This is a genomic window from Cohnella thermotolerans DSM 17683 (genome assembly GCF_000429825.1).
In the GTDB taxonomy this organism is placed as follows: Bacteria; Bacillota; Bacilli; order Paenibacillales; family Paenibacillaceae; genus Cohnella; species Cohnella thermotolerans.
In genome coordinates, this window is the sequence record NZ_AUCP01000048.1 from 1 (window position 1) to 51126 (window position 51126).

The 51126-nt window shown below is 60.3% G+C and carries 48 protein-coding genes and 1 pseudogene; 41 read left to right on the forward strand and 8 right to left on the reverse strand.

Translation table 11 applies throughout. From position 1 onward, the window contains the following. A partial coding sequence (locus G485_RS30885; protein WP_240489111.1) for a hypothetical protein occupies positions 1–232 on the reverse strand: 232 nt, incomplete at its 3' end. A gap of 210 nt (positions 233–442) precedes the next feature. On the opposite strand from G485_RS30885, the gene G485_RS0109910 reads away from it, so the two are divergent. From G485_RS0109910 to gyrA, 5 genes are all read left to right on the forward strand, one after another. Then, positions 443–1261, forward strand: coding sequence for a GDSL-type esterase/lipase family protein (locus G485_RS0109910; protein ID WP_027092427.1), 819 nt, complete (start codon positions 443–445; stop codon positions 1259–1261). A gap of 15 nt (positions 1262–1276) precedes the next feature. Next, on the forward strand, positions 1277–2254 hold the full coding sequence (locus G485_RS0109915; protein WP_027092428.1) for an ABC transporter ATP-binding protein: 978 nt from the start codon (positions 1277–1279) through the stop codon (positions 2252–2254). Then, positions 2247–3233: an ABC transporter permease gene (locus tag G485_RS0109920; protein ID WP_027092429.1), complete on the forward strand. Its 987-nt coding sequence runs from the start codon at positions 2247–2249 to the stop codon at positions 3231–3233. Before G485_RS0109915 ends, G485_RS0109920 begins: the two co-directional genes overlap by 8 nt. A gap of 67 nt (positions 3234–3300) precedes the next feature. Further along, positions 3301–5277, forward strand: coding sequence for a DNA topoisomerase IV subunit B (parE, locus tag G485_RS0109925; protein ID WP_027092430.1), 1977 nt, complete (start codon positions 3301–3303; stop codon positions 5275–5277). Positions 5278–5303: 26 nt separating this feature from the next. Then, on the forward strand, positions 5304–7769 hold the full coding sequence (gene gyrA, locus G485_RS0109930) for a DNA gyrase subunit A (protein WP_027092431.1): 2466 nt from the start codon (positions 5304–5306) through the stop codon (positions 7767–7769). A gap of 24 nt (positions 7770–7793) precedes the next feature. Here the strand turns inward: gyrA and G485_RS29840 are convergent, their stop codons facing one another. Beyond that, entirely contained in the window at positions 7794–7970 is a 177-nt protein-coding gene (locus G485_RS29840; protein ID WP_156922244.1) for a hypothetical protein, read from the reverse strand. A gap of 202 nt (positions 7971–8172) precedes the next feature. Between G485_RS29840 and G485_RS0109940 the strand changes: the two genes are divergently transcribed. After that, positions 8173–8691, forward strand: coding sequence for a MarR family transcriptional regulator (locus G485_RS0109940; protein ID WP_027092432.1), 519 nt, complete (start codon positions 8173–8175; stop codon positions 8689–8691). A gap of 49 nt (positions 8692–8740) precedes the next feature. Here the strand turns inward: G485_RS0109940 and G485_RS25880 are convergent, their stop codons facing one another. Genes G485_RS25880 through G485_RS0109955 form a run of 3 tightly spaced genes read right to left on the reverse strand, consistent with a single transcriptional unit; the run spans position 8741 to position 11708 of the window. Continuing rightward, complete coding sequence (locus G485_RS25880) at positions 8741–10021, reverse strand: CapA family protein (protein ID WP_051318154.1); 1281 nt, start codon at positions 10019–10021, stop codon at positions 8741–8743. 34 nt (positions 10022–10055) lie between these two features. Further along, a complete protein-coding gene (locus G485_RS0109950; protein ID WP_027092433.1) occupies positions 10056–10925 on the reverse strand; it encodes a class I SAM-dependent methyltransferase in 870 nt (289 codons plus the stop codon). A gap of 48 nt (positions 10926–10973) precedes the next feature. Further along, positions 10974–11708 carry a response regulator transcription factor gene (locus G485_RS0109955; RefSeq protein WP_027092434.1) on the reverse strand — a complete coding sequence of 245 codons (735 nt, stop codon included), beginning with the start codon at positions 11706–11708 and terminating at the stop codon, positions 10974–10976. Between the two features lie 123 nt (positions 11709–11831). On the opposite strand from G485_RS0109955, the gene G485_RS0109960 reads away from it, so the two are divergent. Both G485_RS0109960 and G485_RS0109965 read left to right on the forward strand, forming a co-directional pair. Further along, a complete protein-coding gene (locus G485_RS0109960; RefSeq protein ID WP_027092435.1) occupies positions 11832–13424 on the forward strand; it encodes a 7TM diverse intracellular signaling domain-containing protein in 1593 nt (530 codons plus the stop codon). Beyond that, a complete protein-coding gene (locus G485_RS0109965) occupies positions 13397–13924 on the forward strand; it encodes a sensor histidine kinase (protein ID WP_027092436.1) in 528 nt (175 codons plus the stop codon). Before G485_RS0109960 ends, G485_RS0109965 begins: the two co-directional genes overlap by 28 nt. A 4-nt stretch (positions 13925–13928) precedes the next feature. Here G485_RS0109965 and G485_RS0109970 read toward each other — a convergent pair whose 3' ends face one another. Next, positions 13929–14276, reverse strand: coding sequence for a helix-turn-helix domain-containing protein (locus tag G485_RS0109970; protein WP_027092437.1), 348 nt, complete (start codon positions 14274–14276; stop codon positions 13929–13931). Positions 14277–14432: 156 nt separating this feature from the next. Between G485_RS0109970 and G485_RS0109975 the strand changes: the two genes are divergently transcribed. Further along, positions 14433–15878, forward strand: coding sequence for a nicotinate phosphoribosyltransferase (locus tag G485_RS0109975; protein WP_027092438.1), 1446 nt, complete (start codon positions 14433–14435; stop codon positions 15876–15878). A 91-nt stretch (positions 15879–15969) separates the two neighbouring features. Here the strand turns inward: G485_RS0109975 and G485_RS0109985 are convergent, their stop codons facing one another. Then, positions 15970–17526 (reverse strand): ABC-F family ATP-binding cassette domain-containing protein, encoded by a 1557-nt coding sequence (locus G485_RS0109985; RefSeq protein ID WP_027092439.1) that lies wholly within the window; start codon positions 17524–17526, stop codon positions 15970–15972. Between the two features lie 185 nt (positions 17527–17711). Here G485_RS0109985 and G485_RS0109990 point away from each other — a divergent pair, with 185 nt between their 5' ends. From G485_RS0109990 to G485_RS0110040, 10 genes are all read left to right on the forward strand, one after another. Then, positions 17712–18206 (forward strand): DinB family protein, encoded by a 495-nt coding sequence (locus G485_RS0109990; RefSeq protein WP_027092440.1) that lies wholly within the window; start codon positions 17712–17714, stop codon positions 18204–18206. A 19-nt stretch (positions 18207–18225) separates the two neighbouring features. Beyond that, complete coding sequence (locus tag G485_RS0109995) at positions 18226–18732, forward strand: cyclase family protein (protein WP_240489113.1); 507 nt, start codon at positions 18226–18228, stop codon at positions 18730–18732. 159 nt (positions 18733–18891) lie between these two features. After that, positions 18892–19713: an AAC(3) family N-acetyltransferase gene (locus tag G485_RS0110005; RefSeq protein WP_027092442.1), complete on the forward strand. Its 822-nt coding sequence runs from the start codon at positions 18892–18894 to the stop codon at positions 19711–19713. Continuing rightward, a complete protein-coding gene (locus tag G485_RS0110010; RefSeq protein ID WP_027092443.1) occupies positions 19710–20201 on the forward strand; it encodes a cysteine hydrolase family protein in 492 nt (163 codons plus the stop codon). Before G485_RS0110005 ends, G485_RS0110010 begins: the two co-directional genes overlap by 4 nt. Beyond that, positions 20198–20476, forward strand: coding sequence for a hypothetical protein (locus G485_RS0110015; protein WP_027092444.1), 279 nt, complete (start codon positions 20198–20200; stop codon positions 20474–20476). Before G485_RS0110010 ends, G485_RS0110015 begins: the two co-directional genes overlap by 4 nt. A 55-nt stretch (positions 20477–20531) precedes the next feature. Beyond that, the gene (locus tag G485_RS0110020; RefSeq protein ID WP_027092445.1) at positions 20532–21401 is read left to right on the forward strand and encodes a MurR/RpiR family transcriptional regulator; all 870 of its coding nucleotides are present in this window, start codon (positions 20532–20534) and stop codon (positions 21399–21401) included. A gap of 150 nt (positions 21402–21551) precedes the next feature. After that, positions 21552–23129, forward strand: coding sequence for an FAD-dependent oxidoreductase (locus tag G485_RS0110025; RefSeq protein ID WP_027092446.1), 1578 nt, complete (start codon positions 21552–21554; stop codon positions 23127–23129). 24 nt (positions 23130–23153) lie between these two features. Further along, complete coding sequence (locus tag G485_RS25885) at positions 23154–24122, forward strand: ROK family protein (protein ID WP_035155549.1); 969 nt, start codon at positions 23154–23156, stop codon at positions 24120–24122. A 14-nt stretch (positions 24123–24136) separates the two neighbouring features. Next, the gene (locus G485_RS0110035) at positions 24137–25228 is read left to right on the forward strand and encodes a Gfo/Idh/MocA family protein (RefSeq protein ID WP_027092447.1); all 1092 of its coding nucleotides are present in this window, start codon (positions 24137–24139) and stop codon (positions 25226–25228) included. A gap of 49 nt (positions 25229–25277) precedes the next feature. Continuing rightward, the gene (locus tag G485_RS0110040; protein WP_027092448.1) at positions 25278–26090 is read left to right on the forward strand and encodes an MBL fold metallo-hydrolase; all 813 of its coding nucleotides are present in this window, start codon (positions 25278–25280) and stop codon (positions 26088–26090) included. Positions 26091–26128: 38 nt separating this feature from the next. On the opposite strand, the gene G485_RS0110045 is transcribed toward G485_RS0110040, so the two are convergent. Next, complete coding sequence (locus G485_RS0110045; protein WP_027092449.1) at positions 26129–27685, reverse strand: DUF4127 family protein; 1557 nt, start codon at positions 27683–27685, stop codon at positions 26129–26131. A 142-nt stretch (positions 27686–27827) separates the two neighbouring features. Here G485_RS0110045 and G485_RS25890 point away from each other — a divergent pair, with 142 nt between their 5' ends. The 22 genes and pseudogenes from G485_RS25890 to G485_RS0110160 all read left to right on the forward strand — a co-directional run. Beyond that, complete coding sequence (locus G485_RS25890) at positions 27828–28715, forward strand: Gfo/Idh/MocA family protein (RefSeq protein WP_051318156.1); 888 nt, start codon at positions 27828–27830, stop codon at positions 28713–28715. Beyond that, complete coding sequence (locus G485_RS0110055) at positions 28712–29467, forward strand: N-acetylmannosamine-6-phosphate 2-epimerase (RefSeq protein WP_240489115.1); 756 nt, start codon at positions 28712–28714, stop codon at positions 29465–29467. The genes G485_RS25890 and G485_RS0110055 overlap by 4 nt, the downstream gene beginning before the upstream one ends. A gap of 233 nt (positions 29468–29700) precedes the next feature. Beyond that, on the forward strand, positions 29701–31086 hold the full coding sequence (locus G485_RS25895) for an ABC transporter substrate-binding protein (protein WP_051318157.1): 1386 nt from the start codon (positions 29701–29703) through the stop codon (positions 31084–31086). 98 nt (positions 31087–31184) lie between these two features. Then, positions 31185–32081, forward strand: coding sequence for a carbohydrate ABC transporter permease (locus tag G485_RS0110065; RefSeq protein ID WP_205620137.1), 897 nt, complete (start codon positions 31185–31187; stop codon positions 32079–32081). Next, a complete protein-coding gene (locus tag G485_RS0110070; protein ID WP_035155553.1) occupies positions 32074–32955 on the forward strand; it encodes a carbohydrate ABC transporter permease in 882 nt (293 codons plus the stop codon). Before G485_RS0110065 ends, G485_RS0110070 begins: the two co-directional genes overlap by 8 nt. Positions 32956–33000: 45 nt before the next feature. Further along, a complete protein-coding gene (locus G485_RS0110075; RefSeq protein ID WP_084423238.1) occupies positions 33001–34062 on the forward strand; it encodes an SGNH/GDSL hydrolase family protein in 1062 nt (353 codons plus the stop codon). A gap of 63 nt (positions 34063–34125) precedes the next feature. After that, the gene (locus tag G485_RS0110080; RefSeq protein WP_156922247.1) at positions 34126–35196 is read left to right on the forward strand and encodes a hypothetical protein; all 1071 of its coding nucleotides are present in this window, start codon (positions 34126–34128) and stop codon (positions 35194–35196) included. A 230-nt stretch (positions 35197–35426) separates the two neighbouring features. Then, the gene (locus G485_RS0110085; protein WP_027092455.1) at positions 35427–37496 is read left to right on the forward strand and encodes a bifunctional rhamnulose-1-phosphate aldolase/short-chain dehydrogenase; all 2070 of its coding nucleotides are present in this window, start codon (positions 35427–35429) and stop codon (positions 37494–37496) included. A 19-nt stretch (positions 37497–37515) separates the two neighbouring features. Further along, entirely contained in the window at positions 37516–37887 is a 372-nt protein-coding gene (locus G485_RS0110090) for a sensory rhodopsin transducer (RefSeq protein WP_027092456.1), read from the forward strand. Between the two features lie 23 nt (positions 37888–37910). Further along, complete coding sequence (gene rhaA / locus G485_RS0110095; protein WP_027092457.1) at positions 37911–39173, forward strand: L-rhamnose isomerase; 1263 nt, start codon at positions 37911–37913, stop codon at positions 39171–39173. Positions 39174–39179: 6 nt separating this feature from the next. Further along, positions 39180–40658 (forward strand): rhamnulokinase, encoded by a 1479-nt coding sequence (locus G485_RS0110100; RefSeq protein ID WP_027092458.1) that lies wholly within the window; start codon positions 39180–39182, stop codon positions 40656–40658. Between the two features lie 43 nt (positions 40659–40701). Next, positions 40702–41466 carry a DeoR/GlpR family DNA-binding transcription regulator gene (locus G485_RS0110105; RefSeq protein WP_027092459.1) on the forward strand — a complete coding sequence of 255 codons (765 nt, stop codon included), beginning with the start codon at positions 40702–40704 and terminating at the stop codon, positions 41464–41466. A 270-nt stretch (positions 41467–41736) separates the two neighbouring features. Further along, positions 41737–42258, forward strand: coding sequence for a hemerythrin domain-containing protein (locus G485_RS25900; RefSeq protein WP_051318158.1), 522 nt, complete (start codon positions 41737–41739; stop codon positions 42256–42258). Positions 42259–42297: 39 nt separating this feature from the next. After that, positions 42298–42630: a formate/nitrite transporter family protein gene (locus G485_RS0110115; RefSeq protein WP_027092460.1), complete on the forward strand. Its 333-nt coding sequence runs from the start codon at positions 42298–42300 to the stop codon at positions 42628–42630. Positions 42631–43135: 505 nt separating this feature from the next. Further along, positions 43136–44314: an ROK family transcriptional regulator gene (locus tag G485_RS0110125; protein WP_156922249.1), complete on the forward strand. Its 1179-nt coding sequence runs from the start codon at positions 43136–43138 to the stop codon at positions 44312–44314. A gap of 28 nt (positions 44315–44342) precedes the next feature. Beyond that, the gene (locus tag G485_RS0110130) at positions 44343–45350 is read left to right on the forward strand and encodes an asparaginase (RefSeq protein ID WP_035155556.1); all 1008 of its coding nucleotides are present in this window, start codon (positions 44343–44345) and stop codon (positions 45348–45350) included. A 59-nt stretch (positions 45351–45409) separates the two neighbouring features. After that, positions 45410–46762: an ABC transporter substrate-binding protein gene (locus G485_RS0110135; RefSeq protein WP_027092463.1), complete on the forward strand. Its 1353-nt coding sequence runs from the start codon at positions 45410–45412 to the stop codon at positions 46760–46762. An 81-nt stretch (positions 46763–46843) separates the two neighbouring features. Continuing rightward, a complete protein-coding gene (locus G485_RS0110140; RefSeq protein ID WP_084423239.1) occupies positions 46844–47773 on the forward strand; it encodes a carbohydrate ABC transporter permease in 930 nt (309 codons plus the stop codon). Then, positions 47773–48612 (forward strand): carbohydrate ABC transporter permease, encoded by an 840-nt coding sequence (locus G485_RS0110145; RefSeq protein ID WP_027092465.1) that lies wholly within the window; start codon positions 47773–47775, stop codon positions 48610–48612. Before G485_RS0110140 ends, G485_RS0110145 begins: the two co-directional genes overlap by 1 nt. Before the next feature lie 20 nt (positions 48613–48632). Further along, positions 48633–49340: a copper homeostasis protein CutC gene (locus G485_RS0110150; protein WP_027092466.1), complete on the forward strand. Its 708-nt coding sequence runs from the start codon at positions 48633–48635 to the stop codon at positions 49338–49340. Positions 49341–49384: 44 nt separating this feature from the next. Next, complete coding sequence (locus G485_RS25905; protein ID WP_051318160.1) at positions 49385–50392, forward strand: ROK family protein; 1008 nt, start codon at positions 49385–49387, stop codon at positions 50390–50392. Positions 50393–50936: 544 nt separating this feature from the next. Further along, a pseudogene (locus G485_RS0110160) lies at positions 50937–51126 on the forward strand (IS5/IS1182 family transposase); the annotation flags it as partial.

Consider the following 51126-nt stretch of genomic DNA (forward strand, 5'->3'; position numbering starts at 1 on the left):
CGCAAGCGTGCTCGGAATCGTACATTCGGCAGAAGTCGGAAAACGACAGACGCTCGATCCCCATCCGCAACCCTCCAACAAGAACATTTGTTCGCGATCCCATTATACCAAACAAACGTTCTCGTTTCAATTCTTTTTCGTATTTTGATTGAAAGTTTTGGTGACGAATGTTTAGCGTATTACTGATTGAATGGGATAAGAGAATGGGGTCGTTATATAAACGCGGATTCATGACTGCCGCCCCCCTGAATCGAGGGGATAGTGGGAGGAGTTGCCTGTGAGGAGTCAAAGAGAGGCAAAGGGTAGGGAGAGGCGTAAGCGAGTCCGAAGCCCTTACTACCCGCAGACTTAAGGCAGAATTTGATAATTCGTGAAGGAAGTATTATCGTGAAGGAAAGAAAAGTCGCTCCGCGCCGTAAAGGGGGAAAAACAGTTGTCCCATATGCGACCTTCCGAATCCAAGCTGTGGCCGATTCTCGGTTTTGCGGCGCTGGCGTGTACGCTGCTGATGCTGTCCGGCTTCGTCCTGGCGCTCCGGGACGCATGGTACCCCGCGCCGAGCGTGGCGCTGCCGGAGGCGTCGGCTCCGCCGACAGCGACGGCCGGCAGCCTCGCGGACAAGCCGAAGCTGCTGGTAACGGCGCTCGGCGACTCGCTCACGCGCGGCACCGGCGACGAGACGGGCGAAGGCTATGTCAAACGAACGATTGATCTGCTGAAGCAGGCTTTCGGCAAACCCGTTACGCTGGTCAACAATTTGGCCGTGAACGGCTTGACGGCGGTAAGACTCGTCGATCAATTGGATGAGAAAGGCGTGCAGGAATCGGTCGGCCGGGCGGATATCGTTCTGCTGACGATCGGAGGCAACGACTTGTTCCAGATCGCGCAGAACGGAGGTTCCGTCGCCCAGGGCGGGGATATCTCGCCGGAGCTGCTCAAGCGGCTGCTGCCGCAAACGGAGCCGCTGATGGACGACGTTTTCGCCAAGTTGCGCAAGATCAACCCGAACGCCCGGATCGTGTGCGTCGGCCTGTACAATCCGTTTTACGACCTGCCGGAAGCCCGGCCGGTCAGCGCCTCGATTCTCGACTGGAACGACTACGTGCACCAGCTGGCGACGGCCGACGGCAATGCGACGATCGTTCCGACTTACGATTTGTTCGAAGCGAACGTGAAGACTTATCTGTCTTCGGACCATTTCCATCCCAATTCGCAAGGCTACGCCCGGATCGCGGAGCGAATCGTCCAGGCGCTCCAGTAACCGAAGGAGGCGAAGATGACGGTGGAAACCCGTGCCGCCAACAAAGAAGTCGTACTATCGGTGCAGCAGCTTAAGAAGTACATCGGACGCAAGCTCGTGATCCGCAACGTTTCCTTCGATGTGTATGCGGGCGAGATTTTCGGCTTCCTCGGGCCCAACGGTTCGGGCAAGACGACGACGATCCGGATGCTGGTCGATCTCGTCAAGCCGTCTTCGGGCCGCGTGCTCGTCTGCGGCGAAGACGTGAACCGCCATCCCGAGAGGGCGCTCCGAAGCGTCGGCTGCATCGTGGAAAATCCCGAAATGTACCCTTACCTGACGGGATGGGAGAATCTGGAGCATTTCGCGCGGATGCAGAAGGGCATTACCCGCGAGCGGATCGCGGAAGTGGCGGCGATCGTGCAATTGGACAAGCGGATTCACGACAAGGTGAAGACGTATTCGCTCGGCATGCGGCAGCGGCTCGGCATCGCTCAGGCGCTGCTCGGGGCGCCGAAGCTGCTTATATTGGACGAGCCGACGAACGGTCTCGATCCGAAGGGGATTAAGGAGCTGCGCGCCTTTATTCGCCGGCTGGCCAACGAAGGGATGAGCCTGTTCGTCTCGAGCCATTTGCTCGGCGAGATTCAGCAGATGTGCGACCGGGTGGCGATTATCGCCCAGGGCGAGGTGATCGCCGTCGGCGAGGTGGAGGAGCTGCTGCGGCAAGCCGGATCGTATACGGTCTGGCAGCTCGACAAGCCGGTGGAAGGACGTAAGCTGTTCGAGCGCCAACCGGACGTGAAGCTTATAGGCGAAGGGGAGCACCGCATCGACGAAGGGCTGCTGTCGTCGTTGCCGGACGCAATCGTTACGGCGATGGACGAGGCTTCGATCCCCGTCTGGGTGCAGCGGTTTGTCGCGGCCGGCATCGGCGTGCAGGCGGTCCACAAGGTCGCGCCTTCGCTCGAAGAGCTATTTTTGAAGCTGACGGAGGGGGAGTCGATTGGCTAATTTGCTGGCGCTCGTACACAACGAAACGATCAAGGTTTGGCGCAAAAAAAGGTTCGCCGTCGTCCTGCTCGTGCTCCTCGTCCTTATCCCGGTTTTCGTCTATGCGCAAGCTAAAATCGCCCGGAACAACGCCGAGAAGTTTGCGGATTGGCGCGCGGAAGTCCAGCAACGAATTACGGACAACACGAATGCGCTGTCGAGCGACCGGATCCCGGACGAATGGAAAAAATGGCGGCGGGCGCTCGTTCAACAGCTCCAGTATTACCTGGACCACGACGTCAACCCGAACACACCCAACGCCGTCACCTTCACAAGCTCGTTCCTGGAAAATTCGGTGACGCTGTTCATCCCGCTCATGGTGCTGGCGATCGCCTCCGATCTCGTCTCCTCCGAGCGGTCGGCAGGGACGATCAAGATGCTGCTCACGCGGCCGGTCAGGCGGTGGCGCATCCTTTTCGCCAAATGGGTCACGCTTATTTTATACGTCTCCCTTATCGTCGTCTCGACGACGGTTCTCGCCTACCTGATCTCCGGCTTGGCGTTCGGCTACGAGGGATGGGGCGAGCCGGTGTTCGTCGGCTTCGGACTGAACGGCACGGACATCGACACGTCGGCGGTTCACGCGGTCACACGAGGACAATTTCTGCTCATGGAGATGGGGCTCGTCTGGTATTCGGCGCTCATCGTCGCCTTCATCGCGCTGCTCGTATCCGTTCTTCTCCGCAGCACGGCGGCGAGCCTCGTGACGATGATGGCGGCCGTGATCTCCGGCGCGATCTTGGCGAACATGGCCTCTTCCTGGCACAGCGCCAAATATTTGTTCAACGTCAACCTCGATTTGACGGTTTACTTGCGGGGAACGCCGCCTCCGATCGAAGGGATGACGCTCGGATTTTCCCTTGCGGTTCTAGGCGTTTGGGGCTTGGCGGCGCTGGCTGCGGCATTCGCGGTCTTTACGAAGCAAGATGTGATGAATTAAAATAGTCGGAAGTGAGCTTGCCGGTACGCAGGGGCAAGCGAAGTGACAGAAGCAAGGAGGACCCTTCGTGGCCGAACAAATCGATCTGTTCGCCGAATCGGCGGCGCAGGCGGGAACGGATTACAGCGCGGACGACATTCAGGTGCTGGAAGGCCTGACGGCCGTGCGCAAACGGCCGGGCATGTATATCGGCAGCACGACCTCGTCCGGCTTGCACCATCTGGTGTGGGAAATCGTGGACAACGCGGTGGACGAGCATTTGGCAAAATATTGCACGCGCATCGACGTGACCATTCATCCGGACAACTCCGTGACGGTGCTGGACAACGGAAGAGGCATTCCGACCGGCATGCACAAGATGGGCATTCCGACGCCGCAGGTCGTTTTCACGATTCTGCACGCGGGCGGCAAATTCGGAGGCGGCGGCTACAAGAAATCGGGCGGCCTGCACGGCGTCGGCGCTTCCGTGACGAACGCGCTGTCCGAATGGCTGGAAGTCGAAATCTACCGCGACGGGAAAATACATAGGCAGCGCTTCGAGACGTGGACCGACACGTCCGGCAAGGAGCACGTCGGCGAACCGGTCGGCGGACTGGAAGTGCTGGGGAATACGAACAAGACCGGGACGAAGGTGACGTTCAAGCCGGACCGGAAAGTTTTCCACGGCAACGTGACTCTGAACTACGACACGCTCGCGGAGCGGCTGCAGGAGATCGCCTTCCTCAATTCCGGGCTGAAGGTTGTGCTGAAGGACGAGCGCCCGGGCGGGCAGGAAGAGACGTTCTATTACGAGGGCGGAGCGAGCCAGTTCGTTCAATTTCTGAACGAGGGCAAGTCGGTGCTGCACGATGTCATTCATTTTATCGCGGAGAAGGACGACATCGAGGTCGAAGTGGCGCTGCAGTACAACGACGGGTACACGGAGACGATCGCTTCGTTCGTCAACTCGATTCCGACGCGCGGCGGCGGCACGCACGAGACCGGCTTCAAGACGGCGTACACCCGCGTCATGAACGAGTACGCCCGCAAGACCGGACAGCTCAAGGAGAAGGACAAAAACCTCGAAGGCAACGACCTGCGCGAGGGCATGATGGCCGTCATCAACATCAAAATGGCGGAAGTGGAATTCGTCGGGCAGACGAAGGACCAGCTCGGCAGCGCTTCCGCGCGGAGCGCGACGGACGCGGTCGTCGCCGAGAAGATGGCGATCTTCCTGGAGGAGAATCCCCAGGTCGGCCAGGCGCTCATCCGGAAGGCGATTCAGGCGTCCAAGGCGCGCGAGGCGGCGAGGAAGGCGCGCGACGAGATTCGCAGCGGCAAGAAGCGCAGCGACAGCCCGAGCCTCGGAGGCAAGCTGTCGCCGGCGCAGTCGAAGGACAGCTCGCGCAACGAGCTGTTCATCGTCGAGGGCGATTCGGCGGGCGGATCCGCGAAGCAGGGGCGGGATTCGAAGTATCAGGCGATTCTGCCGCTCAAGGGCAAGCCGATGAACCCCGAGAAGGCGAAGCTGGCCGACATCTTGAAGAACGACGAATACAAGGCGATCATCGCCACGATCGGCGCGGGAATTGGCTCCGAATTCGACGTGGAAGAGAGCAATTACTCCAAAATCATCATCATGACCGACGCCGACACCGACGGCGCGCACATTCAGGTGCTGCTGCTGACGTTTTTCTACCGTTACATGAAATCGCTGATCGACGCCGGCAAGGTGTTCATCGCCCAGCCTCCGCTGTACAAGATCACGCGCAAGTCGGGCAAGCTGGAAACGGTGCGTTACGCCTGGACGGACGAGCAGCTGCAAAATTATATGAAGGAATTCGGCAAAAACGCGGAGCTGCAGCGGTACAAAGGGCTGGGGGAAATGAACCCCGAGCAGCTGTGGGAGACGACGATGAATCCCGAGACGCGCACGCTGCTGCAGGTGCAGATCGAAGACGCCGCCAAAGCCGAACGCCGCGTATCGACGCTGATGGGCGACAAAGTCGATCCGCGCAAAAGGTGGATCATCGACAACGTCGATTTCACCGAATTCGAGGAGTGAGGCACAGAAGAAAGGGGCGTTAAAGCTTGCTGGAGCAATTTTTGCCGGCGTTCCTGGAAGAGGTCGTAGGCGACCGCTTCGGGCGCTATTCCAAATACATCATTCAAGACCGGGCCATTCCCGACGTGCGCGACGGGCTGAAGCCCGTTCAGCGCCGCATCCTGTACGCGATGTACGATTCGAACAACACGCCCGACAAGCCGTACCGCAAATCCGCGAAGACGGTCGGTGACGTTATGGGCAACTACCATCCCCATGGCGACGCGTCCATCTACGACGGCATGGTGCGGATGGCGCAGCCGTGGAAAATGGCGCACACGCTCATCGACGGCCACGGCAACTGGGGCTCGATGGACGACGATCCGCCCGCGGCGATGCGTTACACCGAAGCGCGGCTGTCGCCGATCGCGATGGAGCTGCTGCGGGACATCGAGAAGCGGACCGTGCTGTTCAAGGACAACTTCGACAACACGGCGAAGGAGCCCGTCGTGCTGCCTTCCCGCTACCCGAACCTGCTCGTTAACGGAGTCAGCGGCATCTCATCCGGCTTCGCGACGGAAATTCCGCCGCACAACCTGCGGGAAGTGATCGACGCCTGCGTGGCGCTCATGGACAAGCCGGACATGACCGTGGACGAGCTGATGAGCGTGCTGCGCGGTCCCGACTTCCCGACGGGCGGCATCATCATGGGCGAAGAAGGCATTCGCGAAGCGTACGAGACCGGCAAAGGACGGATTCATCTTCGCTCCAAGACGGCGATCGAGGATGTGCGCGGGGGCAAGCAGCAGATCGTCGTGACCGAAATTCCGTACCAGGTCGTGAAGTCCAAGCTCGTCAGCGCCATCGACAACCTGCGCGCCGAGAAAAAGGTGGAAGGCATCGCCGAGGTGCGGGACGAGAGCGGGCGGAACGGCTTGCGCATCGTCATCGAGCTGAAGAAGGATGCGGACGCCGAAGGCATTCTCGCGTATTTGCTGAAGAAGACGGACCTGCAGGTCGTCTACAGCTTCAACATGGTCGCGATCGTCAACAAAGCGCCGCGCCAGCTCGGCGTCAAGCAAATTCTCGAAGCGTACATCGCCCACCAGAAGGAAGTCGTGACGCATCGGACGCAGTTCGACCTGGAGAAGGCCGAGGACCGCGCGCACGTGCTGGAAGGGCTCGTCAAGGCGCTGAACCTGCTCGACGAAGTGATCGAGACGATCAAAGCTTCCAAGAACCGCCAGGACGCGCAAAACAACCTGGTCGCCAAGTTCGGCTTCTCCGAGCGCCAGGCCGACGCAATCTTGACGCTGCAATTGTACCGGCTGACCAATCTCGAGATTACGTCGCTGGAGAAGGAGCACGCCGACACGGTCAAGAAGATTCAGCAGCTTCGCGCCATTCTAGAGAATCCTAAGAAGCTGCTGGGCGTCATCAAGGACGAGCTCGGCGAAATTCGCGGCAAATACGGCATCGATCGGCGCTCTGTCATTCAGGGCGAAGTGGAAGAGTTGAAGGTCAACCTGGAAGTGACGGTGCCTTCGGAGGAGGTCGTCGTCACGCTCAGCCGCCAAGGCTACGTCAAGCGGACGAGCCTGCTGTCGTTCACCCGCTCGGGCGGGGACCTCGGCAGCTCGGGCGTGAAGGAAGGCGACGTCATCCGCTGGAGCCTTCAGCCGAATACGCTCGATTCGCTGCTGCTGTTCACGCAGAAGGGCCAGTACTTTCTGCTTCCGGTTCACCAGATTCCGGAGTTCAAATGGAAGGACACCGGAACGGCGATCGTCAACCTGCTGCCCTTGTCCAAGGAAGACCGGATCGTCTCCGTCATTCCGACGAAGCCGGGCGATTGGAACGCGGCGGCCGCCGAAGGGCAGGTCGCCGGCTCCGCGCTCGTCTTCGTCACCCGGCGCGGCCAGGTGAAGCGCTCGCTGCTGACGGAGTATGCGACGAACCGCAGCACCGCCATCGCGGCGATCAAGCTGGCTGACGGCGACGAAGTCGTTGCCGTGTACCGCAGCGACGAAGCCCAGGAGATTATGCTCGTCACCGAGCAAGGCATGAGCATCCGCTTCCAGGAAAACGAGGTCAGCCTGCAAGGTCGGGTGGCCGGCGGCGTGAGGGGTATTGCGCTGAAGGAAGGCGACCATGTCGCGGGAGGCTTCCCCGTATCCGGGGACGAAGGCGAAGTGCTCGTCCTGACGGATCTGGGCTATGCCAAGCGTTCGCTGCTTATCGATTATCCGCAGCAGGGACGCGGCGGCAAAGGGATTCAGACGTTCGAATTCAAGGAAGGCAAGCGTGTGAAACCGAACGGGAACCGGATCGTCTCCGCGTTCCATGTCAAAGAAGCCGCAACCATCGAAGCGGTTACGGCCGGAGGCGCGACGCGGGAGTTTTCATCCGAGGAGGCTCCGATCGACGATCGGCGGACGCACGGCAAAGCGGTCGTCTCCGTCGACCGCGGGGACCCGCTGACCGAATCGTTCCGGAAGCCGCTGCTTTCGTAGTTTCGCGAGAAGGCTTGAGCCTTGTTAATCGAACGGACCGTTCTCGGACTCCGAACGGTCGATCCATTTCAGCATCATGTCCAACACGACCCACAGCGGCACCGGCTCGTCGAGCCGTTCCAGCCAACGTGGGTCTTCCAGCAATCCGGCTTCCTTCGCCATTTGGCCGATCATTTTTTTACGTTCCTCCGCGGAATTCACGATCGCTCGCCTCCGAACCGCAAGCCTCGAAACGCTGCGTTTCACCATCTTCTGACTTTAGTATATGTCGCGGTTTGTCGCATCGTACCTTTTTGTGAGGATTTAGGTCGTAAATCATTAATTCCGTTAATCTATCATTCGACATGGGCGCCAGGTATAATAAAAGAGAAGGCACTGTTCGGGAAAAGCGGGAGGGGATGAAATGGAGATGGCGGCGGAATTTGTGAAAAGCTGGATGAAACTCACGAAAGATTGGCACACGCAAATGGATGCGGAGCTTGCGCCCCAGCTGACGGGAGGCCAGCTTCAGGTGCTGGAGCTGATGTTGGCCTACGAGCCGATGAAGCCTTCCGACCTGCTCCCCCATTTGGAGACGACGCCGGCGGCGATTACGACGCTGCTCGACCGGATGGAGCGCAACGGGCTCGTCCGGCGGGAGCGGGACGCCCACGACCGGCGCATCGTCTGGGTGAGCATGACCGACAGAGGACGCGCGGAAGCGGAACGCGGCCTGAAAATACGAAGCGACATCGTCGGCCGTTCGCTGGAAAGGCTGTCGCTGCACAATCGGCAGCTGCTCGTTTATCTGATCGGCAAAGTGGCGGGAACGAGGGAATCGCTGTCCGAACGGGCTGGCGGCGGGGACAAGGCGGCCGCCGGAGCCGAGCCCGGCTCCGCGGCCGAGTCCCTGCGGCCGGCGGCGGAAGCGGCGAACGGCTGATGTCCGGCCGTCCAAGAGGCTAGACGGGTCCGTCTCATAGGCAACATGTTCAACCGGCGGGAGCGGCCGTCAGGCGCCGCAAATGCCGGCCCATTCCGTTCAGCAGCTCCTCCATCTTGGCGTACTCGGCTTCCGTCCGTTCTTGGCTCGCTCGAGCGGCCAGCGTCTGGGGAAGCGGGAGGACAACGTAATATTTTTTCTTGCCGACTTCGCGCGTGTACACCCAGGTCGGCGTCGTCTCCACGCCGCTCCACTCCGTCAAGGACGTTCCGTCCGCCTGAGCCGTCTTGGTCAGCTTCAGCTTCAGTATGACGCCAACGTCCTTCCAGTTCCCTTTTTGATTCGAGATGAAGTTCCCCAGCGAATAGATGACGAAGCCTCGCCGAACGCCCCCGGGCGCTTGCGGATCGGCCACCTCGATCGTTTCGTACGGCTGCACGACGTGAGAGTGCGAGCCGAGAACGATGTCCGCGCCGGCTTCGATCGTCTGCCGCGCGAGAGCGCGTTGGCCGGCGTTCGGCATGCGCTCGTACTCGGTGCCGAAATGGAGGGAGACGACGACCGCGTCCGCGCCGGCCCGCTTCAGCCTGGCGATGTCCGCCGACATCGCGGGCAAGGAGATCAGGTTGACGGCGTAAGGCTTGTCCCTGGGAAGCGGAATGCCGTTCGTCCCGTATGTGTAGGCCAGAAAGCCGAGCTTGATGCCGCTGCGCTCCACGATCGCGAGCCGCTGCGAGTCCGCCAGGGAGACGGCGGTTCCGACGGGCACCAGTCCGGCTTCGCGCAAACGGCGAAGCGTTCGGGCAAGTCCGACGTAGCCGCGGTCGAGCGTATGGTTGTTGGCGGTGGACAAAATGTCGAAGCCGGCGTCCCGAAGCGTCTCGGCGAGCTCCGGCGGCGCGTTGAACCGCGGATAGCCGGTATACTTCAAATCCTTGCCCGCAAGGGGCGTCTCCAAATTGCCGACGACCCAATCCCCTTGCGAGAGAAGCGGCTTCACTTCGGAGAACCAGGGCGAGAAGTCGTAGCGGCCGGTTCTGGCATTGTAATAGGCCGGAAGCTGGGGCGAGTGCACCATAATATCCCCGACAGCCATAAGAGAAGCCTCCGTCACGACCGGAGGCTTCTCTGGCGGGGATGCGGTCTGCGAGCCGCCGGCGGGCGGCGTCTCCGTCCCGAGGTTCGCCGGCATCGTTCCGGCCGGCGCCGGCCGGGCGGAAGAGGAGACGGAAGAAGGAGACGGAGCCGCATGCAAAGCGCAAGCGGATAAAGCGAGCGAGAGGACGAGCGCGCAGCCGACCGCTCCCGTCCTTTGCCGCTTCAACGGCATAACGGCCCCACCTCCGGTTCCCGCAGCCCCGGCATTATTCTTCGCTTTCCCAGCGGCCGTAAATTCCGCATGGCAGCGTCAGGCCGCTGGCCGTGATCGGAAGCCCGATCTCGCCGCAGTCCAGCTTGCCGCCGAATTTGCGGCCGATGGACAGATGGAGCAGATTGTGCAGCACCGTCGGAGACAGCCCCGTCGTATAGGAATTGACGAGCACGAACAGCGGGTTGTCCGACAGAATCCCCCGGCAACTCTCCAGGAAGGGGTACAGGTTCTCTTCCAGCTTCCACATCTCGCCGTTCGGCCCCCGGCCGTACGAAGGCGGATCCATGATGATCGCTTCGTACTGGCGCCCGCGCCGCTGCTCGCGCTGCACGAATTTGAACACGTCGTCCGTAATGTAGCGAATGGGCGCCGATTCAAGGCCGGAGAGCTGGGCGTTCTCCTTCGCCCATTGGACCATTCCCTTGGCGGCGTCGACGTGGCACACTTCCGCGCCGGCCGACGCCGCGGCGACGGTCGCCCCGCCGGTATAGGCGAACAGGTTCAGCACCCGGATCGGGCGTCCCGCGTTCCGGATGCGGTTCATCATCCAGCTCCAGTTGACCGCTTGCTCCGGGAACAGCCCCGTATGCTTGAAGTTGGTCGGGCGGATATGGAACTTCAGCGGCCCGTAGCCGATCGTCCAGCGATCGGGTAAATCCTTCTTGAACTGCCACTGGCCGCCGCCCGAAGAGCTGCGGTGGTAGTGGCCGTGCGCGTTCTTCCATTCTTGCGTCTCCCGCGTCAGCGGCCAGATGATCTGCGGATCGGGCCGGCGAAGGACGATATTCCCCCAACGCTCGAGCTTCTCGCCGCTGCCCGTGTCGAGCAGTTCGTAGTCTTGCCAATCGGTTGCCAATCTCATGGTTTTCGCTTCTTCCTTTTCCCGTCCTTGGACGTTGCTGTAGGCCCGTCAGGCTTCGGACCGGTTCTCGCCGGGTTCGGGAGAGAACCGGTAGCCGAAGCCCCGGACCGTCTGGATATAAACCGGGTTCGCCGGATCGGGCTCGATCTTCTTGCGGAGATTGCTGATGTGGACCATCAACGTCCGGGTGTCGCCCATGCTGTCGGTGTGCCACACCAGCCGGTACAGTTCGTCCAGCGGAAAAACGCGGTTCGGCTGGCGCGCGAGCACCGTAAGCAGCTCGAATTCCTTGACGGAGAGCGTGACGGCTTCGCCGTCGCGGCGCACTTCAAGCTTGAGCAAGTCGATCTCGAGGCCCGAGAACGCCAGGAGCGTCGCCGACGGTTCGGGAAGCCGCTCCCGCATTCGCCGGCGCCGGATGTGCGCCTGCACGCGCGCGACCAGTTGGCTCGGGCTGAACGGCTTCGTGACGTAATCGTCGCCTCCTTCGGACAGACCGTGAATAATATCGGCATCCTCGCTTTTGCAGCTGAGGAACAGAATCGGCACGTTCGCACAGCTTCCCCGGCGCAGCGTCCGGCATACTTCAATTCCGTCCGGCATGCCGAGCGTCACGTCCAGGATGATCAGTTCCGGGTTCACCGCGTCGGCAATCCGAATCGCGTCGGCCCCGTTGTCCGACGTATGAACGGCAAAGCCTTCCCTTTCCAAATAAAGCTTGATAAGTTCGGTAATCTCCCGTTCATCGTCGACGACCAGGATGGTACCTGTCGGCCTGCTCAATGGCTTGCCCTCCATAACCCCATGTCGAAATCCATATGTACCCTATTATACTGAAAGCGTTGACGTCTAATCAATGCGCGTTTACGATGAGGAAGGCAGCAGTATTCACAGGGAGAGAACGGTATGATTGGCGATGAATGCAAGCGAACAAGACGCTTCCGGCTGGCACGGCTCTGCATCGGCCTCGCGTTGCTGATGTTCTCGCTGGCGGGCTGCGCGCTGCAAGGCGGCTCGGCGCCGCCGCGCGCGGAGAACGGCGTGCTCGACCTGAGGGACCGTCCGTTCGGAGAGAGCGGCTTATTGCCGCTGGACGGTAAATGGCGGTTCGAATGGTACGGAACGGGACAAGCCGCTCCCGTTCGATCGACGTTCCCCGTTCCGCAGACGTGGGGAGGCGCGGCGCCGGATGGCGGCGTCCGGCTGAGCGATCAGGGCAGAGGCGTTTACAAACTGACGATATTGCATCAGAAGCATAGCGGAATGCTTGCCGTAAGGCTGCCAAATATATCGACCGCTTATTCGTTGTATGTGGACGGGGAAATGGTGCTGTCCCGAGGGCAACCCGGCGCAGACGCGCAGTCGACCCGTCCTTATCAGCTTCCGGCCACCGTCTATTTCGACGGCGGCACGGATCGCACCGAGCTCATGCTGGACGTCGCCAACTTCGATCACCGCCGCGGCGGCATCCGCACCGAGCTCGTCTTGGGCACCTCCGACCAGATTCAAAAGCTCGTTTTCAGCAAGGAATCGCAGGAACTCGTCGTGTTCGGCTGCCTGATCATGATCGGCTTTTACCATTTCGGACTCTACGCGCTTCGGCGGAAGGAATCCGCCAATTTGTTTTTTGCGCTGCTCTGTCTGTTCGTCGCTTGCCGGATGGGCGTCATCGGAGAAGGCCTGTTCTTCCGCTGGTTCCCTTCCTTGACCTGGACGGCGGGCACTCGCCTGGAGTATTCCGCATTCGCCCTGAGCGCGCTGTTCGGCTTCGCTTACTATCAGCGGATGTATCCGAACGAGATTGCCAGGCGCTGGCTGCGGGCTTCTCAAATAGCCGGGGCGCTGCTCGTCGCGGGTTGCTGGCTGCTGCCCGTTCTCACAGTCAGCGCCTGGATCGCGGCGTACCAGATCTATGTGCTCGCCATCAGCGCGACGACGCTGACCGGGCTCATGATCGCCTGGTACCGGAAGCGGGAAGGAGCGCGGCTGGCGCTGATCGGGGTGGCGGGGCTGGTGGCGACGATCGTGAACGATATTTTTTTCTACAACGGATGGTGGCGGTCTTACGACATGGTGTCGTTCGGGCTGCTGTTCCTGATCGCGCTCAACTCGCTGTCGATCTCGCTCCGATTCTCCCGGACGTTCGTTCGGGCCGAGCGGATGTCGCTCGAGCTTAAAGAATGGAACCATCTGCTGGAGGAGAGAATCGCCGAGCGCACGGAGCAATTGAGGAAGTCCTACGCCGAGCTGGAGGAATCGAAGCGTGGGCTGGAGCGGATGGAGCAGTCCCGCCGCCAGCTCGTGAGCAACATCTCCCACGATTTGCGCACGCCGATCACGCTGCTGCAAGGGTACCTCGAAGCGCTGCGCGACGGCGTCATCAGCGATCCGAAGCAGCGCGATACGACGATCCGTTCGATGCTGACGAAGGTCGAAGGGCTTAACCGTCTGATTCAGGATCTGTTCTGTCCATGCTCGAGTCGCGGCGGGCGCCGATGACGTTCGAGACGGTCCGGCTGAAAGATTGGCTGGCGAGGCTGACGGAGGAATACGAACCGGAGCTGAAGGAGAAAGGGCTCGAATTCGCCGGCGTCGGAGGAGGGGACGGCTTCGACGACGCGTGCGTCCGGATCGACGAGCACCGGATGGACCGGGTGTTCGCAAATTTGATCTACAACGCGATCAAGCATACGCCGCCTGGCGGCAACATCAGGCTGTCCATTACGGCCGACAGGGAACGGGGCATCGCGCGGGCGGAAGTGGCGGATTCGGGAAGCGGCATTCATCCGGACGACTTGCCGCACATTTTCGAACGGTTTTACAAAAACGACAAGTCCCGGCACTCTTCCTCGGGCGGAAGCGGGCTGGGACTGTCCATCGCGAAGGAAATCGTGGAGATGCACGAAGGCCGGCTGACCGCGGCCAACGAGGAGAAGGGCGGCAGCGTTTTCAAAATTGAATTGCCGCTTCACCGTTCCGCGGACTGGGCAGACTTGTAACGAATTATCCGCTTCCTTCATTGCGATGCTCGTTTTTTACAATGTCCAGCAAGAGGCCGATCGACTGCTTCCGCTGCTCCTGGTTCATGTCCTTGATCAGCTTCAAAATTTCTCTCGAATCGCTCGTCTCCGCCATCTCCTGCGGTTGCCTTGAGGAATTGCCGCCGATAATGTAGTCCAGGGAGACGTCGAAAAACGACGCGAGCTTGATCAACGTGCCATAAACGGGCTGCCGGTTGTTAATTTCGTAGTGGCTGTAAGCGGAGCGCGTAATGCCGATGTGACGGGCGACTTCTTCCTGGGACAGGCTGCGTTGCAGTCTAAGCTCGCGAAGGCGTTCTCCCATGTTCATGACCATTACTCCTTGCAACCTTGGAATGGAAGGATTCGAATCGTGCGAGGGACGATAGGATCGTCCAAGCAGAGGATCCTAGCTTACTACTAGTAATTTATGATACAAATCGTATCGATGTCAAGGGGAAAACGTACCAAACCGGAGGAATAGACCTTGAATTACGCCAATTTAACGCTGCATACCGACAAATACCAGATCAACATGATGTACGCTCATTGGCTAGGAGGAACGGAGAACGACCGGGTGGTGTTCGAGGCGTATTTCCGCAAGCTCCCGTTCGGCAACGGCTTCGCGGTTTTCGCCGGATTGGAGCGGTTCGTCGAATACGTGCGGCACCTGCGCTTCGACGACGAAATATTGGCCTATTTGGCCAATCAGGAAGAGCGCTACGATCCCGCATTTCTGGAGAAGCTCCGCCAATTCCGGTTCACCGGGAACATCTGGTCGATGGAGGAAGGGACCGTCGTCTTCGCGAACGAGCCGTTGGTGCGGGTGGAAGCCCGCGCGTTCGAGGCTCATCTGCTGGAGACCGCGCTGCTTAATTTCATCAATTACCAGACGCTGATCGCCACGAAGGCGGCCCGCATCCGGCAGGTGGCGCCGAACGAGACGCTGCTTGAATTCGGCACGCGACGGGCGCAGGAGGCCGATGCCGCGGTCTGGGGTGCCCGGGCTTCGTATATCGCCGGCTTCGATGCGACGTCGAACCTGCGGGCGGGCATGCTGTTCGGCATTCCGGTGTCGGGAACGCACGCCCACGCCTGGGTGCAGCAGCACGAGACGGAGGAGGAGGCGTTCGAGAAGTACGCCCAGGCGCTGCCGAACCAGGTGACGCTGCTCGTCGATACGTACGATACGCTCCGGAGCGGCGTTCCGAACGCGATCAAGGTCGCGAAGCGGATGGAGGCGCGCGGCAGCCGCATGAACGCGATCCGGCTGGACAGCGGAGACCTGTCTTACTTGTCCAAGGCGGCCCGCAAAATGCTCGACGACGCCGGGCTGGACTATGTGAAGATCGTCGCTTCCAACGACCTGGACGAGAACATCATCCTGGACCTGAAAGCCCAAGGCGCGCGCATCGACGTCTGGGGCGTCGGCACGCAGCTCATCACGGCCGCCGACCAGCCGGCGCTCGGCGGCGTCTACAAGCTCGTCGCCCGCGAGAAGGACGGCAAGTGGGAGCCCGTCATCAAAATTTCCGGCAACCCGGAGAAGGTGTCGACGCCGGGCGCCAAAGACGTCTACCGCATCATCGACCGGAAGAGCGGAATGGCGATCGCCGATTATGTGGCGCTGACCGACGAGACCGACGTCCAGAGAGGCGAGCCGATCGAGCTGTTCGATCCGGTTCATCCGTATATCCACCAAGTGGTGGAGGATTACGAGGCTCAGAGCTTGCTGAAGCCGATCTTTCGCGACGGCGAGCTGGCGGGCGAGCTGCCGGATCTGGGGGCCATTCGCGAACATCATCTTCGGCAGCTGTCGCTGTTCTGGCCGGAGTACCTTCGCAAGCTCAATCCGGAGCCGTATCCGGTCGATTTGAGCACGAAGGCATGGAAGCTGAAGATGGACCTGATCCGCAAATACAAGTTCCGCTAGGAAATCATAGTATGTCGCGGGGAACGTCGTCCGGCAGAAAATCGATCGAAGGCATGCGGCCGTCCGCGACGGTTCGCATGCCTTCTTCGCGTTAAAATACTTTCGTCGTCCACGCTTCGCAATTCCAGACGTCCGTCGCCACGTCCCGGTAAAATTCCGGCTCGTGGCTGATGAGCAGAATACTTCCCTTATACGCTTGCAGGGCGCGCTTCAGCTCCTCCTTGGCGTCCACGTCCAAATGGTTCGTGGGCTCGTCGAGCACAAGCACGTTCGTCTCGCGGTTGATCAGCTTGCACAGCCGCACTTTCGCCTTCTCGCCGCCGCTTAACACCGCGATTCTGCTCTCGATATGCTTCGTCGTCAGCCCGCACTTGGCGAGCGCCGCGCGCACCTCGAACTGGGTGAAGGCGGGGAAGTCGTTCCAGACCGACTCGATGCAGGTGAGCTGCTCGTCCTTGTCGCTCTCCTGCTCGAAGTAGCCGATCGATTGGAATTCGCCCCGCTCGACCCGCCCCGACAGCGCCGGAATTTCCCCGAGAACGCTGCGCAGCAGCGTCGTCTTGCCGATGCCGTTCGCGCCGACAAGCGCGATCTTCTGTCCGCGCTCCATCTTCAGATCGAGCGGGCGGGACAGCGGCTCGTCGTAGCCGATAACGAGATCCCGCGTCTCGAAAATCAACCGCCCGGACGTCCGCGCTTCCTTGAAGCGGAATTCCGGCTTCGGCTTCTCCTTGGCCAGCTCGATCAGCTCCATATTGTCCAGCTTTTTCTGCCGGGACATCGCCATATTGCGGGTGGAGACGCGCGCCTTGTTACGGGCGACGAAGTCCTTCAGCTCGGCGATCTCCTGCTGTTGGCGCTTATAAGCGGATTCGAGCTGCGCCATCTTCGCTTCGTGCTGCTGCACGAACGCGTCGTAATCGCCCACGTAGCGCGTCAACTGCTGATTGGCCATATGGTAGATCAGGTTTATGACGCTGTTCAGGAACGGAATGTCGTGGGAGACGAGTATAAAGGCGTTATCGTAATTTTGCAAAAACCGCTTCAGCCATTCGATATGCGATTCGTCGAGGTAGTTGGTCGGCTCGTCCAGCAGCAGAATGTCCGGCTTCTCCAGCAGCAGCTTGGCGAGCAGCACCTTCGTGCGCTGGCCGCCGCTCAGATCGCTGACGTCGCGATCCAGCCCGATATCCGTCAAGCCCAAGCCGCGGGCGATCTCTTCCACCTTCGCGTCGATTAGATAGAAGTCGTTGTTGTTCAGCAAGTCCTGAATCGTGCCGACTTCCTCCAGCAGCAGCTCCAGCTCTTCCGGCGAAGCTTCCCCCATTTTATCGTACATGCCGTTCATTTCGGCTTCCGCGTCGATCAAGTATTGGAACGCGTTCTTCAGCACGTCGCGAATCGTCATTCCCTTGCGCAGGACCGAATGCTGGTCCAGATAGCCGACGCGCACTTTCTTGGCCCATTCGACCTTGCCGGCGTCCGGCTCCAGCTTGCCCATAATAATGTTCATGAACGTCGACTTGCCTTCGCCGTTGGCGCCGACAAGCCCGACGTGCTCACCCTTCAGCAGGCGGAACGACACGTCGCTCAGAATCGCCCGGTCCCCGAAGCCGTGGCTCAAATTCGTTACCGTCAAAATGCTCATCGATCGACACCTTTTCTCCGTATAGTTGCACTGGAAACGACATTCTTCCATTATAGTTCGACCCCGCCGCTTAGCTCAATGGGCTATCCGCGGATCGAGGCCTTACGTTTGCGGATCTGCCGTTGTATAATCATGGAAGATACGGGATCCGCTAGCGCTACAATTGCGGGAGAGGAGTCGGGACGATGAACAAGATGGAACTGATTCTGAACGGGTGGGACAGCGCCTACGACAAGGAAGACTGGTATCCGCCGCTCAAGGACGCGCTTCAAGGGGTGACATGGGAACAAGCCAACTGGCGGCCGAGGACGGGCGGTCCGATCAACACGATTTGGCAGAACGTGCTGCATCTGATTTTCTACAAGGAGCGATTCCTGAAAAGACTGACCGGCGAGGAGGCCGAATATCCGGAAGGCGTCAGCAACGACGATACGTTCGGGGGCGCGGGCGCGGACGAGGAAGCGTGGCAGGCGACGTTGGCCAAGCTGGAGGAGGTTCAGCTGGCCATTCGCGACCAATTGGCAGGCTTGAAAAAGAAAGACTTCGACCGCCGCATTCCGAAGACGCCGATCGGGCTTTGGGCGAATAGCCTCATTTTGCACGACGCGTACCATACGGGGCAGATCATTCTGCTTCGGAAGCTGCAGAAGTCCTGGCCGGCGCGCCGTTCGTTCGAATAAGCGGATGAAAATCTTCGATTTGTCTTTACCTATTTATAACGGAATGCCCGTCTATCCCGGCGATCCCGAGGTGGCGGTCGAAGTGGCGCATACGTACGAGCGGCATACGTGGGAACTGCGCAAGCTGAGCCTCGGCTCCCACACCGGCACCCATGTCGACGCCCCTTCCCATATGCATCCCGGGGCCGCCACGCTCGACGACTTGCCGCCGGAACGGTTCTTCGGCAAGTCCCGGGTCGTTCGGCCCGGAGACGAGTGGCCGGCGGGGCGGGGCTTGTTTTTCTTAGGCGCCGTAGGCATGGAGAGCTTCGAGCGGCTGGCGGAGCTGTCGCCTCCGTTCGTCGGGGGCGAGCTGTCGGAGGAGCTGGAGCGGGCGCTGCTCGGCAGAGGGATCGTGACGTACACCGGGCTGCACGGGCTGGATCGCATTCCCGCCGGCGCGGATTTTATGTTTTACGGCTTTCCGCTCCGCATCGCGGGCGGCGACGGCTCACCGGTGCGCGCGATCGCCGTGCTGGACGAGTAACGAAAGGGCAGAATTTTGAGGCTTATCCCCGTGCCTCAGGGGCAGGGGGATCGCGCCCGCGCCAGGGGCGATGAAACGACGAGCCGGAATCGAAATCGAAAAGCAGCAATCGCAGCAAGAGTCGCAGTCGGATTCGGAGTTGGAGTTGGAGGAAAACGCATGAACGAGCAACGCGTAATTCTAGGAAGTTCGCAGGTGATGACCGTTCAAAGCTTGAAGGACGATCTTGCCAGGCTGGGCGTGGCCCAAGGAGACACCCTGATCGTCCATTCGTCGTTAAGCCGGATCGGCTGGGTGTGCGGCGGTCCCGTCGCCGTCGTCCGGGCGCTGATGGAGACGATTACCCCGGCCGGCAATCTGATCATGCCGACGCATTCCGGCGACTATTCGGAACCGTCCAAGTGGATGATGCCGCCGGTCCCGGAATCGTGGTGGGAGACGATCCGCCGGACGATGCCGGCCTTCGACCCGAAGGTGACCCCGACGAGGGGGATGGGCGCCGTTCCGGAGTGCTTCCGGACGCACGAAGGCGTAATCCGCAGCGGCCACCCCGCTTTGTCGTTCGCGGCATGGGGGAAGGACGCGGAATGGATCGTCCGGGACCATTCGCTCGAATACGGGCTGGGGGAGCAATCCCCGCTGGCCCGCATCTACGATCTGGACGGCAAAGTGCTGCTGCTCGGCGTCTCCTACGACAGCAACACGTCGTTCCACCTGGCCGAGAATCGGGTGGTGAACCCGCCCCAGACGTGGGAAGGCGCTCCGGTGATGGAGAACGGCGAGCGGGTGTGGCGAAAGTACCGGGAAGTGGCGTTCGACACGGACCGGTTCGAGGAGATCGGCGACGATTTCGAGTCGGCGCGCCCGGTGACGAAGGGGAAAATCGGCGTCGCCGACGCCAGGTTGTTCCGGCAGCGCGATTGCGTGGATTACGCCGTCGAGTGGCTGGAGGCGCATCCGAGAGGGAGGGAAGAGTATTGAAGCTGGCTTTGCTGATCATCGATATGCAGAAGCTGTTCATCGATCCCGGCCGCAGCCGAATGGACGTGGAGAGGGCGTGCGAGCATATCAACCACGTGGCGGGTCTTCTTCGCCGCGGGGGCCACACGGTCGTGCACGTGCGTGACGTCGAGGAGGCGGAAGCGGGTGAAGAACGGCTCGGATTCATACCGGAAGTCCGGGTGGAACCTTCCGATCTTCACGTGGAGAAGGTGTACTCGAACGCTTTCTGGCAGACGGGGTTGGAAGCTTTGTTGCGGGAAGCGGGCGCGGATTTGGTCATCGTCTCCGGCTACGCGGCGCAGCACTGCGTTCTCGCGACGTACAACGGGGCCGCCGAGCGCGGCTTCAAGCCGGTTATGCTGCAGCGGGGCATCCTGAGCGAGTACGAGGACGCCATCGCGGCGTCTTATCGGGACCGGAACTTCATCTCTTATCCTGTCGTGGAAACGATGGTGTCGGCAAGATGAGAGGATACAAGGACACGCATATTCTCGTCTCCGCCGATTGCCCCGTCGAGCACGGTGTCGTGCCGACCGCGGGCAAGGCGGGCAAGCCGGCGCACGTCATCCAATACGAGCTGCTCTCCAAGCCCCATCCTTGTCTGCGTACGGCTGAGTGTCGGTCGTCGACCCGGTCTATGAAGCTGCGAAGTGCGGTTCGGATGGGGGCTGCGATTGAGGGTGAATTGTGGAGAAATTCTTCTTTTTTCGAATCGAGGATGAAGCATATCGCTTGTTTTTGATCTATGGATCGGCTATGCTGTGAGTACGATGACAGAGGAAAAGAGAGGTTGGCTCATGGCTAGACTAGGTCCCCGGTTGCAACAGACGAATACGCTTCTTATGATATCGAGCGTTTATTCCTCGCTTACGAAAGCCGAGAAGAAAGTGGCCGATGTCGTCAAGAACAATCCGGAGGAAGCGGTGCTCGCCACCGTGACGGATTTGGCCGAGCAGGCGGGCGTCGGGGAGACGTCGGTCATCCGGTTTTGCCGCAAGCTCGGATTTCGGGGATTTCACGAATTCAAGCTCTCGGTCGCACAGGACTTGGTCGACCGTGCCCCCTCGATCTCGAACATGCGGATCGGCGAAGAGGACGATGTGATGACCGTAGCCCGAAAGCTGACGATGCAGCATGAGCTGCTGCTGAAGAATACGCTGGATCTCGTGAACGTCGATCATCTCAAAGCGGCCATCCGCAAGATGCTCGAGGCGAACCGCATTCTCGTGTACGGCGTCGGCTCCTCCGGCATTACCGCGCTGGACTTGCACTATCGGCTGCTGCGGCTCGGCATGAACGTGGAAGTGCACCGCGACGCGCACATTATCGCCATGTCGGCTGCGCTGGTGCGGAAGGGCGATCTCGTCTTCGGCATCTCGACCTCCGGAAGCACGCGTGATCTGGTCGATCCGGTGCGCCAGGCCAAGAAGAACGGAGCGGAGGTCGTCTGCCTGACGAGCCATCTTCGCTCTCCCATCGCGGCCTACGCCGATCCGGTGCTGCTCGTGCCGTCCCGCGAGATGCCGACCGAGGGCGGCGCTTTGTCGACGAAGTTCACGCAGATTCATCTGCTTAACATCTTGACGACGCTGCTGTCCATGAAGCTGGACACGGCCGCCGAAGCGTTGGAGCGGACTGCGATGTCCGTGGCCGACAAGCTTTATTGAATCGCATTTTCACCCGAGAGAACGATCGCCGCGAATCGTTCTTTTTTCTTTTTTTGGAGGAAAAATTCTTCTTATCAACATTTTTATGTGGAGAAAATATCCATAATGTGGTACGATAATGGCGTCAAGCAATTCTCTCGGAGAAGGGCGATGAGAATGGGAGAGACAGCGGACATCATCGTAGTGGGCGGCGGAATCGGCGGCTGCATGGCCGCTCTCGCCGCGGCCAAGGCGGGACGAAAGGTCGTTCTGACCGAAGAGACCGATTGGCTGGGCGGACAGTTGACTAGCCAGGCGGTGCCTCCGGACGAGCACCCCTGGATCGAAAGCTTCGGCTGCACGCGGAGCTACCGGGAATTTCGCGAACGGGTCCGACGCTATTATCGCGATCATTATCCGCTCACGGGCGAAGCCCGCGGCAACCCGGCGCTCAATCCGGGCAACGGATGGGTAAGCCGGCTCTGCCACGAGCCGCGGGTCGCGCTGCGCGTGTTGGAAGACATGATGGCGCCATATGTCAGCAGCGGCCAAATCGCGATTAGGTACCATTGCCGTCCGGTCGGGGTCCGCATGAACGGAGAGTTCGCCGAATCGGTCGACGTTCGCTGCGAGAAGACGGGCCGCATTCTGACGCTGCAGGGCCGCTATTACATCGATGCGACCGAATGCGGAGACGTGCTGCCGCTGGCCGGCGTCGAGTACGTCACCGGCGCCGAAGCGCGAAGCGAGACGGGCGAACCGCACGCGCCGCCGACGGCGGACCCGCTCGACATCCAGCCGATTACCCATGTGTTCGCCGTAGACTGCATCGAAGGCGGCGACTTCACGATCGAGCGGCCGGAGCAATACGAGTTCTGGCGCAGCTTCGTGCCCGGGTACTCGCGCGATCCGCTCTTCGGTTGGAAGATTCCGAACGCGAGCAAGACCGACGAGATGAGAACGATCTCGTTCATGCCCGACGGCATCGACCCGATGCCGCTGTGGACTTACCGCCGCATAATCGACGCCTCTTTGTTCGAGCCAGGCTTCTACCGAAGCGACATCACCCTTATTAACTGGAGTCACAACGATTACTTGCTAGGTCCGATCTACGATGTGTCCGAGACGGAGAGACAGACGCACCTCGAAGGCGCCAGACAGCTCAGTCTGTCGCTCGTCTATTGGCTGCAGACCGAGGCGCCGAGGCCCGACGGAGGGCGGGGCTATCCCGGCATCCGGCTTCGCGGGGACGTGCTCGGAACCGCCGACGGACTCGCCAAGCGGCCTTACATTCGCGAATCGAGGCGAATCAAAGCCGTTCGGACGGTGACGGAGCACGACGTCAGCCGAGAACTGCGGGGAAGCGAAGGGATACGCCGCTACGAGGACAGCGTAGGGGTGGGCAGCTACCACCTGGACGTGCACCCGACGGTGCGGACGAACCGCACGTTCTATATTCCGAGCGTCCCCTACGAGATTCCGCTCGGGGCGCTGCTCCCGATCCGGGTCGAGAACGTGCTGCCGGGGTGCAAGAACATCGGCACGACGCAAGTCGCGAACGGCTGCTACCGGCTGCACCCCGCGGAGTGGAATATCGGGGAAGCGGTCGGCTATCTGGCCGCCTATGCGGTGCAGCACGGGGTTACGCCCCGCGCCGTACGAGATAGCCCGGAGCATCTGCGGTCGTATCTGAACCTGATTCGCGCCGCAGGCATCGAGACGCACTGGCCGGAAGACCTGAAATTCTAAGAGAGGACGGGGGGGAACGCCGCCATGGAATGGGCGATCGGCGTCGATCTCGGCGGGACGAAAATGCAGTTCGCCGCCATCGATCGTCAAGGCCGGATCGGGCACCGGCATCGGGTGCCGACGAACGCGAAGGCCGGCCCGCAGCAGGTGATGGACCGAATGCTGGAAGGCATCGGGCGCATGATGGCTGCCGTCGGTCCTGGCGAGTCGGTCGTCGGGATCGGAATCGGCAGCGCAGGCCAGATCGACTGGCGCAACGGCGAAGTCGTCTACGCCGGCGATACGCTGCCCGGCTGGACGGGGACGCCGATCCGGCGGCTGGCGGAGGAGCGCTTCGGCAAGCGAACGCACGTCGACAACGACGTCAACGCGGCGGCGGTCGCCGAGAAGCTGTACGGAGCCGGCCGGGAATGCGACAGCTTCGTCTGCCTGACCCTCGGCACGGGAATCGGCGGCGCCGTCTTCGAAGGCGGCCGCTTGGTGCGCGGCGCGTACGGGGGCGCCGGGGAGCTGGGGCACGTTCCGGTCGACTTCAACGGTCCGCGCTGCGGCTGCGGCAACAACGGCTGCATCGAGCTGTACGCATCCGGACCGGGAATCGCCCGTCTGGGCCTTGAAGCGTTGGAGGCGGCGGACGCTCGGGACCGGCCCGCCTGGGAGCCGACCGCCGGGGACATCGTCCGAGCCTGGCTGGCGGGCGACGCGGCGGCGGCGCGAGTGATGGACACCGCCCTGCGCGCGCTCGGAGCCGCCGTCGCCGGATATATTCACGCCTTCAATCCGCAAGCCGTCGTGATCGGAGGCGGCGTCCCGGAAGCGGCGGGACCGGCCTTCCTGGAAGCGCTGAACCGCGAGGTTCGGTCTCGTACGACGCCGGGCATGAGCGGGGCGTGCCGGATACGGGCCGCGTCTCTTGGCGCGGATGCGGGCGTCGTCGGGGCGGGAGCGCTCGTGTGGGACTGCGGCGAGAGCCGGCAAGAACACTGGAGATAAGGAGCGATGAAACCGTGAACAAGCTGAACGTGGCCGTCATTGGAGCCGGATCGATATCCGAGGCTCATCTGAACGCCTACAAACAGAATCCGGAGACGAACCTCTACGCCGTATGCGATTTGAACGCGGACAGAGCCCGTGCCAAAGCCGACAAGCACGGCGCCGCGAAGGTGTACGCCGATTACCGCGAGCTGCTGGCCGACCCCGCCGTGGATGCCGTCAGCGTCTGCACGTGGAACAACTCTCACGCCGAGATCAGCATCGCGGCGCTGGAAGCGGGCAAGCATGTGCTGGTGGAGAAGCCGCTGTGCAAGACGGTGGAAGAGGCGCTTCGGGTGGAGGAAGCCGTACGCAAGAGCGGCAAATGTCTGCAGATCGGCTTCGTCCGGCGGTACAGCTCCAACACCGCGATCGTCAAGCAATTCCTGGAAGCGGGCGAGCTGGGCGAGATTTATTATGCCAAAGCGACCTGCCTGCGCAGACTGGGCAATCCGGGCGGCTGGTTCTCCGACCGCGAGCGCTCGGGCGGCGGCCCGCTCATCGATCTCGGCGTTCACGTCATCGACCTGTGCTGGTACTTGATGGGACGGCCCAAAGTGCGGTCCGTCAGCGGCAACGTCTACAACCGGCTCGGCAACCGCGCTCACGTCAAAGGCCTCTCGTTCTACAAAGCCGCCGATTACGACGCGAGCAAGAACACGGTCGAAGACTTGGCGAATGCGGTCATCCGCTTCGAGAACGGGGCTTCCCTGCTGGTGGACGTCAGCTTCACGCTGCATGCGCTCAAGGATGAGCTGTCCGTCAAAATCTACGGAGACAAGGGCGGGGCGGAGCTCGAACCGGAACTGGCGATCGTGGGCGAGAAGTACGACACGATCCTCAACATAACGCCGCAGGTCGACCACCCGACCTTCCATTTCACGGAAGGGTTCAACCGGGAGATCGATCATTTCGTCGACGCCTGCTTCGGCCGGAGAGAGACGCTCAGCCCGGTCGAAGACGGCGTCGAGATGATGAAAATATTGTGCGGCATTTACGAATCGGCCGAGCAAGGGCGGGAGATCCGCTTCGATGAAGGCGCGCCGGGCGCCGGGCCGCATGCCTGACAGACGGCTCCGGTCGGGCCGATTCGTTGCGGTTTAGGAGGCGAGACGGATGAAGGTTCATTTTCTCGGCACGGCGGCGGCGGAAGGGTATCCGGGGCTGTTCTGCCGGTGCGAGCATTGCAGGCGGGCGAAGGAGCGGGGAGGCCGCGACATTCGAACGCGGAGCTCGGTCATCCTGAACGATACGCTAAAAATCGATTTTCCGCCGGATACGCTGCTTCACGTGCTGCGCGACGGCATCGATCTCGGTTGCGTCCGGGATCTGTTCATTACCCATACGCATCTCGATCATTTGCGGGCGGAAGACCTTCTGCTGCGGATGCCGGTCTACGCGCACGGGCTGGATCGCCCGCTCAGGGTGTACGGTCACGATGCCGCCGTCCGGAAATGCCGCGACGCGGTCGGCTACGCCAATCCCGAGCGGATCGACGTCCGGCGCATCGTTCCGTTCGAGACCGTCGACACCGGAACCGCCTTGGTGACGGCTCTGCCCGCCAATCACGATCCGGAGGAGACCTGCCTGCTCTATTATATCGAGACGGGCGGGCGGACCTTGTTTTACGGCCACGATACGGGGCCGCTGCCGGACGACGCTTGGGCCTGGCTGAGCGGCAGGCGGATCGATCTGGCGATATTGGACTGCACGAACGGAACGCTTCCGTTTACGGGCGGCCACCTGAACGTCGAAGCGGTGCTGGGCATTCGCGACCGGATGAAGGGAGAGGGGATGCTCGGACCGGACGGCCGAGTCGTCGCGACCCACTTCTCCCACAACATCGGGCTGATGCACGAGGATTTGGTGTCGATTTTCGCTCCGGAAGGAATCGAAGTCGCTTACGACGGCTTTGTGCTGAGCGTTTAAGCGAAGAGCGGCCGCCGCCGGCAAGCATCCGATCGGGCTCAATTCTCCAAAATCAAGTCGACATCGACCTCGAACATTCGCAGCCAAGGCATCGCGACGCGCGCCAGCTTGACCCTGTCCGGCCGCAGATCCTGCCAGTAGGCTGCGATGAATTGCTCCATCTTCGACCGGATCAGGCGCGTCACCCGGTCGTGAACGCCGGAGACGTCGAAGTAGTTGCCGCCGATGGACGGGAGCTGCTGCGCGACTTCGGCGCGAATGACCGACTGGTAGCCCCAGTCCTCGAGCAGGCGTGACAGATAGAACGCTTCGCTGTTGCGCTTGCGGTTCGGATTCGCCGAGGTTACACCGGCTTTGCGGTAATAGGATTCTACGATCGCATGGGCGATCGCGGTGCCCAGCGTATTGCCCGACGTGTTCCACCCCGCGTAGGCGGACAGCTTCGGCAGCAAGCCGGAGCCGGACAGCAGCTTCATGAGCGGCGCATCCGCGCCGTTGCTGACCGCGACGTCGGCGAGGGCGACCGTCAGGCCCCGATCGGCATACCGGCGGATGGCGACCGCGAATTCCCGGAGATTCGTCTCGGCGAAATAAGCCGCATGCCGCTCCCCGTACCGCTGCGGAGCTTCCGCCATCGCGGATTGCCCGACCGGCGGGGAATTAACCATCAGCACGAAGTCGGCGCTCGCGGCATGATCGCCGATGAAGCCGCCGGCCGCGCCGATCTGGCTTTTGAGGCTCTCGCCCAGACTGCGATCCTCGTATTTGGGCATCGCGAACGGGCCGGATACGGAAGAATGGCGGACATAGACTTCGGGCTGATAACGGCAGCACTCGCAGAAGATCCGGGCCAGCAGCGTGCAGCCGACTTCGTCCGCGCCGGGATACAGGTAGATGCGGTCCAGAAGCCGCTTCTCTTCGACCGCCAGCTGCAATTGCCGCTGCTCGATCGAGCTATACCCGTACTTGGCATTGTCGTCGAGCGGGATGACGAGGAAGTCGACGACGCCCTCTTGCGTCAGATCGACCGCCATTCGGTTCACGGCGGCGTTCACGAGCCGGCGGCCGGCGAAGTCCGCCAGGACGGCTTCCGGCACCGACGCCGTCAGGCGGTCCCATTCCCGCCGCTCGTCGCCGCTTAAGTCTTCCCGCGACCGCTTGTCCGTGAGCCAGCCGATGCGGGCGATCTGCTCGCCGTACGAAGCGTAGTAGTCGGGCTCCTCGTCATCGCTGTTGTAAGCCGGCGCTCTCATGATCAGATTGAAGGCAAAGATTCGCAGCCGTGGGTTTCTCCGTTTGCATTCCGCCAACGTCGTCAAGCGGCGCCTGCATTCGGATTCCGGGAGACGGTGAAGCCTGGAAGGCACGATGCCGCCGTATACGAGCATATCTACCGAGGCGAGCAAATAATCGGCATCGGCGGTTGCCCGAAGCAGCCAGCCGGCCAGCGCTTCCGTGTCCGCGGGCGTCTTCTTCCGTCCCAGGAGAGCGGAAGGGGGCGCTTCGACCTCCAGATCGGTAGCCGAAGCGATCTGCAGCGGGAATTTGGCGTTACACGGTCGTTCATCCAACGGGACATATACGATTCGGGCCATGCGGAGCCTCCTGTCACATTTTTTGCTTAATTATAGCACACATATAGAATGAATTCTCCAATATTATAGTCATATATGGAGGAATATTTCGCCTATATAAGCGAAGATCCTAGCCGGATTCGACAAGAAGGAGGCCAGTTGGATGAAAAAAATCGGCTTCATCGATTATTTTCTGGATGAATGGCATGCCGAGCACTATCCGGCATGGATCGAGCGGGCATCGGCCGGCGCGGCGTCCGTCGTCTATGCGTATGGCAAGACGGATTCGCCGAACGGCCGCAGCAATGCCGAATGGTGCAGCCGGCACGGCATTCGGCTGCTGCCGTCGATCGAGGAGCTCGTGGACGCCAGCGACGCGATCGTCGTCTTGTCCCCGGATCACCCGGAGCAGCACGAAGAGCTGTCGCGGCTCGCCTTGCAATCCGGCAAACCGACCTACGTCGACAAGACGTTCGCTCCCGACCGGATGACGGCCCAAGCGATGTTCGCGCGGGCTCGCGAGCACGGCACCCCGTTGTATTCCTGCTCTGCGCTCCGATTCGCCGACGAATACGCCGGGATGGACCGGCAAGGGATCGAGAATGTCTGCAGCATAGGCCCGGGTTCGTTCAACCATTATGCCATCCACCAGATCGAGCCGATCGTCTCGCTGATGGGCGGCGAACCGACAAGAGTCATGTCGGTCGGCACGCCGAACGCCCCGGCACTGCTCATCGGATTCGCGGACGGAAGGCAGGCGGCGGTTCATCAAATGGGCTGGGACTGCCCTTTTCAGATAGCGGTCGCGTACACTTCCGGCCAAGCGAAGGTGGCGAAGCCCGAATCGGATTATTTCGACCGTTTCGTCCGCAAGCTGCTGGCGTTCTTCGAGACCGGGGAACCGGAGGTGCCGGAGGGCGAGACGATCGCGATCGTCACCGTCATCGAATACGGGCTCCGGGCGATGGCGGCTCCTTATCAGTGGGTGCAGCTTCCGCACGGAGAGAGGACGCGGACCAGCGAGAATGGAGGCGAGATCCGCCGCGTATGACGAACGAGAACGGGAACTCCATGACGGAAAAAGGCGGGTTGACGCCGCATCCGCTCCTCTCCGGGCTGAAGCACGGATTGATCGTGTCTTGCCAGGCGTTGGAGGGAGAGCCGCTGTTCGGATCGGAGACGATGGCGTTGATGGCGTCGGCGGCGGAAGAAGGAGGCGCCGTCGCGATCCGGGCCAACACCCCTCAAGACATCCGCGCGATCAAGAAGAAGTCGAGGCTGCCGGTCATCGGCCTGTACAAGAAGCAGTATCCCGGCGCTGAAGCTTACATTACGCCGACGCTGCGCGAGGTCCGCGAGATTTGGGAGGCGGGAGCCGACATGGTGGCATTCGACGCGACGCGATTGTCCAGACCGAACGGGGAGACGACGGAACAATTCGTCGCCCGAATCCGCGAGCTGCTGCCGGAGGCCGTTCTGGTGGCGGACGTCTCCACCTACGAAGAAGGAGCGGCCGCCATGGATATGGGCGTGGACGCGGTCTCGACGACCCTGTCCGGCTATACCCCGTACAGCCTGCAGCAGGAGAAGCCGGACGTGGAGCTGGTCGCCAGACTGGCGGCGCTGCGAAGAACGCCCGTGCTGGCCGAAGGCCGCATCTGGACTCCGGAGCAATGCGTAGCTTGCCTGAACGCCGGAGCGTATGCCGTCGTCGTCGGAACGGCCATTACACGGCCGCAGGAGATCGCGCGGAGGTTCGTTCATGCCATTCTGGAAAATCGGCAGAGCAGCCCGTTTTTGTGAAATAAATAAATCTTTCCATTCGACAAAATCAAAGAAATAAAGTTCCAATCTTGCATTGACTTGGATTCGATCCCCATATTATAGTGTGGATATAATCGTCATAAAATTTAGAAAACATGGAGTAAAACACCAAAATTTCCGTCCGGTTCGTCCGCAAGCTTGGAGAGTCATTCCAATTCGCTTTTCCGTTCCATTGCTGTGCCAACCATTATTAAATGAAGAGAGGGACAAGCATGACCAGGAAAATCCGAATTCCCGCCTTGCTGGCCGTCGGCGCCGTCGCCGTCTCGATGATCTCGGCTTGCGGCGGCAAGAGCGACAACGGCAACACCGCCAATCCGAGCGAATCGGCCAAGGGGTCACCGACCGCGTCGTCTGCGCCATCCGGATCGTCATCCGCTTCGGCCAGCCCGAGCGCCGAAGCGAAGAAGGACATCACGCTGCAATTTTGGACCATCTCGCTCAGCCCGAATTTCGACGACTACATCAATGGGCGAATCCGGAAGTTCGAAGACGAGAACCCGGGCGTCAAGGTCAAATGGACGGATCTGCCGTACGACGCGATGGAGAACAAACTGCTGACGTCGATCGCCGGCGGCAACGCCCCCGACGTCGTCAACCTGAACACCGGCATGACGATGACGCTGGCCGGCAAGAACGCGCTGGTCGATATGAACAAGGAAGCGACGGAAGAGCAGCGGTCGATCTACTTCGAAAGTCTGTACAATTCCGCCAAGCTTGGCGACAGCGTCTACGCTTTCCCCTGGTATTACGGGCTGAACGCCTTTATTTACAATAAGGAAATTTACGAGAAAGCGGGCCTCGATCCGAACAAGCCGCCGACCACCTGGGAGGAACTGAAGCAGCAGGCCATTACGATCAAAGAGAAGACGGGCAAATACGGCTTCGTCCCTACCTACAACCCGCCGGCCGATCTTTACTTCTCCGGCGTGCCCATGATTAGCGAAGACAAGAAAAAGATGATCATCAACACGCCGGAAGCGCTGGAATGGGTCAAATGGAACAAGGAGCTGTACGACCAGAAGATCGTGCCGAAGGAAAGCTTGTCTGCGGACGCCAACTACGCCACCGACAAATACCAGTCGGGCCAGATCGCCACGCTGACGACCGGCGCCGCCTTCCTGAGCCGCGTGAAAACCAACGCCAAGAAAGTGTACGACAACACGCTGGTGGCGAAGATGCCCGCGATGAAAACCGGCAAATACCACGCCGGTCTGATGAACCTGGTCGTGCCTTCGGCGAGCAAGAACCATAAAGAAGCGATCGCGCTCGCCAACTTCATGACCAACGACGAATCGCAGCTCGAGTTCTGCAAGATCGTCAACATTTTGCCCTCCACCAAGAAGGCGGCGGCCGATCCGTTCTTCTCGCAAGCCGGAGACGATCCGGAGTCCAAGACGAAGATCATTACCGCCGAGGAAGCGGCGAATGCGCAAGACTTCACGCTGGGCGTAAAGGACGAAGGCAAAATACTGGAGCCGCTTTGGAAAAATTGGCAGAAGATGCTTCTCGGCCAGATGACGCCCGAACAGTACCTCTCCGAATCGGAAGCGGCCGCCCAGAAGCTGCTGGATGAAGTCAATGCGGCGGGCGGCTGACGAACGAACGTCTCGCCGAGGCTCGGCGGGAGCGGGCTGAGTCCCGCTCCCGCCGGTCCGGCCGAGCGGACCGTTCCATTATGCGGGGGTGATCATTCTTGTTCTCCAACAAGCTCATGAGACGCCAAGCCGGATTCGCTTATCTCCTGTTGATCCCCGGTTGCGTGCTGCTGCTGACTTTTACGTTTTATCCGATTGTTCGCGGCCTGCCGCTCGCCTTCACCGACTATTCGGTCATCGACTCGACCCATTGGGTCGGATGGGACAATTTCAAGCGGGCGTTCTCGGATTCGACCTTCGGTCTGGCGCTGAAGCATTCCCTTCTCTACGTGCTGGTCGTTCCGGTTCTTCAGATCTTGTCCATTCTGATGGCCGTGCTCGTTAACAACAAGCTCAAATTCGTCCATTTCTTCCGGGTCGCTTACTTCGTGCCGGTCGTTACGTCGATGGTCGCGGCGGCGATCGCATGGAAGTGGGTATACGAGGAGCAGGGGATTCTGAATTTCTTCCTGCTCAAGCTTCATATCGTGCGCGAGCCGATCGTGTTCATGATCGAGACGAAGCTGGCGCTGCTTGGCGTCATGATCGTGACGGTGTGGAAAGGCTTGGGCTACTACATGATGATCTATCTCGCCGGCCTTCAGTCGATTCCGGCCGAGCTGGTGGAGTCGGCCCGCATCGACGGGGCGGGCTGGTGGAGAACCGTCCGGCATATCACGATCCCTCTGCTGATGCCGTTCGTCCTCCTGTGCTCCCTCATATCCGTCATGGGGGCGATTCATGTATTCGACGAGGTGTTCGTCATGCACGGCGAACTCGGCGATCCCGCCTATTCGACGATCACGACCAGCGTCTATTCCTACAAAGTGGCGTTCAAAGACTTCGAGTTCGGATATTCGGCCACGATCGGCCTGCTCGTCTCGATCATCATCATGGCCATCTCCATCGTTATGTTCCGGTACACGAGAAGAGGAGGGTTGACCTATTATGAGTGAGCCTGCCTCCGTCGTGTCCGCAGCCCCTCCCACCATCCGGGCGGAGAAGTGGACGAAGAAGAAGATCTTGCAGGCGATCGTCATTTATCCTTTGCTGCTGCTGACGACCTGCGTTACGCTGGGCCCGTTCTTGTGGCTGCTCGCGACGGCGCTCAAGACCGGGGACAACGTCTATGCGTATCCGCCGCAATTCATCCCGAACCCCATTACGTTCCAAAATTTCATCGACGTCTTCCATATCATGCCGTTATGGACCTATATCGGCAATACGGTCTACATGACGGCGATGGGCGTCGGCTTGAACCTGATGCTGTGCACGGTGACGGCGTATCCGCTGGCGAGGCTTCGCTTCCCGGGCCGCAATGCGATCTTCTTCACGATGGTCAGCACGATGATTCTGCCCAATGCCGCCGGCATGATCGTCAACTTCCTGACGATCCAGTCGCTGGGGCTGTACAATACGATGCTGGGCGTTGTGCTGCCTTCGGCGATCAGCATCTTCAACGTCTTCCTGCTTCGCCAGGCGTTCATTACGGTGCCGAACGACATGGATCATTCCGCCAGAATCGACGGCGCGAGCGAATTCCGAATTTTCGCGCAGATCATCGTTCCGATGATTCGGCCGGCGATTGCGACCGTTGTGATCTTCGACTTTATGGCGTTCTGGAACAGCCTGATCTGGCCGGTCATCGTCCTCGACGACAGAGCCCATTATCCGCTCGGTCCGGCGCTGAAATATTTGAACAGCACTCTCGCGTACAATTTCCCCTACATCGCCGCGGGAACGATCATCTCCGTCATTCCGATCGTGCTCATATTTCTCGTGCTGCAGAAGCAGTTCATCAACGGCATGGTCGGCGCGGTCAAAGGCTGAACGGGAAGCGGCATTCATTAGGAGAAGGAGGCGTCAGACATCGGCATGAACCCGAATACGGATAAGGATACGGAACTGGCTTGGCACTCTCCTATGAGCGAGCCGTTCCAGATCGCCGGATTTCCATGGTGGGAGAAGGAGAGGCGGTACCGCCGGCTGCCGCTTGCCCCCGGCTTCCCGCTGCCTCCGGCGGTCGACGAACTGGCGAATTGCACCGCGGGAGGGCAGATCCGCTTCCGGACGAATTCCGCTCGGTTGGCGCTTAAGGTCAAGCTCGCCGGGGCGGCGAATATGAGCCATATGCCGGCTACGGGGCAGTGCGGCTTCGACTGCTATATCGAAGCGTTCGGGGAGATGACCTACGTGAACACAACCAAATACGACCATACGCGAACGGAATACGAATGCGTCCTGTACGACAAGCTAGAGCCCGTGCTCCGTCCGGTAACGTTGTATTTCCCTCTCTATCAAGGCGTCGAAGAAGTGCTGATCGGACTGGATGCGGGCGCTGAGGCGGCTGCGCCGCCGCCGTTCGCCATCCGCGAACGGATCGTCATCTACGGCACGTCCATTACGCAGGGAGGCTGCGCCGCGAGACCCGGAATGGCTTATCCGAATATCGTGAGCCGGAAGCTGAACGCCGAAGTGATTAACCTTGGGTTCTCCGGCAACGGGAAAGGCGAGGCGGAAGTGGCCCGCATCATCAGCGGGATTCCGAATCCGGGGCTTCTCGTTCTCGACTATGAAGCCAATAGCGTCAGTCCGGAGCTGTTCCGGAGCACGCTGCCCGAATTCATCCGGATCTTCCGCGGCCGGCATCCCGACGTGCCGATCGCGGTGCTGCCGCAAATTCGATTCGCGAGGGAGGTGATCGACCGCGAACTGTTCGAATTGAGGCAATTGCGAAAGCGCATACAATCGGAGGTGGTGCAGGCGTGCCGGGAGGGAGGAGACGAGCGGATCTACTTGCTCGACGGCGACTCGCTGCTCGGACCCGACTTCCATGAATGCACGGTGGACGGCGTTCATCCGACCGACCTGGGTTTCTCCCGGATGGCCGAATATTTGACGTCCGTTCTGCGGCAATTGTGCCGAGTCGGCTCGTAACGGACGACGGCAGAGACACGGCTTGTTCGGTTCGATCCATTCCATGACGAAGCGAGGGGATGAATGATGAGACGTAAAATGATCGTCAGCATAGCGATGGCGGCAGGGTTATTCGGCGCATCCGCCGTATTCGCCGATTCGGCGACCGTGCCCGTCGCTTCTCTGCAACCGGCGGTGCATCTGGAGAAGCCGCAGCTGTACGGAACGGGGGGCAAGCTCATTCTGAGCGATTCCCCGGAGACGATCTCCGGAACCGGGGCGTTGTACCGGGATCGGGTGGAGGGTGAATTTCGGGTATTTTGGCATCATCAGAATACTTCTTCCTCCATCTATGCCGTCGGCGTCGCCGTCACCAACACGTCGAACCAGACGGTAAAGCTCTACACGAAGGGCAGCGGGATCGGCACGAACTTGTACGTGGACGTCGCCGGCCAGAACGCGCTTGCCGACTTCCTGAACAGCCAGAACGACAAGCGCTTGGCCGCCGCGCTGGAACCGGGACAGAGCTATTACGTGTCGAAGCCGACCGAACCGGAAATAACGAACAGCGGCATCGTGCAGTTCGAGGCGTTAACGAAGCAAGGGAACAGGCCGGCGCAAGTGACGGTCACCACCTTGAGTTACGACGCACCGCCCGAGCATCCCGATCAGATCGCCGTTCTGCCGGAGGATTCACATACGCGCGGAACGTTCCCCCACTTTGACAGGTTCGGTCTGATCCGCTACGATACGGCGACGGGCAACGCCTTCCTGCGGGTGGATTCGGCCGCTTACGGCCAATGGAGCGACAGCATGCCGGGCGAATACGAGGAAGGATGGGACGCCGTCGGCGGCAAGACCGTCATCAACAACGGCAATTACGGCGTCATGTACCGTTTCGGCGTGCGCGTTACGAACAGCTTGCACGAGCGCCGCACCGGCAGCTTGTATCTTAACCCGTCCGGCGGCTACGGTCATTTCGCGCTGCTGTGGAACAAACAACTGTACCAGTCGGGCTTCGTCAGTTGGGAGAACGCTTGGCATATTACCGATTTCAAGGTGAACCCGAACGGCGGCCTGTTCAGCTCCGAGATGAGCCTGACCGGAGGCTCCGCCGGGCCGCAGGTCATCTACTTCACCAACGAGCCCAAATAATCGGAATCCAGACGAACGGCTTCTTGCGGGCGGCGCAGGGATCAACTCCCTGGCGCCGCCGTTTGTTGATTTCGATCCGCCGTCGCGTTCTTCGGGCATGGTGAAAGGGAATGGACAACTCCGTTTTATTTTTGTTTTTGTTTGAAAACGGATATTCAAAAATAAACAAAGATGATATAATCCAAATAAGCAAAAACAAAAATAAAACCAAACATCCGGAGGTCTTATTCATGGTACAAAGCTTGTGGGATTTTTCGAAAGCTTCGCAACTGCAGAGCGATCTCGACCTGCTCGTCTACCGCTCGAACCTTATCGGCGCGGATCGGCGCGTCTGCAACTGGGGCGGCGGCAACACGTCGAGCAAGACGGTCGTCAAGGATTTCCGCGGCCGCGACGTGGAAGTGATGTACGTCAAAGGCAGCGGCTCCGACCTTGCGACGATGAAGGCCGGCCATTTCACCGGTCTGCGCATGGACGACATCCGTCCGCTGTTCGAGCTCGACGCGATGACGGACGAAGACATGGTCGCATATCTGGCGAACTGCATGATCGACGCCAAGCATCCGCGCGCTTCGATCGAGACGCTGCTGCACGCTTTCCTCCCGTTCAAGCATGTCGACCACACCCACCCGGATTCCATCATCAGCCTGTGCTGCGCGGACAACGGCAAGGAGTTGGCCAAGGAAATTTTCGGCGACCGCTTCGTATGGGTTCCGTACGTCCGCCCGGGCTTCACGCTGTCCAAAATGATCGCGCAAGCCGTGCTCGCCAACCCGAAGGCCGAGCTCGTGCTGATGGAGAAGCACGGCCTCGTCACCTGGGGCGACACGTCGGAGGAAGCGTACGCGCAGACGATCAAAATCATCAGCGAAGCGGAAGCTTACATCGAAGCCCGCATCGACGAGAAGAAGCTGTTCGGCGGCGTCAGGCACGCGCCTCTGCCGGCGGAAGCCCGGCGCGCCATCGCGGCCGAAGTGATGCCGGTCATCCGCGGCGCCGTCAGCGACGCGAAGAAAATGATCCTCACCTTCGACGATCAGGACGACGTGCTCGCCTTCGTCGGCGGCGAGAATTCTCCGAAGCTGTCCCAGGTCGGCGCCGCTTGTCCGGACCATCTCGTGCACACGAAGGTCGTGCCGCTCTTCGTCGACTGGACGCCGAACGCGGACGACGTCGAAGGCTTGAAAGCGATTCTGAAACAAAGCATCGCCGAATACAAAGAGCAGTACAAAGCTTACTTCGAACGCAACAAAAACGAAGGCGACGTCATGTTCGAAGCGGCGCCGCGCGTCATCCTGATCCCCGGCGTCGGCATGATCAACACCGGCAAGAGCTGGGCCAACGCTCAAGTGAGCGGGGCCCTGTACCACCGCGCGATCGCCGTCATGCGCGGCGCGACCGCCCTGGGCAACTTCGTCTCGCTCAGCGAGAACGAATCGTACAACGTCGAATATTGGCCGCTGGAGCTTTACAAGCTGACGCTGGCTCCGCCGGAAGCGGAATTTTCCCGTCAAGTCGCGTTCATTACGGGCGGCGCAGGCGGCATCGGCAGCGAGACGGCCCGCCGGCTCGTGTCCGAAGGCGCGCACGTCGTGCTGGCCGACCTGAACCTGGAAGGCGCGGAGAAGGTGGCCGCCGAAATCAACGCCAAGCATGGCGACAACCGCGCGATCGCCGTTAAAATGGACGTAACGAACGAAGAAGCGGTGCAGGCGGCTTACGCGCTCACCGCGCTCACCTACGGCGGCGTCGACATCATCGTCAACAACGCGGGCCTCGCGACGTCCAGCCCGTTCGACGAAACGTCGCTGAAGGAATGGAACCTGAACATGAACGTGCTCGGCACCGGCTATTTCCTCGTGGCGCGCGAAGCGTTCAAGATCATGAAGACGCAAGCGATCGGCGGCAGCATGGTGTTCATCGGCTCCAAAAACTCCGTCTACGCCGGCAAGAACGTCACCGCCTACAGCTCGGCCAAGGCGCTGGAAGCGCATCTGGCGCGCTGCATAGCGGCGGAAGGCGGCGAGCACGGCATCCGCGTCAACACGATCCTGCCGGACGCGATCCTGCAAGGCTCCGCCATCTGGAACAGCAGCTGGCGCAACGAGCGGGCGGCCGCTTACGGCATCGAGCCGGATCAACTGGAAGAATACTACCGCAAGCGCACGACGCTGCTCGTCAACATTTACCCGCGGGACATCGCCGAAGGCGTCGCCTTCTTCGCTTCGTCCAAAGCGTCCAAGACGACGGGCTGCATGCTGACGATCGACGGCGGCGTGCCGGCGGCTTTCACCCGATAAAAGAGGAGGAGACGCGAAGATGCGCCCTGCCAAAGGCGAGAAACATTGGGTTATTCCCGACGGTTACATCCCCCCGACAAGCGCGGGCTCCCTCGAGAGCCACGAGTCGGTCTGCGTGCTGAACGTCTCTTCCGAAGAAGCGCTGCTTAATTTTACGATTTACTTCGAAGACCGGGAGCCGCTGGAGGACATTCTCGTCGTCGTTCCGGCCAGACGCACCAAGCATATTCGCACCTCGTCGCTGAACAAGGAGGGAACGCCGATTCCGGTCGGCGTTCCTTACGCGATCGAAGTGCGCAGCGACATTCCGGTCATCGTGCAATACAGCCGGCTCGACGCGACGCAAGCGGAGAACGCGCTCATGTCGGTCGTCGCTTATCCGGTCAAATAACGCGAAAGAGGGGACTTATCCGCATGTCATCCCAAATCGAACGCAGCTACCAGGAAGCCAAGGAGCTTTATGCCAAGCACGGAATCGACGTCGACCGGGCGCTGGAGAAGCTGAAGCAAATCAAAATTTCGATGCACTGCTGGCAGGGCGACGACGTTCGCGGCTTCCTCAACCGCGAGCAGGATTTAACCGGCGGCATCTCGGTTACGGGCAATTACCCCGGCGCCGCACGTACCCCGGACGAATTGCGGGCGGATTTGGAGAAAGCGTTCTCACTCATCCCCGGCAAGCATAAGGTCAATCTTCACGCCATTTATGCCGACACGGAGGAAAAGGTCGAGCTGGACCGGCTGGAGCCGAAGCATTTCGAGAAGTGGGTGGATTGGGCGAAGAGGCACGGGCTCGGGCTTGATTTCAACCCGACCTGCTTCTCGCACGAGAAGTCGAGCGACGGCTTCACGCTGAGCCATCCGGACCCGGCGATCCGCCGGTTCTGGATCGACCATTGCAAAGCTTCGCGCCGCATCGGCGCTTACTTCGGCGAGCAGCTCGGCCAAACGTGCGTCACGAACGTCTGGATTCCGGACGGCTTCAAGGACATTCCGGCCGACCGCCTGGCGCCGAGACAACGGCTCAAGAGCGCGTTGGACGAAGTGTTTGCGGAGGAGCTGAACCCCGCGCATAACCTCGACGCCGTCGAGAGCAAGCTGTTCGGCCTCGGCGCGGAAGCGTACACCGTCGGCTCGCACGAATTCTATATGGGCTACGGCCTGCAGAACAACAAGCTGATCTGCCTCGACGCCGGCCATTTTCACCCGACCGAGGTCATCTCGGGCAAGCTGAGCGCGCTTGCGCTGTTCGCGGAAGGCATTCTGCTGCACGTCAGCCGTCCGGTCCGGTGGGATAGCGACCACGTCGTCATTCTCGACGACGAGCTGCTGGACATCGGCCGCGAGCTTGTGCGCGGCGATCTGCTCGGCAAGACGCACATCGGCCTCGACTTCTTCGACGCCAGCATCAACCGCGTCGCGGCTTGGGTCATCGGCACGCGCAACACGATCAAGGCGCTGCTGCGCGCCATGCTCGAGCCGGTGGAAGCGCTGCGGCAAGCGGAGCTTGCAGGCGATTACACGACCCGACTGGCACTGAGCGAAGAATTCAAGACGTATCCGTTCGGGGCGGTATGGGATTACTACTGCGAGCAAATGGGCGTTCCGGTGCGCGAACAATGGCTGGCCGAAGTGAAGGCTTACGAGCAAGAAGTTTTACTGAAGCGCGGAGGTTGATGCCGCTTGGCTAACGTACTCGCATACGATCTCGGAGCGAGCAGCGGAAGGGCGCTGCTCGGGCGGCTGACCGACCGGCGGATCGAGACGGAAGAACTGCACCGGTTCCCGAACGATCCGGTGCGGGTCGGCGACCGGCTGCACTGGGATATTCTGCGGCTGTACCACGAATTGAAGCAAGGCTTGCTCAAAGCCAAGCACCGGGGGCTTGAGGTGCGCAGCCTCGGGATCGATTCGTGGGCCGTCGATTTCGGTCTGATCGGCTCGAACGGGGAGTTGCTCGGCAATCCGTATCATTACCGGGACCGGCATACCGACGGGATGATGGAGCGGCTGTTCGAGGTCGTCCCGGCGGCGGAAGTGTTCGCCAGAACCGGCATTCAATTTCTGCCGTTCAATTCGATTTTCCAGCTGTTTGCGCTCAAGCGGGCAAGATCGCCGATGCTGCGCGAAGCCCAGCGGTTCCTCCTGATACCGGATTTGCTCCGCTACTTCATGACCGGCGAGATGCGGAGCGAGTTCACGAACGCCACGACGACCCAGCTGTACAATCCGGCAGAGGGCGGTTGGGATTCGGAGCTGCTGCGCCGGATCGGCGTTGCGGAGTCGCTGTTCGTGCAGATCGCGATGCCGGGCGAGCAAGTCGGCGCGCTGCGGTCTTCGCTGGCCGAGGAGCTCGGCGTCGCGCCGATTCCGGTCTATGCGGTCGCCGAGCACGACACCGGGTCGGCCGTCGCCGCCGTTCCGGCGACCGAGCGGTCGTTCGCCTATTTGAGCTGCGGCACGTGGTCGCTCATGGGCACCGAGGTGGACCGGCCGGTCATTAACGACCTGGCGCGGGAGCTGAACTTCACGAACGAAGGCGGCGTGAACGGAACGTTCCGCTTGCTCAAGAACATTATGGGGCTGTGGATTCTGAACGAGACCCGGCGGGAATGGGAGCGGGAGGGACGGTCGTATTCGTTCCCGGAGCTTGTGCGAATGGCCGGAGAGGCGCCGGCCTTTGCCGCCTTTATCGATCCGGACGACGACGCCTTCCTTCCCCCCGGCAATATGCCCGAACGCATTCGCCGCTATTGCGAACGTACGGGACAGAAGGCGCCGGATCAGCCGGGCGAGGTCGTCCGCTGCGTCTTGGAAAGTCTTGCCCTCAAATACCGTTACGTGCTAGAGTTGACGGAGCGGCTGTCAGGCGGACGGTTTAACGGGCTGCACATGGTCGGAGGCGGCATTCAAAATACGCTGCTCTGCCAATGGACGGCGAACGCGATCGTAAGGCCCGTCTGGGCCGGTCCGGCGGAAGGCAGCGCGATCGGCAATCTGGCCGTGCAGTGGATCGCCCGTGGCGAATTCGCCGACATTTGGGAAGCGCGCAAGGTCATTCGCGATTCGTTCCCCGTCGACGTCTACGAGCCGTGCGAGGGCGAACAGTGGGAGAACGCGTACGGCGAATTTTTGCGCGCGACGGGATTGGCTAAGTCGTAACGCCGACGATTATTCAGCGAACGAAAGAGGTTGAGATCGAACCATGCTGGCAGCAGAACGCTACGAGAAAATCGTGCAGCTGGTAAACGAGAGGGGAAGCATTCGGGTGTCCGAGCTAAGCGAGCTGTTCCAGGTGACGGAGGAGACGATCCGCCGCGACCTGGACCGGCTGGAGTCGGCCGGTCGGCTGCGCCGTTCGCACGGGGGGGCGGTGAGCGTCAAGGATCAGTCGCAGCACCCGGAAATTCCGTATGCGGAGCGGGAGATCGTCCACGCGGAGGAGAAACGGCGCATCGCGGGGGCTGCGATCCAACTCATCCGTCCGCGGGATCGAATCCTGCTGGACGCCAGCTCGACCGCCTGGTACATGGCGGCCAGCATGCCGGACATCCCGCTGACGGTGCTCACCAATTCGATCAAGGTCGCGACCGAGCTCGCCTCCAAGGAGAAGATCGAAGTCATCTCGACCGGCGGCATTCTCGCGCAGCGGTCGCTGTCCTTCGTCGGCCCGCTGGCCGAACGCTCGTTGGACACGTATCACGTCGACAAAGTGTTCCTGTCGTGCAAAGGCGTTCATCTCGAGCGCGGCATCAGCGAGTCCAACGAGCTGCAGGCTCGCGTCAAGCAGAAGATGGTCGGCATGGCCGACGAAGTCATCGTGCTCGCCGACGCCAGCAAATTCGGCGTTCAGGCGTTCACCCGCGTGGCCGATCTCGCCGACATCGACGCCATCGTGACCGACCGCCGCATCGACCGGGATACGGTGCGGCAGCTGGAAGAGCGGTCGATCGCCGTCACGGCGGTTTGATCTTGAACATTGCGAAGCCCTTGGCCGACTTTGGCCGGGGCTTTTTTCAAGCCGTGCAGAGGCAGCGTAAGCAACGCTTACCGCCTCCGGGATGCGTGGCTTCCGGCACCAAACTTCGGCGGCAGCCGGAACATCGTCGCGGCAGATGAAATCAGCGATAAGGGACAAGGAAGATGAGCCGATAACTTCGTGATTATTTTCACATACAAGGATCGTGTCCCGCGTTACACTGGAATCGACGAAGATCATTCAATCTATGGAGGGATTCCCGTGAAAACGCACGAACCGTTGACGCCCCGCACGGCGCCCGAAGCGGCGGCTTTATGGAATCGGCTGGACGACGCTATCATGCGGGTGCGGACGGAGCACGCGCAATTGCAGGACGGCCTGCAGCGCCTTTACGAAGCGGCCTGCGCCGCCCGAAGCGAGGAGGATCCCCGGCTCCTGAGCGACAAACTGACCGTATTGGCCGCGACCGTCCGAGAGTACAAACGGCAGCTCAACGCCCATTCCGAATGGGAAGAGACGGAGCTGTTCCCGCTCGCCGTCTGGTATTTCGGCAACGATATGGACGTGTTTACGCTGATGGAGCAGGAGCACGAGCTGGCGGAGCATCATATCGACGTTTTCCTCGAGCAGCTCGATCAAGCTCCGCGCCCGGTCCGGCATGAAGACGCGGTTCGAATGGCTTCTTCCTTGCTTCAAGCGTATGCGCTCCTGAAGAACCACTTTAAGGAAGAAGAAGAGATTCTCGTCGCTTTCGCGGATCAATCGAACGGTTATGGATTTTAAACCGATCAAGAAGGAAAACGCTGGCCCGCTGGAACTGCGATGATCGAGAAAGCTCTGTCGAAAAAATCGCGTATGGACGCAAGCCTGCTCCGTTATCTGCTGTCGTCTAGCCTGGCCGGCGCTTACGTCGGCATGGGAGTCGTGCTGATGCTGTCCGTCTCCGCGCCGCTGTACGCGGTCCATTCTCCTGTTACGCCGCTGGTTATGGGGCTGAGCTTCGGCATCGCTCTTCTTCTCGTCGTGTTCGCCGGAGCGGAACTGTTCACGGGGAACAACCTGACGTTCGCGGTAAGCGCGCTGGCTCGAAGGACGTCCTGGACCGACGCCGCCCGCTTGAAGAGAAGCGCCGCCGGAAGCGGGCGGCGGATCTAGCCGGGGCGCAACGGGCGCGGCGCGCTTGTGCCGGGAATGGGAACTTCCAGTCGCTCCAACGCGCCCGCGCCGGATTCGCCCCCCGCACCGAATCTTTCGCCGCAAATCCCCGACGGCTCATCCACGTTCCCGTTCGTTCTCCCGCCTCGCGCCATTTCCATATCGGCTTCTGTCCCTGGTATTTCCGCCAATCCACCCTGCATACCGCCTTCTGGCTTTGCCTAAAAACTTCAGAATCAAGTCTCGGATCCTTCAGGGGATCCGCAGTTTTCGCCTCCAATGCGCGCATAGAATGAAAAATTTGTATGTAATATTACATTACATAATCCACAATATTTCGTTGACAAACTTTTGCGACTTTGATATGTTAATAACATCATATTATTAATTAAGGCGATGGTCGCTGAAGAAATAGAGAAAAAAGAGGTTTTTGGCGTGAATAGCGTGGGATAATGGTTCTTATTTCTATTGGTTAATTTCATCCAATTAGTAAATAGAAAGGGCGGTGTCAACAATTCTGTCGGTGAAGCACGATCAAGAGTACATCAAGAACATGAACCGTCTGCTCGTTCTGGAGCTGATTCGCAAGCATCGTCCCGTATCGCGGGCGGAATTGTCGAAGCTGGCCAAGATGAGCGCCACCGCCATCGGAAGAATCGTCGGCGATCTGATCGAGGGGGGACTTGTCCAGGAGACCGACCAGTTCTCGAGCGGAGTCGGCCGCAAGGCGACAATGCTGGATATCGTCAACCATTCCATTATCTCGGCCGGCGTGGAGATCGACCGCAACGTCCTGAAGATCGGTCTGGTCGACCTGGACGGCAGCATTCTCGCGCAGGTTCAGCATTCTTTAACGCCGCCCGCCTCCCAACCCGAGCCGCTTGCCGGTCTCATTGCCGAATCGCTGTCCGAGCTGGCCGAATCGAAAGGGCTCGCGCTATCCAAGTTTACCGGAGTCGGAATCGGGATGCCGGGCGTCATGGACACGGCTTCGGGCAAAGCCGTCGTCTCCGCCCAACTCGGCTGGTCCGACGTGCCGTTCGCTCCGATGCTGCAGGACAAGCTGGGGCTGCCGGTCGTGCTGGACAACGACCTGAAGGTGAAGGCCCTCGGCGAGAGCGGAACGGCCGCCCTTTCCGAAGAGAACAAGACGGTGTTAATCAGCATTGGAAGCGGTGTCGGCTCCGCGATCGTTATTGAAGGGAAAATTTACAGAGGAGCCAACAACATTGCGGGGGAGATCGGCCATTCCACCATCGATCCGAACGGCAAGCTGTGCGAATGCGGCAAGCGGGGCTGTCTGCAAACCTACATTACGGATCTTGCGATGCTGCAGGAAGCCAACCAGATCAAGCCGGTCGCGAGCGTGGACGAGCTGTTTGCCCTGATGAAGAGCGGGGAGAGCTGGGCGTACAACATTATCGACCGGGCCTGCACGTACATTGCGATTACGATCAATAACGTCGTCTGTACGTACAACCCGGATACGATCATCATCACCGGCCATTTCATCGACAGCCATCCCGACATTTTGGACAAGGTGCGAGGCAAGCTGAAGGAATTTATATGGGAGCCCTTCGTCGGCACCTTCAAGCTGACCCGTTCTCAGCTGGGCGATCAGGCGGTCGTGATCGGAGCGGCCAAGCTGGCGCTCCAGCAATACCTTGGCAACGGACTTCAATAACAACAGCCGATTACGGGGAGGACGCATCATGGAAGAAGCGTTGGTAAGGGAGTACCGCGGGGACATTGAGGAATGCGTACACGCCGGCCATATTTGCGGAGTGGACGACAAAGGCGGAATTCGCTATTCGGTCGGCAATCCGGAGGCCGTCTCGTATCTCAGATCGGCGGGCAAGCCGTTCCAGGCGATTCCGGTCGTTCGGCACGGAGCGGACGTCCGGTTCGGCTTGACCGACGCCGAAGCGGCGATTACGATCGGGTCTCATCGCGCAGAGCCCTTCCACGTCGAAGCGCTGGAATCGATTATGCGCAAGACGGGGCTGACCGAGGACCAGCTCATTTGCCATCCGACTTATCCGTTAAGCGTTTACGCTACGGAAAATCTGCTGCGGAGCCAGAGCCCGAAGAGAGCGATTTATCATAATTGCTCCGGCAAGCATCTCGGCATTCTGGCTCTGTGCAAGGCGATGGACTACCCGACGGAAAGCTACGGGGAGCCGGATCACCCGGCTCAGCGGGAAATTCTCGAGACGCTGGCTTATCTGGCCGATTATCCGAAGGAGAAGATCGGACTCGGCACCGACGGCTGCGGGTTCCCGGTTTTTGCGATGCCGCTCAATGCGCTGGCGACCGCCTATCTGAAGCTCGCTTGTCCGGATCTGATCGAGAATTCCGAAATCCGCAGCGCGGTCGTTACGATCGTTCGGAGAATGAATCTCCACAGCGAGATGGTGGCGGGAACGGACCGGATCTGCTCCAGTCTGCTGCTCGACCCGAACATCGTGGCCAAAGGCGGAGCCAAGGGCGTCTACTGCTTCGGACTGAAGAAGGAGAGACTTGCGTTCGCCCTGAAAGTGCTCGACGGCTCGGAGGACGAATGGCCGCTCATTGTCGCTTCCATTCTGGAGCAGATCGGCTACGACAATCCGGAGACCATCGAACGCATGTACAAGCTGGCGCCGCTCGACATTCGCAACGACAACCGGCGGATTGTCGGCCGGAATCAACCCGTGTTTACGTTACATCTTCATAAATAACGTAACGAGCCTTGTCCCACCGGGATCGGGCGAACATCAAACAAGAGGAGAGATACGGAATGGGGAACAGAAGATGGCTGACGGGCATTGCCGCTGTGTCGCTGCTATCGGCGGCGTTGACGGCTTGCGGAGGGAACGGCAATTCGGATTCCGCCGCTAGCGCAGGCTCCAGTGCAAGCGCGGGCTCCGGCGGGGGAAAGGTGAAAATTTCGTACCTCGATCCGCTTCCGAGCTCCGAGCGTACGGCCTTCATGCAGGACATGATCAAGAAATTCGAGGAGCAAAATCCGAACATCACCGTCGAGTACATGTCCGTACCGTGGGATGAAGCGAACAAGAAGTGGATGACGATGGGCGCGGCGGGCATTCTTCCCGACGTCATCAGCATCGACGACACTTCGCTGGCCGGAATGGCTTCGGCCGGATATATTCAAAGCCTGCAGCCTTTTTATGACAAGTGGGATCAAGCAGCCAACCTGACGGAAGCGGCCAAGCAAGCGCGCAACAAATACAAAAACGAAGTTTACGCGATTCCGGACGCGTTCCTGCTGCAAGGCTTGTTCATTCGCACCGACTGGTTCAAGGAGAAAGGCTTGCCCGAGAAGATCGACACTTGGGACGATTACTTCGAAGACGCCAAGAAGCTGACGGACGCGAGCAAAGGTCGATACGGCATTTCGTTCCGCGGCGGCGCGAACGGCATTATCAGAGCCATGGAATATGTGATGGCCGCTACCCACTCCGACAGCTGGTTCGATAAGGACGGCAAGTCGATTCTGTACACGCCGGAAGGCAAGGCGGCGTTCAAGAAGTTCTACGATCTGTACCTGGACGGCTACTCGCCGAAGGAGTCGGTCAACTGGGGCTTCAACGAGATGGTCCAGGGCTTCATGACCGGCCAGACGGGCATTCTGAACCAGACGCCCGAGGTCATCGCGGTCGCGCAGAAGAACATGCAGGAAGGCACCTGGAACGTCGTTCCGATGCCGAAGTCGGATGACGGCAAGCGCTACATCTTCTGGGGCTTTACGGCCGCTTATGCGATGTCCGCGAACACCGAGCACAAGGACGAAGCCTGGAAATTCATCGAGTTCCTCAGCTCTCCCGAGAACAACCTGGCCTACAGCAAAGCGAACACAAGCATTCCGATTTATAAGGAGAATCTGAAGGACCCCTTCTTCAGCACCGGTCCGATCGCAGGCTATGCCGGTTCGATGGCGGATTCCAACATCGTCTTCGCCGGACCGCCGAGCTACCTGACCCGTCTTGGCGAATTCACCGGCACTTATGCCGTGCAGGAAACGCAGAAATATTTGACCGGGAATCAGGATCTGGACACGACGGTCAAAAACTTGGCCGACTGGCTTACCAAAGAGCAAACCGCTTATTTGCAACAGAATCCGCAGTCCTAATACGACCAAGAAATACGGCACGCATAGCCAAGCGAGCTTGGTTATGCGTGTTTTCATCTAGCGAAGGTGGTGAATGAAGACATGTCCGCAACGAATACCCGCAGCGCCCGCCCCTCTGTCAGCCGCAGACGGCTGCTTCGCAGATTGGAACCGTATCTGCTGCTGCTGCCGGCTCTGGTGATCGTTCTGGCCTTTTTCGCCTATCCGGTTCTTAAGGCCGTTCAACTCTCGTTCATGCATTACGTTCTGTTCGAGCCCCAAAATATCGCTTATTCGGGCTTCGCGAACTTCAAAGCGCTGTTTGCGGATCCTGTCATGCCTCGCATTCTGTTCAATTCGCTCGTATGGGTCGTCGCTACGGTAGGGCTGCAGTTCGTGCTCGGCTTCGCCTTGGCGCTGGCGCTAAACAAGAAGTTCAGAGGCAAGAACGGGCTACAGGCCGTCGTCTTCCTCCCGTGGGCGGTGTCGGCCTTCCTGATCGGAATGATCTTCAAGTGGATGTTCAACCAGCAGAACGGCCTCATCAACCATCTGCTGATGGGGCTCGGGCTGATTGACCGGCCGGTCGCGTTCCTCGCCATTCCCCATACTTCGATCATTCCGGTCATCATCGCGATGATCTGGTACGGGGTGCCTTTCTTCGGCATCATGATTTTGGCGGCGCTGCAGTCGGTGCCTCACGAAATTCACGAGGCCGCGGACATCGACGGCGCCGGTCGGGTAAGACAGCTTTTCCAAATTACGATTCCGTATATAAAGCCGACGCTCGTGCTGACGGTGCTGCTCCGCGTCATCTGGGTGTTCAACTCCGCAGACTTGATCTACATCATGACGGGAGGCGGCCCGGCGAATACGTCCGACAATTTGCCTTCGTATATTTTCAACAAAGTCGGCTATACCACGGACTTCGGGCAAGCTTCGGCGCTTGGGGTGTTGATGCTGGTCGTCCTGACCCTCTATACGATCGTCTTCCTGCGGATCACGAAATACAGGGAAGCGGGTGAGATTTGATGCGATTGTTTCTTCGGAGAAAAATGCCGGGGCTGGTCCGATTCGTCGTGCTCGGGCTCTTCCTGATCGGAACGCTGCTGCCTTTCTGCTGGATGTTCGTGACCTCCCTGAAGTCGAGGCGGGAAATTTACGGATCGACGCTGACGCTTTGGCCGAAGGATTTAACCTGGGCCAATTACGCGGAGACGTTCCGGACGTCCAACTTTCCGCAATATTTTGCCAACAGCTTGATCGTCAGCCTGATCAGCGGCGCGTTGGTGCTCGTCGTGTCCATCCTGGGAGGCTACAGCCTGGCCCGGTACCGGTTCAAGGGAAAAGGCGTCCTGATGCTCGTATTCCTGGCGACGCAGATGGTGCCCGTCATGGTCATGCTCGTTCCGCTCTTCATCGTGTTCGGCAACTTGCATCTGCTCAATACGCTGAGCTCGCTCATCATCACGTATACGGCGATCAACATTCCGTTCTGCCTCATTACGATGTCGGGGTTCTTCCAACGAATTCCCGTCGCGCTGGAGGAAGCGGCGATGATCGACGGCTGCAACCGGATGATGACGGTCGTTCGGATCATTCTGCCGATCATGCTTCCGGGCATTGTCGCGACTTTCGTGTTCGCGTTTACAGCCGCTTGGAACGATTTGTTCTTCGGCGTCATGTTTACGACGAGCGAAAGCGTGAAGACGGTGCCGGTCGGGCTGAACAGCTACGTGCAGAAGTTCGACGTCAACTGGGGCGAGATGAGCGCCGGCGGCGTGCTGTCGCTCCTTCCCGTCGTCGTGCTGTTCACGTTTATTCAGCGGTACATCGTATCGGGCCTGTCGCAAGGCGCGGTCAAAGGCTAAAGATAACGGAGTGAAGAGAGATGCTGTTGGAAGTGATTGCAACGTGCGCGGACGACATTCTCCGGGCGGCCGAGGGAGGCGCCGACCGCGTCGAGCTGTTGACCGGCATGCAGGAGGGCGGCATGACGCCAAGCGTCGGCTTGATCGAAGAGGCCGTCGGGCTGTCCGTCCTTCCGGTTCATGTGATGATTCGGCCGCATAGCCGCTCGTTCGTTTACGACCGCTACGATCTTCGCGCGATGATCCGGGATGTCAAGGAGGCGCGCCGGGCGAGAGCGGCCGGCATCGTCGTCGGGGCGCTGACGGCGGAAGGCAGGGTGAACAAGGCGGCGTTGCTGCCGATTCTGGAGGAAGCGGGGGAGATGAACGTCACGTTTCACCGGGCGTTCGACGAGGCGCGCGATCTGGAAGAGGCGCTGGAGGATTTGCTGACGCTGCAGCGCATTAACCGGATCTTGACCTCCGGCGGCAAGAGCAGCGTGCTGGATGCCGAAGAGACGATCGCCCGCCTGGCGAAGCGTCTTCACGGCACCTCCGTCCGGCTGCTGGCGGGGAGCGGCCTGACGCCGGATACCGTTGCGGATTTTGTTAGGAATACCGGCGTCGAGGAAGTTCACTTCGGCCGCGGCGTCCGGTATAACGGGCAAGCTTCCGAACCGATCGATCCTCGGATCGTTCGCGGAATCAAGCTTGCCGTAGGCGAGCGGGAGCGAAAAATCATCAGGTAACGGCTGGAAGTTGTACGCTTGCTACTGGAAAGAGGTAGGACGAAATGAAAGACATCTATATCGGAATCGATCTGGGCGGAACGAAAATGCTGGCCGTCCTCGCGGACAGCGCCGGATCGATGCTGGCCAAGGTTAAAGAGGAGACGCTCGCGGCAAGGGGGACGGAAGATACGATCCGGAGGCTGACCGGCATGGTCGAGCGGCTGCTTGCGGATACGTTCCCCGTTCCCGGGGACTATGTCATCCGGGGCATCGGCATCGCCGTCGCCGGCATTCTGAACCCTTCGCTTGGAACCGTCGTGCTCGCCACCAATTTGCAATGGGACAACGTTCCGATCGGACCGATCTTCCGGGAACGGTTCAACTGCCCGGTTCAAGTGATCAACGACGCCAACGCCGCCGCGCTGGGAGAATGGCTGGCCGGCGCGGGAGCCGGGGTTCGCGATATGATCTTCGTCACCGTCTCGACAGGGATCGGGGGCGGCATCATTAGCGGCGGCCGCTTGCTGCTCGGCGCTTCGGACAGCGCGGCGGAGCTGGGGCATATCAGCATCGACCGGCACGGTCCGTTATGCGCCTGCGGCAACCGCGGCTGCATCGAGCAGTACGCGTCGGGCAACTCGATCGCCCGGATCGTCAAGGAAGAGATCGCCAGCGGGAAAACGAGCGGGGAAGCGATTGTGCGTTTAGCGGGCGGAAGCCCGGATCGGCTGACCGCCGAGCATGTGGCCGCCGCAGCCAAGGACGGAGACGAGTACGCGATCGAGACGCTTGCGGAAGCGGGCACGGCGCTCGGACTGGGGATGATCTCGATGATCCATCTGGTCAATCCGCAGGCCGTCATTGTCGGCGGGGGCGTATCCCGCAGCGGCAGCCTGCTGCTCGACCCGATGAAGGCTGCCGTGCGAAAGCACGGGATACCCGGAATGGTCGCCGGCGTGTCGTTCGGGCTTGCCCAATTGGGCGAGTACGCCGGCGGAGTCGGAGCCGCTTTATGGTGGCGCTATGCAGCGCAGCTTGCCCGGCCGGATGCCGCCGTCTCGAGGAGATGAAACTCCAAGCCGGCACCGAGGGGGGAGAAGAAGGGTCTGCATAATCGAGAACCGGTTAGCAGGCCCTTCTTGAGCTGCTGGGAAGTTTGGCGGGAAGAACGCCGCCGGCCGGGCACGGCCGTATTCGCGAACGGAACGCTGGCGAAATATTTGAAGATAGGCGGGCACACCTAGCCCGACCAGGCAATCCGAATACAATGAAGAGGCTCCTGCGGCATGCGGCGTTGGAATCTTCCCTGCGTCAAACCCGACATCATCGCCATCCCAGGGTCAGCAGTTTCGATACCGCCGAAGGGCGGAATACGTGCCGCGGACGCTGCGCAAGCACGGTGTGCTCGGCCAGCCGAAAGGTCGAAGCGGATAAAAACCATTAGCTTTGCCTAAACAAAATCATGATTTGTCAAGCTATTTAGGGCTTGCTGAACGCCCCGAAAAGCTGTAAAAAATCGCATAATAACAAGGAATTCGGGATTTGTATGTCGAAATCATATGCAAAGGAATCTTCGGAAAACAGCCCAAAATCCTTGCAGATGGAGCGACGAAAATGTTCAAGCCGACCGCACACCTCGACAATCAATTGATCCTGCCTGGCGATTTCTTTCTTCCCTTCGGCGGAAAACTGGATGAAGAGAATCGCTGGGTTCAGTTGGCACAGTTGGTGCCGTGGGCGGCGGCTGAACAGAAATACGGTCGTTTCTTCAAAGACACCTTCCGCGGTCAGCAAACGATCAGCC

Coding starts and splice junctions, on each gene's coding strand:
- G485_RS0109910 (WP_027092427.1), top strand. CDS start 443: ATGCGACCTTCCGAATCCAAGCTGTGGCCGATTCTCGGTTTTGCGGCG.
- G485_RS0109915 (WP_027092428.1), top strand. CDS start 1,277: ATGACGGTGGAAACCCGTGCCGCCAACAAAGAAGTCGTACTATCGGTG.
- G485_RS0109940 (WP_027092432.1), top strand. CDS start 8,173: ATGGAGATGGCGGCGGAATTTGTGAAAAGCTGGATGAAACTCACGAAA.
- G485_RS25880 (WP_051318154.1), bottom strand. CDS start 10,021: ATGCCGTTGAAGCGGCAAAGGACGGGAGCGGTCGGCTGCGCGCTCGTC.
- G485_RS0109950 (WP_027092433.1), bottom strand. CDS start 10,925: ATGAGATTGGCAACCGATTGGCAAGACTACGAACTGCTCGACACGGGC.
- G485_RS0109960 (WP_027092435.1), top strand. CDS start 11,832: ATGATTGGCGATGAATGCAAGCGAACAAGACGCTTCCGGCTGGCACGG.
- G485_RS0109965 (WP_027092436.1), top strand. CDS start 13,397: ATGCTCGAGTCGCGGCGGGCGCCGATGACGTTCGAGACGGTCCGGCTG.
- G485_RS0109970 (WP_027092437.1), bottom strand. CDS start 14,276: ATGAACATGGGAGAACGCCTTCGCGAGCTTAGACTGCAACGCAGCCTG.
- G485_RS0109985 (WP_027092439.1), bottom strand. CDS start 17,526: ATGAGCATTTTGACGGTAACGAATTTGAGCCACGGCTTCGGGGACCGG.
- G485_RS0109990 (WP_027092440.1), top strand. CDS start 17,712: ATGAACAAGATGGAACTGATTCTGAACGGGTGGGACAGCGCCTACGAC.
- G485_RS0110005 (WP_027092442.1), top strand. CDS start 18,892: ATGAACGAGCAACGCGTAATTCTAGGAAGTTCGCAGGTGATGACCGTT.
- G485_RS0110015 (WP_027092444.1), top strand. CDS start 20,198: ATGAGAGGATACAAGGACACGCATATTCTCGTCTCCGCCGATTGCCCC.
- G485_RS0110020 (WP_027092445.1), top strand. CDS start 20,532: ATGGCTAGACTAGGTCCCCGGTTGCAACAGACGAATACGCTTCTTATG.
- G485_RS0110025 (WP_027092446.1), top strand. CDS start 21,552: ATGAGAATGGGAGAGACAGCGGACATCATCGTAGTGGGCGGCGGAATC.
- G485_RS25885 (WP_035155549.1), top strand. CDS start 23,154: ATGGAATGGGCGATCGGCGTCGATCTCGGCGGGACGAAAATGCAGTTC.
- G485_RS0110040 (WP_027092448.1), top strand. CDS start 25,278: ATGAAGGTTCATTTTCTCGGCACGGCGGCGGCGGAAGGGTATCCGGGG.
- G485_RS0110045 (WP_027092449.1), bottom strand. CDS start 27,685: ATGGCCCGAATCGTATATGTCCCGTTGGATGAACGACCGTGTAACGCC.
- G485_RS25890 (WP_051318156.1), top strand. CDS start 27,828: ATGAAAAAAATCGGCTTCATCGATTATTTTCTGGATGAATGGCATGCC.
- G485_RS0110055 (WP_240489115.1), top strand. CDS start 28,712: ATGACGAACGAGAACGGGAACTCCATGACGGAAAAAGGCGGGTTGACG.
- G485_RS25895 (WP_051318157.1), top strand. CDS start 29,701: ATGACCAGGAAAATCCGAATTCCCGCCTTGCTGGCCGTCGGCGCCGTC.
- G485_RS0110070 (WP_035155553.1), top strand. CDS start 32,074: ATGAGTGAGCCTGCCTCCGTCGTGTCCGCAGCCCCTCCCACCATCCGG.
- G485_RS0110075 (WP_084423238.1), top strand. CDS start 33,001: ATGAACCCGAATACGGATAAGGATACGGAACTGGCTTGGCACTCTCCT.
- G485_RS0110080 (WP_156922247.1), top strand. CDS start 34,126: ATGATGAGACGTAAAATGATCGTCAGCATAGCGATGGCGGCAGGGTTA.
- G485_RS0110085 (WP_027092455.1), top strand. CDS start 35,427: ATGGTACAAAGCTTGTGGGATTTTTCGAAAGCTTCGCAACTGCAGAGC.
- G485_RS0110090 (WP_027092456.1), top strand. CDS start 37,516: ATGCGCCCTGCCAAAGGCGAGAAACATTGGGTTATTCCCGACGGTTAC.
- rhaA (WP_027092457.1), top strand. CDS start 37,911: ATGTCATCCCAAATCGAACGCAGCTACCAGGAAGCCAAGGAGCTTTAT.
- G485_RS0110105 (WP_027092459.1), top strand. CDS start 40,702: ATGCTGGCAGCAGAACGCTACGAGAAAATCGTGCAGCTGGTAAACGAG.
- G485_RS0110115 (WP_027092460.1), top strand. CDS start 42,298: ATGATCGAGAAAGCTCTGTCGAAAAAATCGCGTATGGACGCAAGCCTG.
- G485_RS0110130 (WP_035155556.1), top strand. CDS start 44,343: ATGGAAGAAGCGTTGGTAAGGGAGTACCGCGGGGACATTGAGGAATGC.
- G485_RS0110135 (WP_027092463.1), top strand. CDS start 45,410: ATGGGGAACAGAAGATGGCTGACGGGCATTGCCGCTGTGTCGCTGCTA.
- G485_RS0110140 (WP_084423239.1), top strand. CDS start 46,844: ATGTCCGCAACGAATACCCGCAGCGCCCGCCCCTCTGTCAGCCGCAGA.
- G485_RS0110145 (WP_027092465.1), top strand. CDS start 47,773: ATGCGATTGTTTCTTCGGAGAAAAATGCCGGGGCTGGTCCGATTCGTC.
- G485_RS0110150 (WP_027092466.1), top strand. CDS start 48,633: ATGCTGTTGGAAGTGATTGCAACGTGCGCGGACGACATTCTCCGGGCG.
- G485_RS25905 (WP_051318160.1), top strand. CDS start 49,385: ATGAAAGACATCTATATCGGAATCGATCTGGGCGGAACGAAAATGCTG.